Source organism: Pseudomonas sp. ML2-2023-6, assembly GCF_037055265.1.
Lineage (GTDB): Bacteria > Pseudomonadota > Gammaproteobacteria > Pseudomonadales > Pseudomonadaceae > Aquipseudomonas > Aquipseudomonas kulmbachensis.
This window is the reverse complement of the sequence record NZ_CP146347.1, coordinates 2,587,932-2,645,602: the sequence shown is the minus strand read 5'-3', so window position 1 is coordinate 2,645,602 and position 57,671 is coordinate 2,587,932. Positions and strand designations below refer to the sequence as shown.

General features: G+C 60.8%; 29 protein-coding genes and 2 pseudogenes (2 of these 31 cut by a window edge). 17 read left to right on the top strand and 14 right to left on the bottom strand.

The annotated features are described in order from the left end of the window. The 3 genes and pseudogenes from V6L79_RS12160 to V6L79_RS24740 all read right to left on the bottom strand — a co-directional run. On the bottom strand, positions 1-10,155 hold the 5' portion of the coding sequence (locus V6L79_RS12160) for an amino acid adenylation domain-containing protein (RefSeq protein ID WP_338580285.1). It extends 1,557 nt beyond the left edge of the window; 10,155 of the gene's 11,712 nt are visible here — the first part of the coding sequence; it begins with the start codon at positions 10,153-10,155; its stop codon lies beyond the left edge, outside the window. Next, positions 10,155-14,312, bottom strand: a complete 4,158-nt coding sequence (locus V6L79_RS24745; RefSeq protein WP_405046636.1) for an amino acid adenylation domain-containing protein — start codon at positions 14,310-14,312, stop codon at positions 10,155-10,157. The genes V6L79_RS12160 and V6L79_RS24745 overlap by 1 nt, the downstream gene beginning before the upstream one ends. Continuing rightward, positions 14,297-18,547, bottom strand: a pseudogene (locus V6L79_RS24740) (amino acid adenylation domain-containing protein); the annotation flags it as partial. The pseudogene V6L79_RS24740 and the gene V6L79_RS24745, both read right to left, overlap by 16 nt. 385 nt (positions 18,548-18,932) lie before the next feature. On the opposite strand from V6L79_RS24740, the gene V6L79_RS12150 reads away from it, so the two are divergent. The 9 genes from V6L79_RS12150 to V6L79_RS12110 all read left to right on the top strand — a co-directional run bounded on the left by V6L79_RS12150 (position 18,933) and on the right by V6L79_RS12110 (position 26,211). After that, positions 18,933-19,883 (top strand): siderophore-interacting protein, encoded by a 951-nt coding sequence (locus V6L79_RS12150; protein WP_338580284.1) that lies wholly within the window; start codon positions 18,933-18,935, stop codon positions 19,881-19,883. Between the two features lie 164 nt (positions 19,884-20,047). After that, positions 20,048-21,256: a PepSY domain-containing protein gene (locus V6L79_RS12145; protein ID WP_261741746.1), complete on the top strand. Its 1,209-nt coding sequence runs from the start codon at positions 20,048-20,050 to the stop codon at positions 21,254-21,256. After that, entirely contained in the window at positions 21,253-21,795 is a 543-nt protein-coding gene (locus V6L79_RS12140; protein WP_338580283.1) for a thiamine pyrophosphate-binding protein, read from the top strand. The genes V6L79_RS12145 and V6L79_RS12140 overlap by 4 nt, the downstream gene beginning before the upstream one ends. Then, positions 21,792-22,127, top strand: coding sequence for a hypothetical protein (locus V6L79_RS12135; RefSeq protein ID WP_261741744.1), 336 nt, complete (start codon positions 21,792-21,794; stop codon positions 22,125-22,127). Before V6L79_RS12140 ends, V6L79_RS12135 begins: the two co-directional genes overlap by 4 nt. Continuing rightward, positions 22,124-22,678, top strand: coding sequence for a DUF6162 family protein (locus V6L79_RS12130; RefSeq protein WP_261741743.1), 555 nt, complete (start codon positions 22,124-22,126; stop codon positions 22,676-22,678). Before V6L79_RS12135 ends, V6L79_RS12130 begins: the two co-directional genes overlap by 4 nt. A gap of 34 nt (positions 22,679-22,712) precedes the next feature. Next, complete coding sequence (locus V6L79_RS12125) at positions 22,713-23,651, top strand: metal ABC transporter substrate-binding protein (protein ID WP_261741742.1); 939 nt, start codon at positions 22,713-22,715, stop codon at positions 23,649-23,651. Continuing rightward, positions 23,648-24,400 (top strand): metal ABC transporter ATP-binding protein, encoded by a 753-nt coding sequence (locus V6L79_RS12120; RefSeq protein WP_338580282.1) that lies wholly within the window; start codon positions 23,648-23,650, stop codon positions 24,398-24,400. The genes V6L79_RS12125 and V6L79_RS12120 overlap by 4 nt, the downstream gene beginning before the upstream one ends. Continuing rightward, complete coding sequence (locus V6L79_RS12115) at positions 24,400-25,299, top strand: metal ABC transporter permease (protein WP_086796244.1); 900 nt, start codon at positions 24,400-24,402, stop codon at positions 25,297-25,299. The genes V6L79_RS12120 and V6L79_RS12115 overlap by 1 nt, the downstream gene beginning before the upstream one ends. Further along, on the top strand, positions 25,300-26,211 hold the full coding sequence (locus tag V6L79_RS12110) for a metal ABC transporter solute-binding protein, Zn/Mn family (protein WP_321836125.1): 912 nt from the start codon (positions 25,300-25,302) through the stop codon (positions 26,209-26,211). It begins immediately after the preceding gene. 61 nt (positions 26,212-26,272) lie between these two features. Here V6L79_RS12110 and V6L79_RS12105 read toward each other — a convergent pair whose 3' ends face one another. From V6L79_RS12105 to V6L79_RS12085, 5 genes are all read right to left on the bottom strand, one after another. After that, complete coding sequence (locus tag V6L79_RS12105) at positions 26,273-26,494, bottom strand: MbtH family protein (protein WP_261741739.1); 222 nt, start codon at positions 26,492-26,494, stop codon at positions 26,273-26,275. Positions 26,495-26,553: 59 nt separating this feature from the next. Next, a complete protein-coding gene (locus tag V6L79_RS12100; protein WP_338580280.1) occupies positions 26,554-27,942 on the bottom strand; it encodes an aspartate aminotransferase family protein in 1,389 nt (462 codons plus the stop codon). 90 nt (positions 27,943-28,032) lie between these two features. After that, positions 28,033-29,442, bottom strand: a complete 1,410-nt coding sequence (gene cycA / locus V6L79_RS12095; RefSeq protein ID WP_261741737.1) for a D-serine/D-alanine/glycine transporter — start codon at positions 29,440-29,442, stop codon at positions 28,033-28,035. Positions 29,443-29,760: 318 nt separating this feature from the next. After that, complete coding sequence (locus V6L79_RS12090) at positions 29,761-31,089, bottom strand: ATP-binding protein (protein ID WP_261742403.1); 1,329 nt, start codon at positions 31,087-31,089, stop codon at positions 29,761-29,763. Then, the gene (locus V6L79_RS12085) at positions 31,089-31,769 is read right to left on the bottom strand and encodes a response regulator (RefSeq protein ID WP_261741736.1); all 681 of its coding nucleotides are present in this window, start codon (positions 31,767-31,769) and stop codon (positions 31,089-31,091) included. Before V6L79_RS12085 ends, V6L79_RS12090 begins: the two co-directional genes overlap by 1 nt. A 146-nt stretch (positions 31,770-31,915) precedes the next feature. On the opposite strand from V6L79_RS12085, the gene dsbD reads away from it, so the two are divergent. The 3 genes from dsbD to dsbG are packed head-to-tail and all read left to right on the top strand — an operon-like array spanning position 31,916 to position 35,283. After that, entirely contained in the window at positions 31,916-33,658 is a 1,743-nt protein-coding gene (gene dsbD / locus V6L79_RS12080; RefSeq protein WP_338580279.1) for a protein-disulfide reductase DsbD, read from the top strand. Next, positions 33,659-34,531, top strand: coding sequence for a TlpA disulfide reductase family protein (locus V6L79_RS12075; protein ID WP_321836123.1), 873 nt, complete (start codon positions 33,659-33,661; stop codon positions 34,529-34,531). It abuts the gene before it with no gap. Then, positions 34,510-35,283, top strand: a complete 774-nt coding sequence (gene dsbG / locus V6L79_RS12070) for a thiol:disulfide interchange protein DsbG (RefSeq protein ID WP_321836122.1) — start codon at positions 34,510-34,512, stop codon at positions 35,281-35,283. Before V6L79_RS12075 ends, dsbG begins: the two co-directional genes overlap by 22 nt. Positions 35,284-35,404: 121 nt before the next feature. On the opposite strand, the gene V6L79_RS12065 is transcribed toward dsbG, so the two are convergent. Then, positions 35,405-48,379: a non-ribosomal peptide synthetase gene (locus V6L79_RS12065; RefSeq protein WP_338580278.1), complete on the bottom strand. Its 12,975-nt coding sequence runs from the start codon at positions 48,377-48,379 to the stop codon at positions 35,405-35,407. 71 nt (positions 48,380-48,450) lie between these two features. Continuing rightward, positions 48,451-49,200: an alpha/beta fold hydrolase gene (locus tag V6L79_RS12060; protein WP_338580277.1), complete on the bottom strand. Its 750-nt coding sequence runs from the start codon at positions 49,198-49,200 to the stop codon at positions 48,451-48,453. Between the two features lie 326 nt (positions 49,201-49,526). On the opposite strand from V6L79_RS12060, the gene V6L79_RS12055 reads away from it, so the two are divergent. Continuing rightward, entirely contained in the window at positions 49,527-50,075 is a 549-nt protein-coding gene (locus V6L79_RS12055; RefSeq protein ID WP_261741730.1) for an RNA polymerase factor sigma-70, read from the top strand. 76 nt (positions 50,076-50,151) lie between these two features. Here V6L79_RS12055 and V6L79_RS12050 read toward each other — a convergent pair. After that, a pseudogene (locus tag V6L79_RS12050) lies at positions 50,152-50,763 on the bottom strand (GNAT family N-acetyltransferase); the annotation flags it as partial. A gap of 101 nt (positions 50,764-50,864) precedes the next feature. Next, positions 50,865-51,644 (bottom strand): transporter substrate-binding domain-containing protein, encoded by a 780-nt coding sequence (locus tag V6L79_RS12045; protein WP_321836776.1) that lies wholly within the window; start codon positions 51,642-51,644, stop codon positions 50,865-50,867. 210 nt (positions 51,645-51,854) lie between these two features. On the opposite strand from V6L79_RS12045, the gene V6L79_RS12040 reads away from it, so the two are divergent. Together V6L79_RS12040 and V6L79_RS12035 are read left to right on the top strand one after the other, a co-directional pair. Next, positions 51,855-52,397: an exonuclease domain-containing protein gene (locus tag V6L79_RS12040; protein ID WP_338580276.1), complete on the top strand. Its 543-nt coding sequence runs from the start codon at positions 51,855-51,857 to the stop codon at positions 52,395-52,397. Between the two features lie 79 nt (positions 52,398-52,476). Beyond that, a complete protein-coding gene (locus tag V6L79_RS12035; protein WP_261741728.1) occupies positions 52,477-52,758 on the top strand; it encodes a pyrimidine/purine nucleoside phosphorylase in 282 nt (93 codons plus the stop codon). A 102-nt stretch (positions 52,759-52,860) separates the two neighbouring features. Here the strand turns inward: V6L79_RS12035 and V6L79_RS12030 are convergent, their stop codons facing one another. Then, entirely contained in the window at positions 52,861-54,618 is a 1,758-nt protein-coding gene (locus tag V6L79_RS12030) for an ABC transporter transmembrane domain-containing protein (protein ID WP_261741727.1), read from the bottom strand. 249 nt (positions 54,619-54,867) lie between these two features. Between V6L79_RS12030 and V6L79_RS12025 the strand changes: the two genes are divergently transcribed. Continuing rightward, complete coding sequence (locus V6L79_RS12025) at positions 54,868-55,044, top strand: PA1571 family protein (RefSeq protein ID WP_261741726.1); 177 nt, start codon at positions 54,868-54,870, stop codon at positions 55,042-55,044. A 92-nt stretch (positions 55,045-55,136) separates the two neighbouring features. On the opposite strand, the gene pdxB is transcribed toward V6L79_RS12025, so the two are convergent. Further along, positions 55,137-56,279 carry a 4-phosphoerythronate dehydrogenase PdxB gene (gene pdxB, locus V6L79_RS12020; RefSeq protein ID WP_261741725.1) on the bottom strand — a complete coding sequence of 381 codons (1,143 nt, stop codon included), beginning with the start codon at positions 56,277-56,279 and terminating at the stop codon, positions 55,137-55,139. A 175-nt stretch (positions 56,280-56,454) separates the two neighbouring features. Here pdxB and V6L79_RS12015 point away from each other — a divergent pair, with 175 nt between their 5' ends. Further along, positions 56,455-57,671: the 5' portion of an MATE family efflux transporter gene (locus V6L79_RS12015; protein WP_261741724.1), read on the top strand. It continues 184 nt past the right edge of the window; 1,217 of the gene's 1,401 nt are visible here — the first part of the coding sequence; the start codon lies at positions 56,455-56,457; its stop codon lies off the right edge, out of view.

Genomic DNA, 57,671 nt, shown 5'->3' with positions numbered 1-57,671 from the left:
GAGTACATACACGCCCCGCCCGGCCACACTGCGGCCAATCGGGGCGTAAGCGGCGTCACAACACTCGCTCGCTTCGGCCCGCCACAGCAAAGGCGTAACCACGGTCTCGGTCGGGCCATAGCCATTGACCAGCCGCAGGGGTTGCAGGGCACGTTTGACCAGCTCAAAACTGGCGTGCGGTACTGCATCGCCACCAAAGCAATAAGTGTGCACCGCCGGTGGATTGCCCTGCGCCAGAGCCACTTCAGCCAGTTGTTGCAGATAGGCTGGCGGGAAGCACGCCACGGTCACCCGCTGCTGATGCAATACCTGCAGGGTCTGCTCCGGGGTCCACAGATTGTCGTCGCGAATCACCAGGCTACCGCCTGCCAGCAGCACGCCAAGCCAGCGCTCCTGGGCACCGTCAAAGGCGAACGACATAAAGTGCAGTTCGCGACTGGCCGGGCTCAACTCATAGAGGTCGATAATCCCTTGGCAATGCCGCGCAATCGGCTCGCGGGCCACCGCCACGCCCTTGGGCTGGCCAGTAGAACCCGAGGTGTAAATCAGATACGCCAGATGCCCGGGCAACGACCGCACCGCACGCGGCGTGCCATCCCGTACCGGCAACTGATCGAGCAACAGCCGTGGCGTGACGCCGTTAAACGCCACGCGTTGATCGAGATCGCTGTGGCACAGCAACAGGCTCGCTCCCGAGTCTGCCAACATAAACCCGAGGCGCTCGGCCGGGTAATCCAGGTCCAGCGGCAAGTAGGCTGCCCCTGCCTTGAGCACCGCCAAAAACGCCACAATGGTTTGCTCCGAACGCGGCAGTGCGACGGCTACCAGTTGCTCCGGACCAATCCCCCGCGCCTGCAAGTGCAGCGCCAGCGCATCGGCCTGACGGTCAAGTTCGGCATAGCTCAACTCGCGGCCATCGCAGATCAAGGCCAACGCCTGCGGCTGCACTGCAACCTGTGCCATAAAGCCCTGCACCAGATCCCGCACTGGCGCCGGGACCTGCGCCATTTCGATCCGTCCATGGGGCAGGCCGATCTCACCGATCAGGCAATTGCCACCCAGCGGCAAGCGCACCAGCAAGCCTTCAAACTGGCTGCGAATGCGCTCTACCGTTACCGCATCGAAACGCTCGCGCAGGTACAGGTATTCCACCTCAAGCCCCTGGTCGGTGGCGCTGATCATCAAGTCCATCGGGAAGTTAGTCACCCCACCGCTGCCCACCTCGGCAAACTTCAGCTCGCCGTCCTGCTCGCCGCGCAAGGCACGGTCCACCGGGTGGTTTTCAAACACGATAATGCTGTCGAACAACCCTTGCCCGCCCTGCCCGGCCCAGCGCTGAATATTTGCCAGCGGCGTATGTTCAAAATCGCGGATCGCCAGGTTGTAGTCCTGTAACTGGCGCAGCCAGTCGCCCAGCGCCTGTTGCGGATCGAGGGTCTGAATTACCGGCAGGGTATTGATAAACAGCCCGAGCATGTCTTGCGCCCCGGCCAGTTGCGTCGGCCGCCCGGCAACCGTGGCACCAAAGGCCACGCTGCGTTGCCCGGTGTGACGTTGCAGCAGCAACAGCCAGGCTGCTTGCACCACCGTGTTCAGCGTCACTCTCTGGCTGCTGGCAAATGCATGCAATCGACGGCTCGCAGCGCTATCCAGATAGCTGTAGAGCACACCATGCCCGCTGCCATCGGTATTGGCCGCATTGGCCAGGATTGTCGGCGCTTGCAATGTGTTTAGACGCTCACGCCAGAAGCCTTCGGCTGCCGTCACGTCCTGGCGCGCCAGCCAACTGATGTAGTCGGCATAACGCCCGCTCATGCACGGCAGTATTTGTTTGGCGTACAAGCGCAGCATTTCGCCGAGCAGGCGCGAAGCGCTCCAACCGTCCAGCAACAAATGATGGTAGGTCCAGATCATCTGGAACCGGTTGTCGTCCAGACGCACCAGGGTAAAGCGCATCAACGGCGGGCAGCTGAGGTCAAAACCCCGGGCCTGATCGTCAGCCGCCAACGCCAGCAATGCCGACTCAGGGGCCGCATGCTCACGCCAGTCCAGTTCGACAATCGGCAACTCGACGTGCTGATACACCGCCTGCAACGGGTCAGCCAGGCCGTCGCGCCACATAAAGGCGGTGCGCAACACTTCGTGACGTTCCAGCAGGGTTTGCCAGGCGCTGCAAAACCGCGGCACCTGCAACCCCTCTACCGCCACGCTGAGCTGGTTGACGTAAAGGTTCAGCTCTGGCGATTCAATACAGTGGAACAACATGCCCTGCTGCATCGGCGACAGCGGATACAGATCATCCAGCGCACTGCGGTCCACCACCACGGCATGTGGCACCAGGGCAAAGGGCAAGGTCTCGATGCGCTGCAGCGCTTGCGGCCCGGTATTGATCGCAACCGCCGCCAAGGCTCGGATGGTTTGCGCTTCGAACAGTTGCTTGGGAGTAAAGACCAGCCCTTGCGCCCCGGCACGGCTCACCGCCTGCAACGAAATAATCGAATCGCCGCCCAGTTCAAAAAAGTTTTCCGTGACGCTGATCGCCTCCAACCCCAGCAAGTCTTGCCAGATATCGGCCAACAGTAATTCGGCCGCCGTTTCCGGCAGCACCCGGTCAAGCACCTGGCGACTGGCCTCAGGGGCAGGCAGGGCCTGACGATCAAGCTTGCCGTTGGGGGTCAACGGCAAGGCCACCAGGCACATCAGGTGCGCGGGCAGCATATGCGCCGGCAAGCGGCTGCGCAGATGAGCAATCAAATGTTCACGCAACCCGACCTCGTCGGCCAGCGGATCACGGGCCACGATATAACCGACCAACTGACGACTCACCGGGCCATCGCGATCGACTACAAAGGCCTCGCGCACGCCATCGTGCTCCAACAGGCAGGCCTCGATTTCGCCCAGTTCGATGCGGAACCCGCGAATCTTCACCTGCTGATCGATACGTCCCAGATACTCGACCACACCGTCGTCACGCAACCGTGCCAGGTCGCCACTGCGATACAGCCGCGCGCCCGCCACGAATGGATCGGGCACAAAGCGTTCGGCGGTCAGGGCCGGGCGCTGATGGTAGCCACGGGCGACACCTTCGCCACCCAGATACAACTCACCGGCCACCCCTACCGGCAGCGGCTGCAAGCTGGCGTCCAGCACATAGGCACTGCGCTCGCCCACCGGGCGACCTATGGGCAAGAACGCCGACTCGAATCGGGTGTCCGGGTAGGCGCACCAAATCAGCGGCGTAATCACGGTTTCGGTCGGGCCGTAGCCGTTGATAATGCGCGGTGGTTGCAGCACTCGCTGCACCTCATCAAACGCGTGCTTGGGCATGCCTTCACCGCCCACGGTGTAAGAACGAATCGGCAGCTTGCGCCCGGCTTCGCCCATGTAATCGGCCATTTGCAGCAAGTAACTTGGGGTAAAACAGGCAATTGTGATGCCGTGGCGCTCGATTTCTTCGCAGGTGCGCTGGGCGCTCCATACTTCGTCATCGCGCGGCATCAACGCCGAGCCGAAGACCAGCGGGGTCAACCAGCGCTCGTGGGCACCGTCGAAACTGATGGAGGCAAATTGCAGCTCGCGGTCATCCGGGGTCATGCCATACAACTCGCCAATTGACAGGCAATGCATGGCCAGCGGACCGTGGGCCACGCTCACGCCTTTGGGGCGGCCAGTGGAGCCCGAGGTGTAGATCAGATAGGCCAGGTTCTGTGGTTGCGTGAGGTTGGGCGGATTGCTCGCAGGCAACCAAGCGATGTCTTCGCGGTCCAGTTCCAGCACCGGTAAACCGTCGATATGCGGCAGCCCCTTGCGCAACCAGGACTGGCTGAGTAACAGCGCAATACCGCTGTCCTGCATCAAATAGCTCAGGCGCTCGGCCGGGTAAGCCGGGTCCAGCGGTACATAGGCGCCACCGGCCTTAAGAATTGCCAGCAAGCCGATAATCATCTGTGGCGAGCGTTCCAACGCCAGCCCCACCCTCACTTCCGGTCCCACTCCCAACTCACGCAGGCGATGGGCCAAACGGTTGGCGCGCTGATTGAGGTCGGCGTAGGTGAACGTACTCTGGTCAAAGATCAACGCCGTTGCCTCAGGGCGAATAGCCGCCTGCGCTTCGATCAACTGATGCACGCACAGCTCGCTCGCGGCTCCCGGCTGGCGGTTCCAGTCCTGCAATTGCTGGTGTTGTTCGGCAGCGCTCAACAACTGCAACTCGCCAAGACTGGCTTGCGGCGCGGCAATCATGCCCCGCAGCAGGCAGGCCAGGTGCTCACTCATGCGGGCAATCACTGACGGCGTAAAGTGACTGAGTAAAAAGCTCCAGGTCAGGCGCAACTGGCCTTCACTGACCGCGGCCAGGGTCAGCGGGTAGTTGGTGCGCTCATGGTTGTCCGGCAACGAAAAGCTCAACCCCTGTGGCGCACCCTGCTGCAAGGCCTCGCCAATGGGGAAGTTTTCAAATACCAGCAAACTGTCGAACAGCGGCTCACCGGCGCGTCCCGCCCAGCGCTGCACATCACTGAGCGCGGTAAATTCATGCTCACGCAGTTCCAGGTTGTGTGCCTGCAAGCGGCTCAACCAGTGCGCCACGCTCTCGGCCGCTTGCGGTTGAGTGATCACCGCCAACGTGTTGATAAACAGCCCGAGCTGGTGCTCCGCCCCCGGTAAATCCACCGGCCGCCCCGCCACAGTGGCGCCAAATGCCACGCTCTGCTGGCCGCTATAGCGCTGCAACAGCACGGCCCAGGCGCCTTGCACCAGCGTGTTGAGGGTGATGTTGTGCTGGCGGGCAAACGCCGCAAAGTCGGCGCTCAGTTGTGTATCGAACAGTTGGTGATGGTCGGCGTAGCCGACACCGTTTGAAGGCGTATGGGGCAGGCTCTGCGCCAACAGGGTCGGGCTCTGCAGTGGCGCCAGTTGCACGCGCCAGAAGGCTTCGTCGGCCACCGGGTCCTGGGCTTGCAGCCAGCCGATATAGTCACCGAAGCGGCCCTGCGCGGGAGCTACTTCTATCCCGGCGTAGCGCTGCAACACCTCGCCGAGCAGCAACGCATTGCTCCAGCCATCGAGCAACAAGTGGTGGTGGGTGTAGATCAACTGCTGGCGTTGTTCGTCAAGGCGCACCAGCGCCAGACGCAATAGCGGCGGCTGCGCCGGATCGAACTGCAAACGCTCGCTGCGGGCCAACAATTGCAATTCGCCAGCCTGATCGGCACGCCCGCGCCAGTCGAGCACGGTCAGCGGTAATTGCAGCGAACGCTGTACCAGTTGCACCGGGGCGGTTGCGCCCTGAGGCCAGTGAAACCCGCTGCGCAAAATCGGATGCGCATCCAGCGTCGCTTGCCAGGCTTGGGCCAAGCGCGCCGCGTCCAGACCTTTGGCCTCCACGCAGAGTTGATTGACGTAAGCCCCAGCCTGCGGCTCGTACAGACTGTGAAACAGCAAACCGCTCTGCATCGGCGACAGCGGATACAGGTCTTCAATCTGCCGTGGCGTGACCGGCAGTTGGTCCAGTTGCGCCTGGGTCAAATTCGCCAGCGCAAAGTCCGCGGGGGTCACGCCGCTGTGCTGCGGGTTCAGGCAATGCTCTACCAGCGCCTGCAAATGCATCTGAATGCCCGCGGCCAGGCCCTCAATCTGATGTTTGTCGAAGCACTCCTGACTGAAGCTCAGGTCCAGTTTCAATTCGCCGCCAAACACCTGGCCGTCCACCGAGAGCCAGTTGGCCAGCGGCGAATCGGGGCTTTGCGCGGCGCCGCTGGCCTCTTGGGCTGGCACAAACAGCGCGTCCTCGCTGAAGCTCTGGTCGAACTGGCCCAGGTAGTTGAACGTCACCCGCGCTGCTGGCAAAGCCGCGAGGCTGGCTTGTGCCTGCGCATCCCCCTGATAGCGCAGCAATCCAAACCCCAGGCCCTTGCCCGGTACTTCACGCAGTTGCTGCTTGATTGCCTTGATGGACTCGCCAAGTCCGGCTGCCGGGGTCAACTTCACCGGGAACAGGCTGGTAAACCAGCCCAGGGTACGGGTCAGGTCAATGTTCTCGAACAAGTCCTCACGCCCGTGACCTTCGAGCTGGATCAACGCTGTCGGTTCGCCGGTCCAGTCGCACAATGCACGGGCCAGGGCGGTCAGCAGCAAATCATTGACCTGGGTGCGATAGGCCGCTGGCGCCTGTTGCAGCAATTGGCGGGTTTGTTCGCGATCCAGCCCCATGCTGACCACCTGCCGATGCCGCACTGCCTGACTGGCGTTGGCACGCGCATCCGGCAACTCGCCGCTGACACCCTGCAACTGTTGCTGCCACCACAGCAATTGCGCCGCCAGATCCTCGCTTTGCGCATAAGCATTCAACTGCAACGCCCAATCCTGCAGCGAGCTGGTTTTTTCCCCCAGCGCCTGAGAGGCATAAGCCGCTTGCAGGTCTTCAAGCAGCACCCGCCAGGACACGCCATCGACCACCAAGTGGTGGATCACCAGCAGCAAACGCTGGTTGCCGTCGTCATGATCAATCAGCACCGCGCGCAGCAATGGGCCATCGTGCAGCGACAGGCTGCGCTGAGCTTCGTCGCACAGACCTTGCAGGGCCTCGTCACTTTGCACTTGTGCGGTCCACAGCAAATCGGTGGCGGCCACACCGTCCAATGGCCGGTAGTGCGCGGCCCACTGCCCGTCCTGCTGACGGAACTGCAAACGCAGCGCGTCATGCTGGGCCAGCACCTGTTGCAGCGCGGTTTGCAGGCGCAGCAAGTCGAGCGGCTCACGCACGGCAAGCAAAACCGACTGGTTCCAGTGCTGGTTTTGCACCGTCTGCTGGGCAAAGAACCACTGTTGCACCGGGGTCAACACTTGTGCGCCCAACACCGGGCCCTGGGCGATTGGCGCCGCGACTTGCTGGCTAACCACCGCGGCCAGCGCATGCAAGGTCGGTTGCTGAAACAGATCACGTGGCTGCAAACCCAGACCCGCGCGGCGAGCGCGGCTGACCACTTGAATGGAGATGATCGAGTCGCCACCCAGCTCAAAGAAATTGTCCTGACGCCCGACCTGCTCCAGGCCCAGCACGTCTTGCCAGATTGCCGCCAACTGTCGTTCATTGGCACTGCGCGGCGCTTCAAAAATACGCTGGCTGACATTGATCAGCGGCGACGGCAACAATTTGCGCTCCAGCTTGCCGTTGGGGCTCAGCGGCATGCAATCGATCAGCATCAGGTGCGTGGGCACCATGTAATCCGGCAAGCTCACCAGCAAATGCGCTTTCAGTTCTTCGCGCCAGCGGGCCGGATCTTGCGGGGCAACAACCGGCACCAGATACGCCACCAGTTGGTTGTCCAACGCCAGCACCACGGCCTCTTGCACCTGGGGATGCTCTTGCAGGCGCGCTTCGATTTCGCCCAGTTCGATACGCAGCCCGCGAATTTTCACCTGGTGGTCGATACGACCGCAGTACTCAATAGCGCCGTCAACGCGATAGCGCGCCAGATCGCCCGTGCGATACAAGCGTTCGCCACTGCCCAACGGGTCGACCACAAAGCGCTCGGCAGTCAGAGCCGGGCGGGCATGATAACCCCGCGCCAGCCCGGCGCCCGCCAGGTACAACTCGCCAATCGCACCGTTCGGCAATGGCTGCAGCTCGGCACTCAGAATATAGGTGCGCAGGTTGGCGATTGGCCGTCCGATCGGCACGCTGTCGCGGCCCTCCTCGACGCAAGTCCAGTGAGTTACGTCGATGGCGGCTTCGGTCGGCCCGTACAGGTTGTACAACTGCGCATGTGGCAGGCGCTCAAGAGTCTGGCGCTGCAACGCCATCGGCAACGCTTCACCGCTGCACACAATGCGCCGCAACGAGCTGCACTGCGCCGCTTCGTCAGCGCTGATAAAGGCTTGCAACATCGACGGAACAAAATGCAGGGTGGTGATCGCCTGCTCGACGATCAATGCCGCCAGTTGCTGCGGGTCGCGATGAGCGCCGGGAGCAGCCACCACCAGGGTTGCGCCGTGCATCAGCGGCCAGAAAAACTCCCACACCGACACGTCAAAGCTGAACGGGGTTTTCTGCAACACCCGATCCGCGGTGTTCAGTTCATAGGCCTGTTGCATCCAGGCGAGACGGTTATACAAGGCGCCATGGCTATTGCCCGCGCCTTTCGGGCGACCGGTGGAACCCGAGGTGTAAATCACATAGGCCAGGTTTTGTGCGCTGGCCACATTTGCCAGGTTCGCGGCGCTGTACTCGGCCAGCCAATGCGCCGTGCTTTCAAGGCACAGACTGGCCAGCCCCGCCGGTAGCGCCAGGTTGGCCAACACCGGTGTCTGGGTCAGCAACAGGCTGATGCCGCTGTCCTCGAACATATAGGCCAGTCGCTCGGCCGGGTATTGCGGGTCCAGCGGCACATAGGCACCACCCGCCTTGAGGATCGCCAGCAGGCCGATTACCAGTTCCAGTGAGCGCTCGCAAGCAACCCCGACCCGGACTTCCGGGCCGACGCCCAATTCACGCAAATGGTGCGCCAGACGATTGGCTCGCTGATTCAGCTCGCCATAACTCAGACGCTGCTGGCCAAACACCAGCGCGCAACCATCCGGGGTCGCGCCAGCCTGCGCCTCGATATGCTGGTGCACGCACTCGGGGCCGGGATAGACCTGCTGCGTGGCATTCAGGCCGAGCAAGGTGGCCTCGACTTCAGCCGCCGACAGCATCGCCAGTTCGCCAATCGCGCATTCGGGATCGGCCACGATACTTGCCAGCAGGTTGCGCCAGTGCCCGGCCAGGCACTCGATGCGCTCGGCATCAAACAAATCGGTGGCATAAGTCAGGCTGGCCAGCAGCCGCTCGCCTTCTTCGTGAGTATCCAGTTGCAGGTCAAACTGCGCCGTGCGCCCCGGCCACGCCAGGCTTTGAACCTCAAGCCCGGCAAGCATCCCGCCGAGTGCGCCGGGGCGACTTTGCTGATGGTTGAACATGACCTGGAACAGCGGGCTGTGGCTCAGGCTGCGCTCACCTTGCAGCGCTTGCACCAGACGTTCGAACGGCAAGTCCTGATAGCCTTGGGCATCCAGCGCACGGTCACGGGTTTGCTCCAGCAGCCGGGCAAACGGCAAGCGCCCGTCAAGCTCGGCGCGCAGCACCTGGGTGTTGACGAAAAAGCCGATCAGACCACAGGTTTCTGCACGGCTGCGGTTGGCCACCGGCACGCCGATGCGCAGGTCTGTCTGACCGCTGTAGCGGTGCAGCAACACCTGAAAGCTGGCCAGCAACAGCATGAACGGGGTCACGCCACGCTGGCGGGCCAGGCTCATCAAACCTTTGGCCAGCGCCGGTGGCAGTGCAAAGTCCAGCCGCGCCCCCTGCTGCGTGGGCTGCGCCGGGCGCGAACGGTCGCCGGGCAACTCCAGCACCGGCTGCTCGCTGCCCAATTGCCCGCGCCACCAGTCCAACTGGCGCTCCAGCTCACCGGCTTCCATCCAGCGGCGCTGCCACAACGCGTAATCACTGTACTGGATCGCCAGGGCGGGTAGCTCAAGGGGCTTGCCCTGGACATGGGCCGCGTACAGCTGCGAGAACTCGTCGACCAGTACCCCCATCGACCAGCCGTCAGCAACAATATGGTGCAAGGTCAGCACCAGCACATGATCGTCGGCGTCCAGTTGCAACAGGCTGACTCGCAACAACGGGCCGTGTTGCAGATCAAACGGCCGGGCTATATCCAGCTCCAGCAGTTGCATGGCCATGTTCAGGCGTTCGGCCTGGGGCTGAACACGCAGATCATGCTGGGTCAAAGTCAGTGAAGGGTCGGTAGGGGTTTGCAACTGCTGGAGAACCCGACCATCGGTTTCAATAAACACACTGCGCAGGCTGTGATGGCGTTCCAGCAACGCATCGAAGCTGTGCTGCAACGCAGGCACATTCAGCGCGCCGCGCAAACGCAGGGCCGCCGGGATGTGATAGGCCGCACCTTCGGGGTCAAGTTGCCACAGGAACCACTGGCGTTGCTGGGCATAAGACAGCTCGCACGGTTCAGCGGCAGGTGCCGTCAGCGGTATCGGCAACTGGCCGAAGCTGACGCCCTGCTCCTGCATTTTTTGCAGAAAGTCGCGACGCTGCTGCGGCGCGAGGCTGGCGAAACGGTTGGCAATGCGCCAGGCGGTAGAGTTTTCCATCAGTTGATCTCCATCTCGTCGAGCAGCGACTCAAGTGCGCTCAGACGAACATCGTTATCCGCAGGCGTTTGCGCCTGTGCCAGAGCGGCATAGGCTTGAAGGTCAGCGGCTTCGAACAGCGCCCGTAGCGCCAACTCGATGCCCAGTTGCAGTTCGACCCTGGCGCTGGCCTGGGCCGCGAGCAGCGAATGCCCGCCCAATTCAAAGAAGTTGTCGTGACGCCCCACTCGCTCGACTTCCAGCACGCTGGCCCAGATAGCCGCCAGTTGCGTTTCCAGTTCACCCACGGGGGCGGTGTAAGGCCGTTGCCAGTGTTCGGCGTCGGGCAGCGGCAAGGCGTTGCGATCAAGCTTGCCGTTGCCGGTCAGTGGCAGCGCATCGAGCAGCAACCAATGTGTGGGCACCATGTAATCCGGCAGCTCGCCCTTGAGCACAGCACGCAATTGCTCGCGCCAGGCCAGCGGGTCAGCAGGGGGCTGGTCGGCCACCACATAGGCGCACAGTTGCTCTTGATACACGCTCAGCACCGCGTCGCTGACGCCGACTTGCTGCTTGAGGCAGGCTTCGATTTCCCCCAGTTCGATACGGAAACCGCGAATCTTCACTTGCTGGTCGGCCCGCCCCAGATAGTCGATATTGCCATCGGCCCGCTGGCGAGCCAGATCGCCACTGCGATACAGCCGCGTGCCCGGTTCAAACGGACTTGGCACAAAGCGTTCGGCCGTCAACCCGGCGCGGCCGTGATACCCACGCGCCAGCCCAGCCCCGGCGATATACAACTCACCCGCGCAACCCGCGGCCACCGGTTGCAACTGGCTGTCGAGCAAGTACCAGCTGAGGTCACTGAGCGGACGACCAATCGGGCTTTGCACCCTGGCATCGAGATCAGTCGGGCTGATGGCGCGGTACGTCACATGCACCGTGGTTTCGGTGATGCCGTACATGTTCACCAACGTGGTTTGCCGATCACCGAAGCGTTCGTACCATGGACGCAGGCTCGACGCTTGCAGCGCCTCGCCACCGAAGATCACCCAACGCAACGCCAGCGGGTGCGGGCTGTTGCAGGCAATCGGCAGCAGTTGCCGGAAGGCTGTAGGTGTCTGGTTGAGTACCGTCACGTGTTCATCACACAGCAACCGGTGAAACACCTCAGGTTCACGGCTGATGTAATACGGCACGATCACCAGACGACCACCGGTACACAGCGCACCAAACAGCTCCCAAACCGAAAAATCGAACGCATAAGAGTGGAACAGCGTCCACACATCACTCGAGCCAAACCCGAATTGATCTGCCGTGGCGCCCAGCAAACGAGTGACGTTGGCATGGCTGAGCAGTGCGCCTTTGGGCCGACCGGTGGAGCCCGAGGTGTAAATCACATAGGCCAGGTTATCGGGCTGCGTGAGGTTGCCCAGGTTTTCGGGGCTAAAGGCATCCAGCCCCAGATGCTCCATGCACAAGGCCTGTACCCCGACCCGTGGCGGCAGGTTTTCCAGCAGATGTTCCTGGGTCAGCAGCAGTTGAATGCCGCTGTCTTCGATCATGTAACTCAAGCGCTCCGCAGGGTATTGCGGGTCGAGCGGCACATAAGCACCTCCGGCCTTGAGAATCGCCAACACCCCGACCACCAGCGCCATGGATCGCTCGGTGGCAATCCCCACCCGTACTTCCGCACCCACTCCCAGTTCGCGCAACTTGTGCGCCAGGCGATTGGCCTGCGCGTTAAGCGCGCCATAGCTCAGCGAATCGCCGTCGCAGCGCAGCGCCACGGCCTGAGGTTGCAAGGCCACTTGCGCCTCAAACATTTGATGCAGATTCGGCGCCAGCGGCTGGCTCAGCACCTGCGGGTTCCACTGCGCGATCAGCGCCTGCTGCTCGACTTCATCAAGCATCGGCAACCCAGCGATACGTTGTTGCGGCTCACGCACCACGGCGCGCAACAGGTTCAACCAGTGCCCGGCCAGACGTTCGATAGTGGCAGGGTCATACACATCGCTGGCATAGGTCAGGCTGGCGTGCAGTTGCTCGCCCTGCTCTTCGGTGTCCAGTGCCAGATCGAACTGGGCGCTGTGCTGTTGCCAGTCCATGCGTTGCACGGTCAAGCCCGGCAGCGTGCGTTCAACACTGTCACCGACCTGGCGTTGATGGTTGAACAGCACGTCGAACAGCGGCGTGTGGCTGAGGCTGCGCTGCGGTTGCAGTGCCTCTACCAGTTGCTCGAACGGCAGTTCCTGATGCGCCTGCGCCCATAGCGCCGTTTGTTTGACCTGCTGCAACAGGCTGGCAAAGGTTTGCTGACCGTCGATCTCGGCGCGCAGCACCTGGGTATTGATAAAGAAGCCGATCAGGCCTTCGGTTTCGATCCGGCCCCGCCCGGCGTTCGGCACGCCAACACTGATTGCCGACTGACCACTGTAGCGATGCAAAAGCGTTTGCAGACTGGTCAGCAGCAACATGAACAGGGTCACATTTTGCTGCTGAGCCAACTGCCGCAATTGGCTGGCCAATTGCGGTTCAACCGTCAATTCGATACGTGCGCCGCGCTCGCTGCGAATCGCCGGGCGGGTCAGCTCACTGCCCAGTTCCAGCGGCGCGTGATGAGTGCCGAGCTTTTCGCGCCAGGCATTCAACTGGCGTTCGCCCTCGCCTCCCTGCAGCCAGTTGCGCTGCCATGCCGCGTAATCGGCGTAGCTCACAACCAGCGGCGCCAGGTTCGGTGCCTGCCCCTGAACATGGGCCACATACAGTGCACTGAACTCATCGACCATCACCTGCATCGACCAGCCATCAGCGGCGATATGGTGCACAGTCAGCACCAGCACATGCTCATCGGCCGCGACCTTGAGCAGCAACACGCGCAGCAGCGGACCGTGGCGCAGGTCGAACGGCTGGCGCATTTCTTCGCTGACCAGGGCTTCAATCTGCGCCTCACTGACGGTATCGAGGATCAACTCACGCAAGGCCAACGGCAAACTGGCGTGCAGCACGCCACGGGCCTGTTCGCCATCCTGGGAGAAGGTAGTACGCAGGGTTGCGTGGCGTGCCTGCAGGTCATTGAAACTGCGCAGCAGTGCATCACGATTGAGCGCACCTTTAAGCCGTAGCGCTGCGGGAATGTTGTACGCCGCACTGTCCGGGTCAAGCTGCCAGAGGATCCACTGGCGCTGTTGCGCATACGACAACACATCTGCTTGGCCGCCAACCAGCGGGCGCAATGGCGGCTGGCTGACAGTTGGCGGTTGCGCCGCACAACGGCTGGCAAAGTCGCTGAGGCTGGCGGTTTCAAACAGGCTGCTCAGGGGCAGTTCGATATTCAATTGCTGACGCACGCGGGACACCACTTGCGCGACCAGCAATGAATGCCCGCCCAGCTCGAAGAAATTGTCGTCGCGGCCCACTGCGTCGAGTTTCAACACCTGCTGCCAGATGGCGGCAATCCGGGTTTCGATCCCGGCCAGCGGGGCAATCACCTCGCGTTGCCAGTCACCCGCCTGGGGCAACGCCCTGCGGTCGACCTTACCGTTGGCATTGAGCGGCAGGCTGTCCAGCACCTGCCATTGCAGCGGCACCATATAGTCGGGCAAGCGGGACTTGAGCCCGGCCTTGAGCTGCTCGCGCAACTGGCTCCAGTGCGGCGCCTCGTCGTCGGCCACCACAAAGGCGACCAACGCCTTGCCGGTCGGACCTTCCTGCACCACCACCGCGGCTTCGCGCACACCATCCAGCTCGCGCAGACGGGATTCGATTTCACCCAGCTCAATGCGAAAACCACGCACTTTTACCTGCTGGTCGATGCGGCCCACGTACTCCAGCTGACCGTCGGCGCGGCGCCGCGCCAGGTCGCCGGTACGGTACAGGCGCTCGCCCGGTTGTTGCGCGTATGGGTTGGGCATAAACACCGCCGCACTGCGCGCCGGATCGCTGAAATAGCCGCGCCCCACGCCAGTACCCGCCACATACAACTCGCCCACCACACCGGTTGGTACGGGCTGCAAACCGCCATCGAGCACATACAGACGGTTGTTGTCGGTGGCCAGGCCAATCGGCAGATATGCGCCATCGACCGAAGCAGCATCGACCCGAAACAGTGCCACATCGTCCGAGCATTCCGCCGGGCCGTAGGCGTTGACCAGACCGATCTGCGGATAGCGCTGCAACCGACGCCCTTGTTCGGAACGCTGCGCAGTTGCTCCTTGATCGATTTGATCGAGGTGCCGAAGTCACCTTGCGCAGTCAGTTGTACCGGGAACAGGCTGGTAAACCAGCCCAGGGTGCGCGAAAGATCGAGGTCATCGAACAGCTGTTCTCGACCGTGGCCTTCGAGCTGAATCAAGCTGCTGGCCTGCCCACTCCAGCGGCCAATCACCCGTGCCAACGCCGTCAGCAACAAATCGTTGACCTGGGTGCGATAGGTTGCAGGGGCCACTTGCAACAACTGGCGGGTAAGTTCGGCATCGAGTTTGAGCTCCAGCTTGCGCCCGTGGCGGTTTTGCAAACCCGCGTCAGGACGGTCACAGGGCAAGTCGCTGCAGGCACCGGCCAACTGCGCCTGCCACCAGGCCAACTCATCGACCCGTGCCAAAGCCTCGCCTTGCAGGCGTGCAGTCCAGGCCTGATAGGCACTGGTCTTGGCCTGCGGCGGCTGGCTCGGAGCGCTATAAAACTGCTGCAGATCTTCCAGCAATACACGCCACGATACGCCGTCCACCACCAGGTGATGGACCACCAGCAACAGGCGCTGACTGTGATCGGGCATGTCCACCAACAGCGCGCGCAGCAGCGGGCCCTGTTGCAGGTCAAGGCTGCGCTGAGCCTGTTCGCATAGCGCATTGAGTTCTTGCACACCAGTCACCTGCCGGTGCCACAGCAGGCTGTCCGTCGGCAGTTCGGCATAGGCCTGCTGCCACTGACCGTCGCGCTGTTCGAAGCGCAAGCGCAGACCATCGTGATGCGTCAGCAACGAGCGCAGCGCCAGCTCGAGCACAGCGCCCTCAAGCGGCTGACGCGGGTGCAGCAGCAGCGACTGGTTCCAGTGGTGACGTTGAGGCATTGGCTGCGCAAAAAACCACTGCTGCACGGGTGCCAATGCCACAGCGCCACTGGCGAGCCCCTGATCGATGCTGGTTTGCTGGCTCAGCTCGGCGACCCGGGCCAGGCTGCGAATGGTCTGATGCTGGAAAAGATCTCGCGGGCTGAACGCGATCCCGGCCTGACGAGCTCGGCTGACAACTTGAATCGAGATAATCGAGTCACCGCCCAGGGCGAAGAAGTTGTCATCCACGCCAATCTGCGCCACGCCCAGTACGTTTTGCCAGATATCGGCCAAGCGCTGCTCCAGCTCGCAGGCCGGTGCGGCATAGCCTTGTTGCTGCGCACTGAGGTCCGGGCGCGGTAGGGCCTTGCGCTCCAGCTTGCCGTTGGCCGACAGCGGCAAGCGCTCAAGGCTGAGCCAGAGGCCGGGTACCATGTATTCCGGCAACGCGAGTTGCAGGTGCGCGCTGAGTGCGGCCTGCCAGTCGGCCTGCAATGGATCTTGCAGTACCACATACGCCACCAGTTGCTTGCCATCGAGCACCAGCACCACGGCTTCGCGCACTGCCGCGTGCTCGACCAGACGCGCTTCGATTTCCCCCAGCTCAATGCGCAAGCCACGTAACTTGACCTGGTGGTCGAGGCGCCCCAGATACTCAATCACCCCGTCCACCCGCTGCCGAACCAGATCACCGGTGCGATACAGGCGCTCGCCCTGGTTGAACGGGCACGGCACAAAGCGCTCGGCGGTCAGGGCCGGCCGTCGATGGTAGCTGCGGGCCAATCCGGCACCGCCCAGGTACAGCTCACCGGCAACCCCCAGCGCCACGGGCGACAGATTCGCGTCGAGGACACAGGTGCGCAGGTTGGCAATCGGCAAACCAATCGGCACGCTGGCTGCGCCTTCCTCCAGGCAGGTCCAGTGCGTCACGTCGATGGCGGCTTCGGTCGGCCCATACAGGTTGTACAACTCGGTAGCGGGCAGTTTGGCGAACACCTGTTGCTGGGCGTCCACCGGTAATGCTTCACCACTGCAGACAATCCGGCGCAGGCTGGTGCAGTGCTCGACTGCACTTTCGTGAATAAACGCCTGCAACATCGACGGCACAAAGTGCAGCGTAGTGATGCGCTGCTGACGAATGGTCTCGATCAGGCGCAGCGGTTCGCGGTGTTCGCCGGGCTGGGCTACTACCAGCCGGGCCCCGGTGAGCAGCGGCCAGAAAAACTCCCACACCGACACGTCAAAACTGAACGGGGTCTTTTGCAGCACGGCATCGTCTGCCCCCAGAGCGTAAGCCTGCTGCATCCAGCACAGGCGGTTGACCAGCGCCGCATGCGTGTTGCCCGCACCTTTGGGGCGCCCGGTAGAACCCGAGGTGTAGATCACGTAGGCGAGGTGTTGCGAATCCTGGGCCAGGTTGAGATTGCTGGCGCTGTAGTCGTCCAGCCAACCCGAAGGTTGATCGACAGTGATGACCTTCACATCGGCCACCGGTAGCGTCGCCAACAAGCGGCTGTGGGTCAGCAACAGCGCAATGGCGCTGTCGTCGATCATGTACGCCAGCCGCTCTTGCGGGTACTCCGGGTCCAGCGGCACGTATGCGCCACCGGCCTTGAGGATCGCCAGCAAACCCACCACCATCTCCTGCGAGCGTTCCAGCGCGATACCCACCAGCACGTCCGGGCCCACGCCCTGCTCGCGCAACAGATTGGCCAGCTGGTTGGCGCGAGCATTGAGTTGCGCAAAGGTCATGGACTGCGTGCCAAACACCAGGGCTATGGCATTCGGCGTACGCTCGACCTGCGCTTCGATCAATTGCTGCAGGCAGGTATGGGTCGGGTAAGCGACCTGGGTGCGGTTCCAGTCATGGACCTGGGTCTGCCACTCACTGGCATCGAGCATCGGCAACTCGCCAACCCGGCGTTCAGGGTTGTCTACCAGCGCCCGCAGCAGGTTGCTCCAATGCCCAGCCATGCGGGTGATGGTCGCACCGTCAAACAGGTCATTGGCGTAGGTCAGGGCAGCGTGCAGCTGGCCGGCTTTTTCGTAAGTATCCAGGCTCAAGTCAAATTGGGTGGTACGCCCTTCCCACTCCACCAGGCTCAACTTCAGGCCGGAGGCGGTATTCACCGTATCGATATCCGCGACCTGCGGCTGGTGGTTGTACATCACCTGGAACAGCGGGTTATGACTCAGGTTACGTTCAAGCTTGAGCGCCTCAACCAGTTGCTCGAAGGGTAACTCCTGATGTGCCTGGGCGCCGAGCGCGGTCTCTTTCACCGCGCCCAGCAACTCGGCCACCGAGGTCTGGGCATTGAGTTGTGTGCGCAGCACTTGGGTATTGACGAAAAACCCGATCAGCCCCTCGACCTCGCGCCGGTTACGATTGGCAATCGGCACCCCGACCCGCAGATCGTCCTGGCCGCTGTAGCGGTGCAGGAGGATATTGAACGCGCCCAACAGCAGCATAAACAGGGTGACATTGTGTTGTTGCGCCAAGGCGCGCAATTGCTCGACCAGTTGCGGGGCAACCGCAAATTCATACCGGGTGCCGCGATAACTCGGCATCGCCGGGCGCGGATAATCCGTGGGCAAGGCCATGACAGGATGCTCGTCACCGAGCCGTGACTGCCAGTATTCCAGTTGCCGGGCCTGCTCACCGGCCTGCAGCCAACGGCGTTGCCACAACGCGTAATCGCTGTATTGAATCGGCAACTGAGCCAACGCGGGCAACTCGCCGCGCTCGAAAGCGTCATAGCTGCGGATAAATTCGTCGATCAACACACTCATCGACCAGCCATCAGACACGATGTGATGCAAGGTCAGCAGCAGTACATGCTCCTGTGGGGCGAGCTTGAGCAGCTTGATTCGCAACAGCGGGCCGTTGGCCAGATCAAAGGGTTGCAGCGATTGGCGCTGAGCCTCGGACGCGACCGCCTGTTCACGCTCAATGACGGGCAGCAGGCTGAAATCCAGCTGCTCGACCTGGAGGGGAACCGTGAGCGGCGCCTGTTCGAGGCTGTCATCGGGATTTTGACGAAACACCGTGCGCAGGGTTTCGTGGCGCTGCACCAGGTGGGCAAAGGCCTGCTCCAGCGCGGCGCTATCCAGCGCGCCGGTCAGGCGTACCGCGCCCGGCAGGTTATAGGCACCACTGTGGGGGTCGAGTTGCCATAAAAACCACATGCGCCGCTGCGCATACGACAACGACTGACGGTCGGTTGCGGGCACATCGGCGGGAATCGGAAACTGCGAAAAGTCGATCCCTTCTGCCCGCAGACCGTCGAGGAATAACCGGCGTTTTTCCAGCGGTAACTCGATGAATCGGCGGGCAAGTTTGAGGGACTTCTCAGCATTCATCTGACTTCTTCCGTACGTGTTGGCTATCGAGCGTTGGCTCGGCTATCCCTACGGAACGGATGAAGTCAGGGGGAAATTAACCTGCCGCTTTTGACAGAAACAGGCAAGGGACACCGCGAACACACCAACACCCGAAAGTTGTAGATACTCTGTTCCAGGTCAAGCCCCCAGTGGGAGCGAGCTTGCTCGCAAAGAACATTCGCGAGCAGGCTCGCTCCCACGCTTGAAGTATCTCTGTAGATACTCTGCTCCCGGTCAAGCACTAGCGAAGGGCTCTCGCTAAACCGCTTGGTTCACCTGCGCGCCTCAGCGGCTACAAGTCGCCGTTAAATTCAGGCTCCGACTAGTCGTTATATAAACGACTCCTGTTCACTAAGGTGCTGTTATGTCCGCCGTCACCTCTCTGGTACAAAACCTGCGTAATCGACTCAATAAACCCACCGCTTACCAGGTGTTCGATATCCGGCTCAAGCATCGAATTGCCTTGAGTCCGTCGCTGATGCGTTTTGTGTTCAGCGGCAGCGATGTGGCACTTATGCGCACCCTGGCACCGGACCAGCGGGTCAAACTTTTCTTCCCGAGCGTCGACGGTATCGCTCCCAACCTGCCCAAGCAGGGCGACTGGCGAGCACACATACGCGACCTTGGTTCCGAACAGACCCCACCCATGCGCACTTACACCATTCGCGACCTGCGCGTGGAATCGGCCGAGCTGGACATCGACTTTGTCCTGCACGGCGAAACCGGCCCCGCCTCGCGCTGGGCGCTGCAAGCCGAGATCGGCGATCAACTGCAAATCATCGCTCCCAACGGCGCCTGCCGAGAGGACCCCGGTGGTTATGAATGGCAACCACCTCAGGGCGTGCGCACAGTGCTGTTGATCGGCGACGAAACCGCCCTCCCGGCGATTGCCGGGATCCTTGAACAACTTGCACATCACCCCGACCCGCCCCAGGTACAAGCCTTTGTCGAAGTACCCGAAGAGTCTGACTGCCTGCCTTTGGTCTGCGGCCTTAACGCCAAAGTTCACTGGCTACCCCGCGCCAGCCTGGGCAAACAACACGGCGACGGCATGCTCCTCGCCGCCCGCGAACTGGCCAGCCTGCCGCCCCGGCGCAGCCAAGCTCAAGGCTGCGCGGCGCTGCAAGAACTTGACCTGGACAACCAGCGCCTATGGGAACGGGCGAGCGCCAAACACAACGACTTTTATGCCTGGGTGGCCGGGGAATCGACGGCTGTGATGGCGATAAGAAGGTTTTTCGTCAATGAGTGCGGCATGGACCGCAAGGGGCTGACCTTTATGGGGTACTGGAAACTGGGGCGGTCGTTGGGGTGAACGCAGCCTCGTTCCTGCATCAACGGCTGCAGGCATACGGGGTGCGAAACATTTTTTTACAACTCTGGCTTCGGGTTTTGAACGTCTCATTCGTCCTACATGGATAAGCAATCGCTTCTCAATGGCGATTAGACACCCGCCCAGCCGCGAGTTTGCCGTTCCCCATGTCCAAAAAGTCCCGTTCTAAACTCTGGTTTCTGGTGCACAGCTGGTTGACGCTGCCTATCTGGTTCTTTGTGTTGATTGTCTGTGTGACCGGTACCTTGGCGGTGGTCAGCCAGGAGATTGTGTGGCTGGCCACCCCCGAGGCCCGTGCCACTCAGCCGTCGGATGACGCGCCACTGCTGACTTATGAGCAAGTGCTCAGTGCCATTCACAAGGCCGAACCGACACTGGCCGTGCAGTCGATCAGCCGTCCGGACGAGTCGCATTTTGCCCTGGTAGCCGATGTGGTGTACCCGGACGGCCGCTCGCCAGCGCTGTATATCAACCCTTACACCGGGGCAATTCAGGGTGAAAGCCCAAGCTTCGACTTCAAGGCCTTTACCCGCGCCCTGCACGGCTGGTGGCTGGTGCCCTTTACCAATGGCTACAGTTGGGGCTGGTATCTGGTGTCATTCCTCGGCTTGCCTTTGCTGGCATCGCTGGTTACCGGATTGGTGGTCTACAAGAAGTTCTGGAAAGGTTTTTTCAAACCCAACCTGCGCTTCAAGCACGGTGCGCGGATTTTCTGGGGCGATTTCCATCGTCTGTGCGGCATCTGGTCGATCTGGTTTATCGCGGTAATTTCTATCACCGGCCTGTGGTTCCTGATTCAGGCCTTTATGTTCGATAACCAGATTTCCATTTCAACCGCAGGTAACCCGCCCGTTGTGGCGCGCCAGGATGTGCCGATCATGCCGGACGGCAAACCCGCGCCGCAGATCAGCCTCGATCAGGCAGTCAAGATTGCCGCCGAAAACATCCCGGGGCTGGAAGCGAGCTTTGTCAGCCTGCCAAGCAATGCCTACGGCCATATCGAAGTCGGCGGTCCCGGCTGGTATCCGTTGTTGTTCCAGACCGCCGAGATCAACCCCTACAACGGCGCAATTGAAGGCTCGCGGATGATCGCCGACCGCTCCGGGCTGGAGTTGGTCACCGAGTCGATGCGCCCGCTGCACACCGGTGATTTTGGCGGATTGTGGGTCAAGCTGATCTGGTTCTTCTTCGGTTTGATCCTGAGCATGATGGTCTTGAGCGGCTTGCTGATCTGGACCAAGCGCACCGCCCTGGCCACCGCCAACGCCCTCAAACGCAGTGAAAAACCCAAGCGCGCGCCAAAAACCCAGACCGTTACGGCGCATAGCCCACAGCCCGAAGAGGTCAATGTATGAGCAAGGCAGTGGCTGCACAGCCAGCGTCCAGCCTGAGCAGGCTGTGGCACAAATGGCGCTTTCACATAAACATCCTGCTATTGCTGGTGCCGCTGGGCTTTATGCCCAAGTACTTTGCCGATGCTTCGCTGTTTCGTGGTGACAGCGGCTTGGGCGAGCGAGACATCGGCACCGTGCAGGTCGGCCCCTGGAGCCTGCAACTGGCCGAGTTGCGCAACGAGGCCCCACGCCCCGACGGCCCGGCCGGGTACATGAAGAGCTTTAACGCGGCCCTGTGCGACACCTGTATCGATCAGGTCAAGGCCGCCTATCTGCGTATCGGCAAGCCGCGCAGTCTGCGCGCCGCCGGGGTGATTTTTTTCGGCACGCCGTACCGCATGGGCGCCACCTTGCCAATCCCTGAGCGCACCAAGGCCGACGCAGAACTGTGGATCACCCTTGAAGGGTGGGACGGTTCCATGCATCAGGCATCCATTTCCCTGAGTCAGGCATCACCGGCAACCGTGGCCTGGCTGACCAAACAAGGAGGCAAGCCATGAGTTCGCGCCTGTTTAAACAACCTGCCTTGGCGGCAGGACTGTTTGCATTGATCGGTTTTTGCGGTCAGGCACTGGCCCACAACCCGATGTGTGAGTGCAAGGCTGTCGAAGACGGGCAAATCCGTTGCACCGGCGGGTTTTCCGATGGCAGCGGCGCACCAGGGGTGACCCTGGACGTCATCGGCTACGACGAAACCATCCTGGTGCCCGGCAAGCTGGGAGCGGACTCGACCATGACCTTCAAACGCCCGGATTCTGAGTTTTATGTGCTGTTCGACGCAGGCCCCGGTCATATCGTTGAGATTGACCAAGCCGATATCGAGGCCCCATGAGTACTCAAGTCGTGCGCCCGGCCGGGGCCGGGCATGAAACCCTGTATGTGTTGCTGTTGTGCCTGCTGATTCTGACGGTGGCCGGTTCCGTGGTGGCCTGGCGTCATGAATCCCAGGAAGTGACCTCGGTGGCCACCCATCAACTGGATGCGCGACGCGACCTGACCGCGGCCGAGCAAGGCATCTACGCCGACTTGCGGGTCACCCTGGACGAGATCCAGTTGCTGCGCGAAGAGTCCAGCACCCTGCCCCAACCAGCACAACTGGCCGAAGAAGGCTTCGCACCCTTCGCCAGCGATGCCAGCTCAGTCAGCCGTGGCAACCATGCCTGGCAGTTGCTGGGCCAGCAGGCGTATCTGGGAGTGAGCCCTAACCCCGAAGTGGCGGGCTCGTTTTTGATGCGTATCGCGGATCAACCGGACATCTGGCTCAACCGCCAACATGCCGTCAGCCCACCCGTTGATCTGAGCGATGCGGCCCTGAACCAGAGTGGCTGGCAGCAAGTGATCGCGCAATTCGATGCTGGAGTGACTCGTCAGCATCGGCACTGAACCCACCGCTTGACCTGAGAGAAGACTGCTCGCCATGTCGATTTCATCTGTTGTGCGTCGCCGCACCTTGTTACTGGCCGCCCTGTTTGCCGCTTGCCTGTCACCACTGGTGCATGCCGACACCCCGACACCGCTGGCCAAGCCGTTGCGCATCGGTATCACCTTGCACCCTTACTACAGCTACGTGGCCAATATTGTCGGCGACAAGGCCGAAGTGGTGCCGCTGATTCCTGCAGGCTTCAACCCCCACGCTTATGAGCCACGCGCCGAGGACATCAAGCGCATCGGCACTCTGGATGTGATCGTGCTCAATGGCGTCGGCCATGATGACTTTGCCGACCGCATGATCGAGGCCAGCGAAAAGCCGGATATCCCGGTGATTGAGGCCAACCGCAATGTTCCGCTGCTGGCTGCCACCGGCAACGCGGCACGTGGCGCGGGCAAGGTGGTCAACCCGCACACCTTTCTGTCGATCAGCGCCTCGATTGCTCAGGTCAACAACATTGCCCGCGAACTGGGCAAGCTGGACCCGGCCAACGCCAAGACCTACACCGCCAATGCCCGCGCCTACGGCAAGCGCTTGCGCCAAATGCGCGCCGATGCCTTGGCCAAGTTGACCCAGGCACCCAACGCCGACCTGCGCGTAGCCACGGTACACGCAGCTTACGACTACCTGCTGCGTGAATTCGGCCTGGAAGTCACCGCAGTGGTTGAACCGGCCCACGGCATCGAACCGAGCCCCAGCCAGCTGAAAAAAACCATCGACCAACTGCGCGAACTGGACGTGAAGGTGATCTTCTCCGAGATGGACTTCCCTTCCACTTATGTCGAGACCATCCAGCGCGAGTCCGGGGTCAAGTTGTACCCGCTGTCACATATTTCCTATGGCGACTACAGCGCCGACAAGTACGAAAAAGAAATGACCGGCAACCTCAATACCGTGGTCAGGGCAATTCAGGAGGCCGGCGCATGACTGCTGCTGAACGATTGTCAGTAAAGGTCTGCGGCCCCGGCGTAGAGTTTGATCAGGTTTCGCTGACCCTGGGCTGCACGCCCATTCTGGATCACGTCAGCTTCAGCATCCGCCCCGGCAGCGTGCATGCGCTGGTCGGGCCTAATGGCGGCGGTAAAAGCTCGCTGATCAAGACGCTGCTGGGGCAAATGCCCCATCAGGGTCGACTGTGCCTGAACTGGCCCGGCGAACCTGGGCTGATCGGCTATGTGCCGCAAGCGCTGGAATTCGATCGCGGGCTGCCAATGACCGTGGATGATTTTATGGCCGCCATGTGTCAGCGCCGCCCTGCCTTTATGGGCCTGTCGCGCAAGGTGGCCCCGGCCATCGGCGAAGCGCTGGAGCGGGTTGGCATGCAGGACAAACGCAAGCGGCGCATGGGCGCACTGTCCGGTGGCGAACGCCAGCGTGTGCTGCTGGCTCAGGGTTTGATCCCGGCACCGCAATTGCTGGTGCTGGATGAGCCCATGTCGGCGCTGGACGAGGCCGGGGCGCGGGTATTCGAACGCTTGCTGACCGACTGGCGCCAGGCCGGGGTCACTGTGGTCTGGATCGAGCACGACCTGGCAGCCGTCAAGCGGTTGGCCGAACGCGTTACCGGGCTCAACCGTCAGGTACTGTTCGACGGCCCGCCTGAGCAGACCCTGAGTCCCGAGCGTTTGCTGACGCTGTTCTCAACCCATCCCAAGGCTCACGGGAGCGCCCTTTAATGAGTTACGAAGCGTTCCGTTTGATGGTTCAGGGCTGGGCTTCTGCGGGCTATTTGCCCGAAGTGCTGGCTTACGGTTTTGTAGTCAATGCCCTGCTCGCAGGGCTGCTGATTGGCCCGGTGCTGGGCGGGTTGGGCACGCTGGTGGTGGTCAAGCGTTTTGCGTTTTTCTCTGAAGCCGTGGGCCACGCCGCACTGACTGGCGTAGCTATCGGCATCCTGCTGGGTGAACCCTACACCGGGCCTTATGGCAGCCTCTTCGGCTATTGCTTGCTGTTCGGGATCTCGCTCAATTACCTGCGCAACCGTACCGGGCTGGCACCGGATACGTTAATCGGGGTTTTTCTGTCGGTGTCATTGGCCCTGGGTGCCAGCCTGCTGCTGATTCTGGCCGGCAAGATCAACGTGCATATCCTCGAAAACGTACTGTTCGGCTCGGTGTTGACGGTCAACGGCAACGACTTGCTGGTGCTGGCGGTGGTCGGTGCGCTGGTACTGGGCCTCAGTTTGCCGCTGTACAACCGCATCATGCTGGCCAGTTTCAATCCACAACTGGCCGCGGTCCGCGGGGTTGCGGTGAAGTCACTGGATTACCTGTTTGTAATTCTGGTAACGCTGATCACCGTGGCGGCAGTCAAGGTCATCGGTGCAATTCTGGTCGGCGCGCTGCTGGTGATTCCAGCAGCGGCGGCACGTTTGCTCAGCCAGTCACTGAAGGGCTTTTTCTGGATTTCGGTGTTGATCGCAACAGTCAGCACCTTGTGCGGCATCCTGCTGCCCATTGTGTTTGACCTGCCGATTCCGTCCGGCGCCGCAATCATTCTGATGGCCGGTATCGCCTTCGCTCTTGCCGCCATCGCCCGGGGCGTAGTCCCCAGCCTGAAAGGGAATATTGGATAAATGTTCACTCTGCGCAAACTCTCGCTGGCCCTGGCCATCACCGGGCTGCTCGGCACTTCAGTACTGGCCGCCGATTCAGCAACGCAACCGGTACGCATCCTCGCCAGCCTGCCGATCACTTACGGGCTGGGCGAGTTACTGCTCAAGGACAGCAACGTGACTCTGGAGCGCGCAGCAGCCGCCAACCTGCCCGGCAGCCGGCAAAGCGCCTACTTCAGTGGCCGCGGCGCCCCGGCCCTGCATAAGCTGGCCACAAACGCAGACGCGGTGATTGGTCTGCGCTCGGTCTGGAGTGACGACCCGCTGTACCCGATGGCGCGGCGCAGCAATATCCGCATTGTTGAAGTGGACGCGGCGCGCCCCGTGGACGGCAGCCTGCCGGGGATTGCCGTGCAGCCAGGCGCGCACATCGATGGCCTGAACAGCCAGCCCTGGCTGACCAGTAACAATATGGGGCGCATGGCAGATGTAATCGCCGCCGATCTGGTACGCCTGGCGCCGCAAGCCAAGGGCACAATCGAAACCAATCTGGCGACCCTCAAACAGCGCCTGCTCAAACTCAGTGCTGACAGCGAAGCGCAGTTGGCCAAGGCTGACAACTTGAGTGTGGTCAGCTTGTCGGACCGGCTGGATTATCTGATTGGCGGGTTGAATCTGGAACGGGTCGAGGTGGATCACAAAGGTGATGAGCGCTGGACGCCCGAGTCACTGCAAGCACTGACCCAAACCCTCAAGGACAATGACGTGGCCCTGGTGCTGGACCATCGTGAACCGGCTGCGCCAGTGAAGGCAGCGATTGCCGAAGGTGGCAGTGAACTGGTGGTGATCGGTGCTGAAGGCGCCGATCCGGTGGCTGAATTGCAGGGCAATATCGACGCTATCGTCAAGGTTCTGAACAAGAGCCAAGGGTAATATCGGTCTTTATGAGAACCACAAAAAGCCAACCGAGTGTTGGCTTTTTTCTCTGTGATTGTCAGTGCGTCGTTACTGCATCCATTTTCTGACGCAGGCTCAAGGGCCGCATATCGGTCCAGACTTCTTCGATATAGGCCAGGCATTCAGGCTTGAGGCCACTTTTGCCCACGGCGCGCCAACCTTCGGGAATGGCCTTGTAATCGGGCCAGATCGAATATTGGTCTTCGTGGTTAACCACCACTTGGAAGAGGATGTCATCGCGGTCAAATACTGAACTCATGTCCGGGTCTCCGTGCAGTTAAGGAATACAAGAAACAAACGATTGGTCGCGGCCCGGAATTACAAACGGGTGATGGCTGCCGCCATGGCATTGCCGAAAATGGCCGCCACTTGATCGACTTCAGCGGCGGTGATGATCAACGGAGGCAAGAAGCGCACCACGGCGCCCTGACGTCCGCCCAGCTCCAGAATCAACCCGCGCTTGAGGCATTCGCGTTGCACTAATGGCGCCAGGCGCCCAAAGGCCGGTGGATGGCCCTGCGCATCAAGCTTGCCAGCCGGGTCAACCAGTTCCACACCCAGCATCAGCCCGCGCCCGCGAATATCGCCCAACTGCGCGAAGTCACGCTGCAGGATGTGCAGGTGTTCGCTCAGGCGCTCACCCATGGCCGTCGCGTGAGCAGCAACGTTGTGCTCCTGCAGGTAGCGCATCACCGCCGAGCCTGCGGCCATCGCCATCTGGTTGCCACGGAAGGTCCCGGCATGGGCACCCGGCAACCAGGTGTCGAGCCATTCGCGGTACACCACGACGGCCAGCGGCAAGCTGCCGCCGATGGCTTTGGACAACACCACGACATCGGGAACAATGCCTACATGCTCAAAGGCAAACATCTTGCCGGTGCGGGCAAAGCCGCTCTGGATTTCATCGACGATCAGCGCCACACCAGCCTGTTCGGTGATGCGCCGCAAACCGCGCAACCAGTCAAGATCGGCCGGAATCACGCCGCCCTCGCCCTGCACCACTTCAACAATCACCGCAGCCGGTAACTGCACCCCGGCTTCGGGGTCGGCGAAGAGGTTTTCCAGATAGTGCAAATTGGCCTGCACCCCCGCCTTGCCGCCCAACCCGAACGGGCAACGGTAATCGTAGGGGTACGGCATGAACTGCACGCCGTTGCCGAGCAAGGCAGCCAAGGGCTTTTTCGGCCCCAAGCTGCCCATCAGGCTCAGCGCGCCCTGGCTCATGCCGTGATAAGCGCCCGAAAACGAGATCACGGTATTGCGCCCAGTGGCGGTGCGCACCAGTTTCAAGGCGGCTTCTACCGCATCGGTGCCGGTGGGGCCGCAAAACTGGATTTTCGCTTCACAGCCCAAGGCTGGCGGCAGCAGACCGAACAGGTCCTGGACAAACTGGTCTTTGACCGGGGTGGTCAGGTCGAGGGTATGCAGCGGCAACTCATCGGCCAGCACCTGTTGAATGGCGGCAATAACCACCGGGTGGTTGTGCCCCAGCGCAAGGGTCCCGGCACCCGCCAGGCAGTCGATAAAACGGCGGCCTTCGACGTCTTCGACATACAGACCCCTGGCCCGTTTCAGGGCCAGTGGAATGCGTCGAGGGTAACTGCGGGCATTGGACTCCTGACGGCTCTGACGGGCCAGCAGCGCTGACTCTTCAAACTCGTAAAGCGCCTGGGGCTGTTGTTCGACAAGACTGATAGCAACTGACATTTCTGGGACCCTCAATACGCAGATGAGATTGACCAAAACTTCCTGCCTTGGAAACGCATCAGCGCAGTGAGGATTTACATCGAAAGCGGATTAATCTGCCTCACAGGCCAGGTTCGCCACCTCCAGTTTGTTGCGGCGCACCAAGCGATACCCCACGGCCAACAGCACAAACCAGACCGGCACCAGGTACAACGCCTGACGGGTATCGGTTTCCAGGGCCAGCAATACAAGGATAAACACGAAGAAGGTCAGGCAGACCCAGACCATGAACTTGCCACCAGGCATTTTGTATTTCGAGGCACGGTGCAGGTGATCGCGTTTCTTGCGATACGCCAGGTAGGACAGCAGGATCATGGTCCAGACAAACATGAACAAGGTCGCCGAGACCGTGGTGATCAGGGTGAACGCCTCCATCAGGTTCGGCACTACGTAAATCACCAGCGCCCCCGCCAGCAGACAGATACAGGAGAAGATCAGGCCATTGGAGGGCACTGCGCGCCGGGACAGGTTCTTGAACTTGCTCGGAGCGTCACCATCCATCGCCAATCCGAACAGCATGCGGCTGGTTGAGAACACGCCGCTGTTGGCCGAAGACGCCGCAGAGGTCAGCACCACAAAGTTGATGATGCCAGCGGCGGCGGGCAAGCCTGCGAGCATGAAGAGCTCAACGAAGGGGCTCTTGTCAGCCACCACATCGCGCCACGGGGTAACGGCCAGGATCGCAATCAGCGCGAACACGTAGAACATGATGATGCGCAACGGAATCGAGTTGATCGCCCGTGGCAGGTTACGTTCCGGGTTTTTGGTTTCTGCGGCGGTAGTGCCCACCAGCTCAATGCCGACAAAGGCAAAGACTGCAATCTGGAAACCGGCGAAGAAGCCCATCACCCCGTGGGGAAACATCCCGCCGTCATTCCACAGGTTGGTCAGCGATGCCGAGTTGCCGGTCGGGGACTGGAAAGCTGTGGTCACCATATAGAGCCCGGTGCAGACCAGCGCGCAAATGGCCACGATCTTGATCATGGCAAACCAGAACTCCAGCTCGCCGAACATTTTCACCGTGATCAGGTTCAGCGACAGCAACAGCGCCACGCAACCGATTGCCGGGAGCCATAGCGGGATATCAGGGAACCAGAAGTGGGTATAACCGGAGATGGCAATCACATCGGCGATGCCGGTCACGATCCAGCAAAACCAGTAGGTCCACCCGGTAAAGTAACCGGCCATGGGACCCAGCAGGTCGGCCGCGAAATCGATAAAGGACTTGTACTTGAGGTTGGATAACAGCAGCTCGCCCATGGCGCGCATCACGAAAAACAGCATAAAACCAATGATCATGTAGACAAAAATGATCGAAGGGCCTGCCAGGCTGATGGTCTTGCCCGAGCCCATGAACAGACCCGTACCGATGGCACCGCCAATGGCGATCAGCTGTATATGGCGATTGGAAAGGCTGCGCTTGAGTTCTGGTTCTTCTGTGACAGGTCGGTGATTTTGCATGAATCATCCTTTTATTATTCTTGTACGGGGTCCTTAAACCAGACAAACATCATGCTCATCCGGTGCGGATCAAGGACAGCAGCACGTTCTGTGCCAGTCCCGTACAAGCGATCAAGTGGGCCGTTTATGCGCCGTGGAGTCTGTTTAACTGGAATGGAATCACTCCACAAAAAGCCTTCTGTGGGTGGTTCAATAGAGCGCGGTTACTGTAGACCATGGCCCAACTGAAGCTGTAACGAAATCAGTCCACTGGAGCGTATTCGCACCGGCTGCCGCATCGGGAACAGGTGGGAGCAGGCTTGCCCTGCTCCCACAGGGTCAGGCAACTGTGCCTTTCAACGGCATCCGCAACTCAACCCGCAAGCCATCGGGCTGGCTGTCGAAGATCAGTTCGCAGCCGCAGCGCTCGACTATCGCCTGCACAATTGCCAAGCCCAGACCACAGCCATTGCTGTTGCCATTGCGCCAGAAGCGCTGGGTCATATGCTGCAGGGTTTCAGGAGGAATGCCGGGGCCGTGGTCGCGCACCACGAAGCGTACCTGCGGACCTTCAACGGCAACCGTCAACTCGACCTGAGTGCCCGCCGGGGTATGGCGCAAGGCGTTGTCCAGCAGGTTGCGCAGAGCAGCAATGGCCAATACCGACGGGACCTCAAGCGCCGTGGCCGGCAAGTCTTCCGGCAGGTGCAAACGGATGCACTCATCAGCGTCACCGGCCGCATCATGGATCGCCAGGCGCGCCACTTGCTCGGCCGAGCAATTGACCCCGTCGTCAAACGACAGGCTGCCTTCAACCCGCGCCAGCAGCAGTAATTGTTCGAGGGTACGGTGCAAACGGTCGGCGCCGGCCTCGGCATGGGCCAGTGACTGTTCGCGGGCTTCGCCATCGGTCATGCGCGCTACTTGCAGGTGGGTTTTGATCGCGGTCAGGGGGCTGCGCAGTTCGTGTGCGGCATCACCGGTGAGCCGTCGCTCGCGCTCAATAGCCTTGGCGATGCGCGCAAACAGCTGGTTCTGCGAATCGAGCAATGGCTTCAGTTCGCTGGGCAGTGGCGCGATTTGCAGCGGTTGCAATGAGTCGGCATCACGGCGCATCAAGGCATCGCGCATCCGGTTGAGCGGCGCCAGGCCCTGGCCGATGCCCAGCCACAGCAGCAGCAAACAGACCATCAGCGCCATGCCCACAGGCACCGATGCGGCTAACAATACCGAAAGGTTCAAGGCCTCGCGTTCGATCTGACGGTCAGCTGTGGTGATACGCAGATCACCACGATCCAGGGTAAAGGTGCGCCAGGCGGCGCCGTCGATGATCTGGTCGTGGAAACCCGCCGCTTGCGACTGCATCGGCTGGTCCGGATTATTGTGGCTGCGGGCCAGAATCTCGCCGCGCAGCGAACTGACCTGGCATGCCATACCGCCGGGAATGGTCAGTTTTTCGGCACTGAAATGGGTACCCGCGCCTTTTACCGGCAATTGCGGCAATTGCTCCAGTAACCCTGCGACCATGCGCGCCGAAGCCACCAGGCGCTGATCGAGGGAAAACATCATTTGCTGACGCAAATCGCTGAGCATCCAGGCCGCAGCCAGGGCCCAGACCAGAACAAACGCCGAGCCAATGGTCAGGCTCAAGCGCAGGCGCAGGCTCATCATGCCTCGGACTCTGCGCCATCGGCATGGCCCAGGCGATACCCCAGGCCACGCACGGTTTCAACAATACCGTTGCCCAATTTACGCCGCAGGTGATGGATATGTACGTTCAGGGCATTACTCTCCAGTTCGTCGCCAAAGCCGTAGATGCTGTCCTTCAGTTGCTCACTGGACAGCACCCGCCCGCGGTTATGCAGCAAGGCTTGCAGCAGCGCCTGCTCGCGGCGGGACAAGTCGACCGGTTGGCCCGCGAGCAGAGTCACGCGACTGCTCGGGTCGTAGCTCAGGGGCCCATGTTCGATCAGGTTGACGCTGCGCCCTGCCACTCTGCGCAGCAACGTGTGCAGGCGGGCAGCGAGTTCGCGCAGGTCAAAAGGCTTGAGCAGGTAATCATCGGCACCGGCTTGCAGACCGTCGACACGGTCGGTCACCGAGTCGCGGGCAGTCAGAATCAGCACGGGCAACTCCAGCCCCTGCTGACGCAACTGTTGCAACAGTTTGAGGCCATCTTCATCGGGCAGACCCAGATCAAGCACCATCACATCGAACTCGGCGGCCTTGAGCATCGCCCGCGCCGCACTGGCCGTACCCACATGCTCGACCGTCAGGCCCTGGGCCGTCAGCCCGGCCTTGATGCCGCTGGCGATCAGTTCGTCGTCTTCGCAAACCAGTACATGCATGCTGATACCCGCGTAAATGAGCCAATTAAAAGGTCATGGGATTAAGGGCCGATTATGCCGTGTACACCGCGATATGCATCGGTTAATGATCGGTTAATCGCAGGAACACACTGTAGCGGTACTTGAACTTGCCCAAGGCTTTATCCATGCGTTTGCTGCTGTCCTTGCTATTGATGTGTTTGGTCGGTGTGGCCCAGGCCCAGACCGCGAACAATCCATTCGCACAGCCCGACTTTCTGCCGGTCAACAAGGCCTTTGTATTCAGTGCCGAGCCATTGCCCTCAGGCGAAACCCGCCTGCAGTGGAAAATAGCCGACACCTACTATCTGTATCAAAAACGTTTCAAGTTTGACGGGCTGGACCCAGCAAAAACCCCTGTATTGCCGCAAGGGCTGGAACACAGCGACGAGTTTTTTGGCGCCACCCAGGTCTACCGCGATAGCGTTGCGATAGTCATCCCGGCAGGCACCAGCGGTCAGGTCAAGGTCAGTTGGCAAGGCTGCGCCGATGCGGGGCTGTGCTACCCGCCGCAAAGCCAGACGGTTGACTTGGGCGGTGCACAGCCAATGGCCGCACAAGATCAGGCACAGGACCAGTCACTGGCTGCGAGTTTGCAGCAGCGTTCGCTGGGCTGGAGTTTGCTGCTGTTCTTCGGCCTCGGGCTGCTGCTGGCCTTTACCCCTTGCTCTCTGCCAATGTTGCCGATTCTGGCCGGGCTGGTCGTGGGCAGTGGTGCCACTGCCGGACGCGGTTTCGCCGTGGCCGGCAGTTATGTGATCAGCATGGCGCTGGTGTATGCCGGGCTGGGCGTATTGGCGGCCCTGCTGGGCGCCAACTTGCAGGCGTTGCTGCAACAACCCTGGCTGCTGGGCAGTTTTGCCGCATTGTTTGTGGTGCTGGCACTGCCGATGTTCGGTTTTTTTGAACTGCAATTGCCCGCTGGCTTGCGTGACCGCCTGGAAAGCGCCGGGCGTGGACGCAAGGGCGGCAGCCTGATCGGCGCGGGTATTCTTGGCGCCCTGTCCGGCTTGCTGGTTGGGCCCTGCATGACGGCGCCGCTGGCCGGTGCCTTGCTGTATATCGCGCAAAGCGGCAATGCGCTTGAAGGTGGCCTGGTGCTGTTTGTGATGGGCCTGGGGATCGGCGTGCCGCTGTTGCTGCTGGTTACCGTGGGCAGCCGCTTCCTGCCCAAGCCCGGCGCCTGGATGAACCTGATGAAAGGCCTGTTTGGCTTTCTGTTCCTGGGCACCGCGTTGTTGCTGGTCCGCCCGGTACTCGATGAGTCCTTGTGGATCGGTCTGTGGGGTATCCTGCTGATCATTCTGGGATGCAGCCTGTGGCTGCAGGCGCAGACATTTCTGCGCGCCAAAGCGCTGTTCAATCCACTAAGCCTGCTGGCCGGTTTGTGGGGCTGTCTGTTACTGGTGGGTGCTGCCGGTGGCAGCACCGAGCTGTGGCAACCCTTGCAGGTGTATACCGCAAAAACAGTGGCGGGCAGCAGTTCCGCAAGCACTGCCCACGACGCCTTTATCACCATCAAGGACCCCACCAGTCTGGACCGTGAACTGGCTAGCGCCAAGGCTGACGGGCAGTGGGTCATGCTCGATTACTACGCCGACTGGTGCGTATCGTGCAAGGTTATGGAAAAGCAGGTATTCGCTAAACCCCAAGTGATGGATGCCTTACAAGGCGTGCGCCTGTTGCGTCTTGACGTGACCGCCGATAATGTCGCCAGCCGCGAGCTGCTCAGCCGCTATCAGGTACCGGGCCCGCCCAGCTTTGTCTGGATCGGCCCCAATGGCGTTGAGCGTCGCGGGCAACGTATCACTGGCGAAGTCAACGCCCAGACCTTTTTGAATAACTGGAACGCCACCCGGGAACTCCTATAAATGCTTACCCTGACCATCGGTTCGTTTGCGCTGGCCATCAACCACTTGCTGCTGATCCTGGCCCTTGCCCTGGCGACACTGGTGGGTTGGCGCGTAGCCAAACGCGGTGGCGAAAACCCCGAGTCCGTATTGTTCACCTTGTTTTTGCTGGGTTTGCTTACCGCGCGCATCGGTTTTGTACTCAGCTACTGGCGCTATTTCAAGGACGACCCGCTGCAGGTCCTCGATTTGCGCGACGGCGGGTTTTTGCTATGGCCGGGGCTGGCGGCGGTACTGGTCGGTGCGGTCATTTTCAGCTGGCGCCGCGTCGGGTTGCGCCGCCCATTGGGCTGGGGACTGGGTAGCGGGCTGGCGTTCTGGCTGCTGGCCAGTCTTTCGTCCAGCCTTTACGAACAGGGCACGCGCCTCCCGGAGTTGGTATTGCGTAACGCCAACGGCGAATCAGTGCAGTTGAGCAGCTATCAGGGCGGCCCGCTGGTGATCAACCTGTGGGCCACCTGGTGCCCGCCTTGCCGACGCGAAATGCCGGTACTGCAAAACGCCCAGCATCAGCATCAGAACGTGACCTTCCTGTTCGTCAATCAGGGCGAAAGCATGCAGAGCGTCAGCACCTTTCTTGAAACCCAGGGCCTGAACCTGAGCAACGTGCTGTTCGACAGTGGCGGCCAACTGGCACAAAAAGTCGGCTCAATGGCACTGCCGACTACCCTGTTCTATAACGCTGAAGGCCGTCTGCTGGGCAGTCATCTGGGCGAGCTGTCGCAAGCCAGTCTGGCCCGGGCCATGGAGCCCTTCAATCTGAACAATTCAATGTCGGCCCAACAGGCCGACCCTGCAAGGAATCAGCAAAAATGTTTAACCGCAAACTGCTAACCCTGAGCATGACCGCCCTGCTGGGCGCGGCGCTCTTGCAATCCCCTGTGTTGCAGGCCGAAGAGTTACCACCGGCAATCAAGAAGATTGAAGCCAAGGGCGCAAAGATCATCGGCAGCTTTGACGCTCCCGGCGGTTTGCGTGGTTATGCCGCCCAGTACCAGAACCGTGGCATGGCGCTGTACCTGACCAAGGACGGCAACGTGCTGGTGGGCAATTTGTATGACGCCGACGGCAAGGACCTGAGCCTGGCCCCGCTGCAAAAGCTGGTGTACGAGCCGATGGCCAAGCAGGTCTGGACAGAGATGGAAAAGAGCAACTGGATTGCCGATGGCAAAAAGGATGCACCGCGCACCGTTTACCTGTTCAGCGACCCGAACTGCCCGTACTGCAACATGTTCTGGGAACAGGCTCGTCCTTGGGTCGACTCGGGCAAAGTGCAATTGCGCCACATCATGGTAGGGATCATCCGCGAAGACAGCCCGGCCAAATCTGCCGCCCTGCTGGGTGCCAAGGACCCGCAGCAAGCCCTGCACGAGCATGAGAAAGCCGGCAAGGCCAGCACCCTCAAGCCATTGAGCAAAATCCCGGCGGACATCCAGGCCAAACTGGATGCCAACGCGAAGTTGATGGAAGAACTGGATGTTGCCGCGACTCCGGCGATTTTCTATCTGGACGAACAAGGCAACTTGCAACAACAGCAAGGTGCTCCGTCGCCAGAAAAACTGGTGCAGATTCTGGGGCCAAAGTAGGCGACAGGCGCCAGGGGTTATTTGCGATGCTGAGACGCGGCAGCTCAGATTCACCGTGGCGCTAACAACGCAATCAAGCCCACTCCTGCATTGACTGCGGGAGCGGGCTTCACATCACCGCCTACAACCCCTCCAGCTCTGCCATCAGGTCACTCAGGCGATCGACTTTTTCTTCGTTGATTTCGCTGCTCTCCAGCCCTTCGATATACAGCGCCAGTTGTTCAACACAACTGCATTCGAACATCGCTCGCAGCGGCACGTTGCGCTGCAATACTTTTTGCACCCGTGAGGCGATTTGCGTCGCCAACAGTGAATGCCCGCCCAGTTCGAAGAAATTGTCACTCACCCCGACCTGCTCCAGGTTCAGCACCTGTGCCCAGATATCAGCCAGAGTCTGTTCCAGCTCAGTGCGCGGGGCGACGAAGTTTTCGCGCTGCAATTGACCAATTTCAATCGGCGGTAACGCCTTGCGGTCCAGTTTGCCGTTGGCGTTCAAGGGCAATCGCTCCATCCACAACCAGTGCAGCGGCACCATGTACTCGGGGAGTTCAGCGCGCAGGTGCTGTTTGATCTGCTCCAGTTGTTCGCTTTGAGCAAGGGCCGAAGGCGCCCCCACCAGGTAGCCCACCAGATACTTTCCGTTAACACCTTGCTGGACGCTGACCGCCGCGTCTCGGACATGTGCCTGTTCGTGCAGACGTGCCTCGATTTCACCCAGCTCGATACGGTAACCGCGAATTTTCACCTGATGGTCGATCCGACCCACGTACTCCAGCACGCCATCCTTGCGCCGCCGTGCCAGGTCACCGGTGCGGTACAAACGCTCGCCCGGCGCGCCAAACGGGTTGGGCACAAAGACCGTCGCGGTACGCAACGGGTCACTGATATAACCGCGGCCCACTCCGGTGCCCGCCACGCACAACTCACCCACGGCGCCCAACGGAACCAGTTGCAAGGCGCCATCCAGCAGATACAGACGGTTGTTGTCGGTCGGGGTGCCAATCGGCAAATAACTGCCCTGGGTCGAAGCATGGTCGACACAAAAGAAGGCCACGTCATCCGAACATTCCGCCGGGCCATAGGCATTCACCAGGCCGATATCGGGGTAGCGCAGCAGCCATTGCAAAGCAAGCTCGGGGGGCATGGCCTCCCCGGTCGGTAGCAGCCAGCGCAGACCGTCGAGTTGCACCGGGGCCTCGGCCAGCATGCCCTGGATCAGTGACGGCACGCTTTCCAGCACCGTAATGCCCTGCGCATTGACCTGCGCCAGCAACGCCTGCGGATCATGGGCCACGGTATTGGGGACAATATCGACCCGAGCGCCAAACAGCGGCGCCGCAAGGAACTGCCACACCGAAATATCAAAGCTTTGCGAGGCGGTCTGAGCAATCACATCGTGCTCAGTCAGTTGCAGATACGGCACTTTGCTCAACTGGTTATTGAGCATGCCGCGCTGCTCCACCATCACGCCCTTGGGCAGTCCGGTAGAGCCCGAGGTGTAAATCACATAGGCCAGGTTATCCGGCTGGCTGTACACCTGCGGGTCATGTTCTGCCAACCCGGCCGCTTGCACCGACTCCCAAACCAGCAGGCGCGGACGCACTGCGCACCCGGCGGCGTCGAGCAACGCCTCGGCTTGCTCGCGGCAAGCTTCGGTACACACCAGCAACGGCGTGCGGCTCAGTTCGATAATGCGCAGCAGACGTGAGCCGGGCAGCTCCGGGTCCAGCGGCAGGTAACCTGCCCCGGCCTTGAAGCTGCCGATAATCATGCCCAGCAAGTCCAGCCCGCGCCCGGCCAGCAACGCCACCGGTTGATCTGGCCCCACGCCTGCCGCGATCAGAGCATGCCCCAGGCGGTTGCTGCGCTGGTTGAGTTCACTGTAAGTCCAGCGCTGTTCGAGGCAACTGGCGGCGATGCGCTGCGGATGCGCTGCAACCTGCGCTTCAAACAGCTCGGCGTAGCTCTGTTGCAGCGGGTATTGGCGCTGGCTGCGGTTGCAGTTGTCGAGCAAAAATTGCTGTTCCAATTCGCCCAACAACGGTAACTCGCTCATGTCGCCATCGAGGCCGTCCATCAAGGCCAACAGCAGGCGCTTGAACTCCCCAAGCATCTGTTCAACGCTGCCATGCTCGAAAAAGCGCTGGTCATAGGACAGGTGCAAGCCCAGGTCATCACCTGGATAACACACCGCAGTCAGCGGAAAGTTGGTGTGAGTACGGCCCGAATCAGAGGTCGCATTAAGGTGCTGGGCGCGGGTCATGACCGACATATCCACCGGCGCGTTTTCGAACACGAATAGGCTGTCGAACAGTGGCTGGCCCTTGGGCAGTTCGCTGCGCTCCTGGATCGTCACCAGCGGCAGGTATTCGTATTCGCGCAGTTCGATATTGTGTTCAAGCAAGGCCCTGAGCCATTGAGCAACCCCCAGCGGCTGGCCGTCCTGGGGCATTTGCACACGCAGCGCCACACTGTTGATAAACAGTCCGACGGTCTGTTGCATATGCGCCAGCTCCACCGGCCGCCCGGCCACAGTGACCCCAAATACCAGGTCGCGCTCACCGCTGAAGCGACGCAGCACCAGAGCCCACGCCGCCTGGGCGAAGGTGTTGATGGTCAGTTGGTGCTGCTGCGCCAGTTCACGCAAACGCACACCATCGCGTGCCTCAAGGCGGGTGTAACAGTCACCCACCAGCATGCCGCCGCTTTGGCCCGCATGCTCACGCAGGAACGGGCGATCACTGGGGATATGGGTGGTCTGCTCAAAGCCTTGCAGGTTGCGTTGCCACCAGTTTTTGGCCTGTTCCAGATTTTGCTGTTGCAGCCAGCCGATATAGTCGCGATAACGGGGTGCCGCGCTCAGTAGCGGGGTTCGGGCCTCGCCCAGGGCGCTGTAGATTTCAAAAAAGTCGCTCATCAGCAGTGAGCGGCACCAGGCATCGATCAGAATGTGGTGGTTGCTCATCATGAACCAGTAACGGGCCTCGCCCAGGCGGATCAGGCGCAGGTGGAACGGTGCCCGATTGAGCAAATCAAAGCCGGTTTCGCGCTCGCTTTTGTGCAGTGCCTGCAAGCGCGCTTCATGGTCGTCTTCGGGCTCGGCGCTCCAGTCCAGATAGTCGATTGGTGCAGCACCGGGACGATGGATAATTTGCAGCATCTGCTCGCCGACGTTCCAGCAGAACGAGGCACGCAGTGCTTCGTGGCGAGCAATCACCGCCTGCCAGGCATCGGCAAAACGCTGCGGGTCAAGGGCACTGTTGATCCGATAACGGTCCTGCATGTAGTACAAGCCGGTGCCCGGTTCCAGCAGCGTATGCAGCAACATGCCCTCTTGCATCGGAGTCATCGGGTACAGATCTTCGATCAGCTCGGCAGCGACCGGCAAGGCATCAAGCTGGACCTGATCGAGCCTGGCCAGGGGGAAATCCGACGGCGTAAAACCGCCCGCGGGGGTACTCAGGCAATGGCCAATCAGGTCTTGCAGTTCGCTGACATAGGCATGCGCCAATTGCTCGATGATCTGCGGGGTATAACGCTCGGCGCTGAAGGTCCAGCGCAGCAATAATTCACCGCCATACACCTGGCTGTCGATACTCAGCTCGTTCGCCAACGGTGCCAGCGGGTCATGGGCCGCACCCGTCGGCTCGTCCAGAGGGTGGAACAGCGCATCATCGGCAAAGCTCTGGTCGAACTGACCGAGGTAGTTGAAGGTGACCGCAGCCTCAGGCAAGGCGGCCAATGCCTCACGGGTCGCGCTATCGGTCAGATAGCGCAGCACGCCATAGCCCAGCCCCTTGTGCGGCACGCTGCGCAGTTGCTCCTTGATCGCCTTGATCGAGGCGCCCTGCCCTGCGCTGGAGGGTGTCAGCCGTAGTGGATAGGCACTGGTGAACCAACCCACGGTGCGGCTCAGGTCGATCTCGTCAAACAGGGTTTCGCGACCGTGGCCTTCGAGCTGTACCAGGGCCGAGGGTTGCCCGGTCCATCGGCACAGTACGCGTGCCAGAGCGGTCAAGAGCAGGTCGTTGACCTGGGTCCGATAGGCACTCGGTGCCTGTTGCAGCAGTTGGCGGGTGTGCTCGCAACCGAGGCCCACGCTGACGGTATGGGCGTGCAGATTTTGCCGCCCGCCCTGCGGGTTGGCACACGGTAATTCGACCCGCGGGCCGTTCAGTTGCCGTTGCCACAGGCTCAGTTCTTCGCGCAGCGAATCGCTACCAGCATAGGCTTGCAGACGTGCCGCCCAGGCACTTGAGGCGCTGGTTTTGCCCGGCAATTGCAGCGCTTGTTGCGCAGCCGCTTGCCGATAGAGGGTTTGCAGGTCTTCGAGCAGAACGCGCCAGGACACGCCATCCACCGCCAGGTGATGGATCACCAGCAGCAAGCGTTGCTCGCCATCCGGACCATCTACCAGTACCGCACGCAGCAGCGGGCCCTGTTGCAGATCGAGACTGCGCTGGGCATCAGCGAACAGCCCAGTGCATTGCTGCATGTGCGCAACTGTCTCGTGCCACAGCAACGGCTGATCGAACTCGGTGCGGTATTCGGCCCGCCATTGCCCGGCCATTTCACCAAAGCTCAAACGCAAGGCGTCATGCTGTTCCAACAATGCAGCCAGCGCGCGGGCCAGTGGCTGCGGCTCAAGACGAAGGGTTGGCGCCAGCAGCAGCGACTGGTTCCAGTGCTCGCGGTTGGGCATGTCGGTGTCGAAGAACCAGTGCTGGATCGGCGTCAACGCCGACTCGCCGCGAAGCAGTCCTTGCTCGGCGCGATTCTGTTCAGTACGCGTGGCGACATTGGCCAGCGCCTGCACGGTCTGATGCTGGAACAGGTCCCGGGGGCTGAAGTGAATCCCCAATTGCCGGGCGCGGCTGACCACTTGAATCGACAGAATCGAGTCGCCGCCCAGCTCAAAAAAGTTATCGTCCAGGCCCACCTGTTTCAGGTTCAGTACGTCGCACCAGACCGCCGCCAGGCTTTGTTGCAGCGGGTCGCACGGGGCCACGTATTGCTGGCGCTCAAGCTCAGGGTCCGGGCTTGGCAAGGCACGGCGGTCGAGCTTGCCGTTGGCCGTCAGCGGCATGCTGGCCAGCAGGATAAAGTGGCTGGGCACCATGTAGTCCGGTAGTTGCGCCTTGAGTGCTGCGCGCAATTGCGCCCGATCCTGCTGCGCGGTATCTACTACCAGATACGCTGCCAGTTGCTTGCCAGCGGGCAGATCCAGCGCCAGAACCACGGCTTCACGCACGCCGGGCTGTTGCAGCAGGCGAGTTTCGATTTCCCCCAGTTCGATACGGAAACCGCGGATTTTCACTTGCTGGTCGATACGCCCCAGGTACTCGACCAGACCATCGACGCGCTGGCGCACCAGATCGCCGGTGCGGTACAGGCGCCCACCGTTGCATGCAAAAGGATCGGCGACAAAGCGCTCGGCCGTCATGCCCGGACGCCGGTGATAACCCTGCGCCAGCCCCGCCCCGCCAATGTACAACTCGCCGGTGGCACCTTGCGGCACCAAGGCCAGCCCAGCGTCGAGGATATATCCCAGCCGTGCGCCAATTACCTGGCCAATGGGTACGCTGGCTGCGCCCTCTTCGAGATGTTGCGGAGCCAGACAGGCCAGCGGCATAACCACGGTTTCAGTCGGGCCATAGGCATTGAAAAACACATCCGGCTGGAATGCATCGCGAATGCGTTGCAGATGCTCGCCCGTCAGTGCCTCGCCACCGGTGATACACATGCGCACTGGCAGGGTCCGCTGTTGGGTCTCCAGCCATTGCGCCAATTGGCTGCCATAACTGGGGGTAAAGCCCAGAATACTGACCTGCTGCTGTGCTATCAGTTGGCAGATTTCCTGCGCATCCCACTGCCCTTGGGCGCGCAACACCACCCGCGCGCCGCACAGCAGGGGTGCCAGCAAGCGCTCGGTGGCGGCGTCGAAGTTAATCGAATAAAAATGCAACTCGCAGTCATCCGGACGCATGCCAAAACGCTCGATAACCGCGCGGCAATGCATTGCAATTTCACCGTGGGACACCACCACGCCCTTGGGCTGGCCGGTAGAGCCCGAGGTGTAGATCAGGTACGCCTGATGCTGCGCCATGGTGATGAACGGCAGTTCGCTGCACGGATAAGCCGCCAGTTGCGGGCTGTCGTCTTCCAGGCTCCAGCGAGCCACGCCCTCGGGCAACTCGCCCAGTTCGGCAAATAGGGTGCGGTGACTCAACAGCAAACCAATGCCACTGTCTTCAATCATGTAGTGCAGGCGCTCCAGCGGGTACTCCGGGTCCAGTGGCACGTAGGCGCCACCAGCCTTGAGGATCGCCAGCAGGCCGATCACCATCTCCATTGAGCGCTCCAGCGCCAGCCCTACACGTACCTGAGGACCGACCCCAAGTTCGCGCAGCCGCCAGGCCAACCGGTTGGCGCGGCCATTGAGCTGGGCATAGCTCAAGTGCTCCCCGCCAAAAGTCAGGGCAATGGCATCGGGACGTACCAGCGCCTGTTCGGTGAACAGGCTCTGGATGCACGACTCAAGGTTGTACTCGGCCTCTGGCGGCGCCATGCCGGCCAGTAGGCGCTGTTGTTCCTGGGCGTGCAACAGCGGCAATTCGCTCAGACGCTGCTCGGGATCGCCCAACAATGCCTCCAGCAGGTTGCGCCAGTGCCCGGCCATGCTCGCGATGCGTGGTTCGTCGAACAGGTCCGTGCTGTAAGTCAGGCAGCAGCCCAGGCGGTGGTCCAGGTCAGTGACTTCCAGGTTGAGGTCGAACTTGGTCGCCCTGGCATCATTGGCCAGGTACTCGACCGTCATGCCCGCCAGCTCGCGGCTTTGCTGGAACTCCCAGCGCTGCACGTTACACATCACCTGAAACAGCGGGTTGTAGGCTGCACTGCGTGGCGGTTGCAGCGCTTCGACCAGATGGTCAAACGGCAAGTCCTGGTGCGACTGGCCTTCGATCACGGTCTGGCGCACTTGTTCGATCAATTCGCCAACGCGCATCGCCCCGTCCAGTTGGCAGCGCAGCACCTGGGTATTGAGAAACGCACCAATCAGCCCTTCGCTTTCCGGGCGAATGCGGTTGGCCACCGGTGCGCCGATGCGCAGGTCGGTCTGGCCGCTGTAGCGATAGAGCAACACCGCCAGGGTTGCGGTCATGGTCATAAACAGGGTCAAACCGTGCTCTGCATTGAACGCCCGCACCCGTGCCGCCAGTTCGGCGCTGAGATCAAAACGGTACAGCTCGCCCCGATGGCTTTGCACCGAAGGCCGCACACGGTCGGCGGGGAGCTCCAGCAGCGGGTGTTCGTTGCCGAGCTTGGCGGTCCAGTAATCGAGCTGGCGCTGGCGCTCGCCTGACTCCAGCCACTGGCGCTGCCATACGCTGTAGTCGAGGTATTGCACGGCCAGCGGCGTCAGTGGCGACAAACGATCATCGACAAACGCTTCGTACAGCACGCCCAGTTCACGGGCAAAAATATCCATCGCCCAGCCTTCGGTAACGATGTGATGCAAGGTCAGTACAAAGTAGTGTTCGCGGTCAGCAGCCTTGACCATGCACGCGCGCAGCAGCGGGCCGCGTTCAAGATCAAACGGTCGATGCGCTTCACTGTCGGCCAGCGCTTGCAGACGCTGCTGGCGGGTGGCTTCGTCCAGCAGACTGAGGTCCAGCCAGGCCATGTTCAGCAGGGTTTCACGGTGGACTTGCTGACAGGCCACGCCATCCACACTGGGGAAGCGGGTGCGCAGGGTTTCGTGGCGCTGGATCAGGGCCTGCAAAGCGGCTTCGAAGCGCTCGACATCCAGCACGCCTTTAAGTCGCGCCATGCCGCCGACGTTGTACGCCGGGCTGTCAGGCTCCATTTGCCAGAGGAACCACATGCGCTGTTGCGAATACGACAGTGCCACCGGCTGGTTACGGTCGACCAGGGCGATGGGCAATTGCGTGTTGCGCTGGCCTGCCGCCTGAATCGCCTGCACCTGGGCGACAAACTCACCCAGTTCACTGGCTTCAAACAGAGTGCGCAAGGCCAGTTCCACATCACAGGCCTGACGCACCCGCGAGACGATTTGCGTGGCCAGCAACGAGTGCCCGCCTAGGGCGAAGAAATCATCGCGCAAACCAATGCGCTCCAGCCCCAGGACTGCACTCCAGATTGCCGCTATTTGCTGCTCAAGTGCGGTCTGCGGTGCGATGTGTTCACGGGCTTGCCACACGGGCTCGGGCAAGGCCCGGCGATCCAGTTTGCCGCTGGGGCTCAAGGGCATGGCGTCCAGCCGCAGCAATTGCGCAGGTACCATGTACTCCGGTAATTGCTCAGCCAGTGCGGCCTTGAGCTGGTCTTCGCACGCCGCCCCCGGCAGCGCCGTGTAGTAGCCGATCAACTGCGGCCCGGCGGCCGTCTCGCGGATCATTACCGCCACTTGCGCCACAGCGGGTTGGGCCAGCAAGCAGGCCTCGATTTCCTGCGGTTCGACGCGAAAGCCACGCAGCTTGACCTGCTGGTCGAGACGCCCGAGGTATTCCAGCACCCCGTGCGCGTTCCAGCGCACCTGATCACCGGTGCGATACAGACGGGCACCCGGCTCGCCCAGGGGGTCGGCAACAAAGCGTTCTGCGGTCAACCCAGGCCGGTCGAGATAACCCCGCGCCAGACCGCTACCGCCAATACACAGCTCGCCTGGCACTCCAGCCGGCAGCGGGTTGAGTTCGCTGTCGAGTACCCGGCACAGCACGTTGGCCAATGGCCGACCGATGGGCGAACGCTCGCCATCTGCCAGGTTGCATTGCCAATGGGTGACGTTGATCGCGGTTTCGGTCGGGCCATAGCGGTTGTGCAACTGCACCGCAGGCAACTGTTGCAACACATGATTGCGCAACTCGGCGGGCAAGGCCTCGCCGCCCGCAAACAGTAGGCGCAAACTGCTGCACTGCCGGGTTTGCGGCTCGTCGACAAACAGGCGCAACAGCGCGGGCACAAAGTGCAGGGTGGTGACGCCAAATTGCTCCACCAACTGTGCAATACGTTGCGGGTCGCGGTGCTCGCCGGGCCCTGCCAGGACCAGACGGCAACCGGTTATCAGCGGCCAGAAGCACTCCCACACCGACACATCGAAGCTGATCGGAGCTTTTTGCATCAGTACATCGTCGACCTGCAACGCGTAGGTGGCCTGCATCCACTGCAAACGCTCGGCGAGTGCCGCATGGGTATTGCCCACGCCCTTGGGCTGGCCGGTGGAGCCGGAGGTGTAGATCACATAGGCGAGGTTATCACCGTGCAAATGCAAGCCCGGCGCATGGCTTGGCCAGTTGTCCAGCTTGAGGCTGTCCATGGCAATCACGCTGAGGGTTTTACCAGCGGGTAGCCTGCCCAGCAGATGGCTCTGGCTGAGCAGGATTGTCGCGCCGCAATCTTGCAGCATGTAGGCCAGACGCTCCGGCGGGTAGTCCGGATCCAGTGGCACATAGGCGCCACCGGCCTTGATAATTGCCAGCAAACCGATCAGCAACTGCGGCGAACGCTCGACAGCAATCGCCACCGGTACATCCGGGCCAACGCCTTTGTCGCGCAGGTAGTGCGCCAGGCGATTGGCCTGGGCATGCAAGCTGGCCAGGTCGAGGCTGCCACCGTCCCACATCAAGGCGATGGCGTCCGGCGCCTGCTGAACCTGCTGCTCCAGCAACTCGGGCAACCAGCGTTCGGCAGGGGCACAGGGGGCGGCGCTCCACTGCTGCTGCTCGCTCACCTGCTGCGCATTGAGCAGTTGCAGATCGCCGAGGGGCCGGGTGCTGCAGGCGGTGACCTGCTCCAGTAGGCTGACATAGTGCTCGGCCAACCGCGCAATGGTGCCAGCGTCAAATAGTTCATCAGCGTAGTCGAACGCCAGAGTCAGGCGCCCATGACGGTCCTCTTCACTGTGCAGTTGCAGGTCGAACTTGGCTTCGCGGCTGTGCCATTGCAGCTCTTCGGCAAGCAAGCCCGGCAGACGGCGCAAGGCGCCAAGATCACGCTGCTGGTGGTTGAACATGATCTGAAACAGGCCCTGCTCACGGGCTTGCGGGAAGGCTTCGAGCAGTTGCTCGAACGGCAGGTCCTGATGCCCCTGGGCATCGAGGGTAGCTTGACGGGTCTGATGCAGCAGGTCAGCAAATGCCAGGCGCCCATCCAGCTCGGCGCGCAGCACCAGGGTGTTGATAAAGAAGCCGATCAGACCGTGGGTTTCCTGTCGCGGGCGATTGGCACTGGGGACGCCGATGCGAATATCACGCTGGCCGGTGTAACGATGAAGCAGAGTCTGCAAGCTCGCCAGCAACAGCATAAATGGCGTGCACTCGTGGGCCTGCGCCGTTTGCCGGATGGCGCTGCCAAGGGCCGCATCGAGCTTCAGGCTGTAACGCGCAGCGCTGTGTTTACGCTGCGCCGAGCGCGGCTGATCGGTACTCAGGCTGAGGCTCGGGTGCTGATCGCCCAACTGCTGCTTCCAGTAGTTGAGCTGACGCTCGGCCTCGCCTTGCGCCAGCCATTGGCGCTGCCAACTGCCGTAGTCGGCGTATTGCAGTGTCAGCGGCGCCAGCTCCAGCGGCTGGCCCAGGCATGCTGCCGCGTAGAACCGGGAAAATTCGTCGATCAACAGGTTCAACGACCAGCCGTCCGCGATGATGTGGTGCAATGTCAGTAACAGCTGATGCTCTTGATCATCGAGCTTGACCAGCGTGACCTGAAATAGCGGGCCGTGCTCCAGGTCGAATCGGGTGCGGGCTTGCTCCTCACGAACTTGCTGTGCCCGGGCTTCACGCTCAGGGCTCGCCAAGGTGCTGAGGTCGACCACTTGCAGAGCAAAGTCGCTCGCGGCATCAACGCACTGCAAGGCCTGGCCATCGCGTTCATAAAAACGTGTACGCAAAGCTTCATGACGTTCGATCAAGCGCGCAAAGCTGCTGCGCAACGCCGCTTCGTCCAGTTCACCGCGCAAACGCAAGCCACCCGGGATGGTATAGGCGCTGCTCTGCGGGTCGAGCTGCCACATAAACCACAGACGGTTCTGCGCCAACGACTGGGGCAATTCCTGATCGCGGGGCAAGGTTGCAATTGCGCCCTGGGCCAGCCCGCCATCCTGCTGCAAGGCGCCTACCCCGGCTGCGAAAGCGCTCAGGGTCGGGGACTCGAACAACAGGCGCAGATTCAGCTCAAGCTTGAGTTCCTGGCGCAGATGGGCGATGACTTGGGTGGCTAGAATCGAGTTGCCGCCCAACAGAAAAAAGTGATCGTCTGGCGCCACTTGCTCAACCTGCAAATGCTCACACCAGACCCAGGCGATCAGGGCCTCCAGCTCGCTCCCACGCTGCACCGCATCGGCCGAGGCTGGCGCGCCGTGCTCAGGAGGGAACTGCGCATAGCTGTCGAGGCTGCCAGCGGCCAACCGGCTACGACAGGCCGAACGCTGCAGTTTGCCACTGGAGGTTTTCGGCAGTGCTCCAGGATTGAGCAGTACCACCAGGCTCGGGGCTTGCTGAGTAGCTTCAGCCACCGCCTGGCGAATCCTGTTGATCAACGTTTCCGGGGGCAGGATTTTTTGCACGCTGCGGCTGATTTCAGCGGCAACGCCTATCCCCTCCTCGCCTTTGGCGTTGACCGCGAATACCGCGACCCGGCCTTTGCGCACCACTTCGACCTCACGCTCGATGGTTTTTTCGATGTCCTGTGGGTAGAGGTTGTGGCCGCGGACGATCAGCAGGTCCTTCAGCCGACCTGTGATAAACAGCTCGCCGTCACGCATAAAGCCCAGGTCGCCAGTACGCAGCCAGATACCGCCTTGAAAATCGACAAAGGTGCTGGCGCTGGCCTCGGGGTTGCGCCAGTAACCGTGGGCGATGCTCGGGCCGTTGGCCCAGACTTCACCAACGCAATTGTCAGGCAGAACCTCAAGGCTTTTCGGGTCGACAATAAGCACTGCGTGTTCGGGTTGACTGAAGCCACAACTCATCACCGGGCTACCGTCGCCCGCCACGATCCGGTTGTTGGCCAATGCCAGGTCATCCAGGCACAGAGCCGGGATGCCTTGACCGCGCTGACTACCAGTGACAAACAGCGTGGCTTCGGCCAAACCGTAGGAAGCAAAGTAGCTGTCTGGGCTGAAGCCACAAGGCGCAAATTTATCCGCAAAGTGCTCAAGGGTGTCTTGCCGAATCGGCTCGGACCCCGAATAGGCGACGCGCCAGCGGCTCAGGTCCAGCGCAGCCAAGGCCGTGTCGCTGACCCGCTCACGGCATAGCCGATAGGCGAAGTCCGGCCCGCCGCTGATGGTGCCACCGTACTCACTGATGGCCTCCAGCCAACGCAACGGTCGGGTCAAAAAATAGGCCGGTGACATCAGCACACAGGGCACGCCGCTGAAGACCGGTTGCAGCAAACCACCAATCAGGCCCATGTCGTGATACAGCGGCAGCCAGCTGACAATCACGTCATCCGGGTTGAGGTCGATACCAAATCCGCGGCGGATCAACATCTCATTGGCAACCAGATTGCCGTGGGTCACCTGCACGCCTTTGGGCAACGCAGTGGAGCCTGAGGTGTACTGCAAAAAGGCAATATCGTCGGCCTGCAAAGCAACCGGCTGCCAAGCGCTGGCCTGGTGCGGGTCGAGACTGTCGACGCAGAGCAATTGTGGCGCATCAGCGCCAACCAGTTCGCTCATTTGCAGCAAGGGCTCGCGCAGAGCGCTGCTGGTCAATAGCAGGCGCGGCTCGGCATCGGCCAGAATCGACAACAAGCGTTCTTGATGATGACGGCGTGCCGACTCCGGTGGATAGGCCGGCACGGCAATCACCCCGGCATACAAACAGCCAAAAAATGCCGCGACGTAATCCGGGCCACTGGGGAACAGCAAGACCGCTCGCTCGCCCACGCCAGCATTGGCCTGCAAGGCGGCGGCAATGGTGCGCGCACGCAGATCCAGCTCACCATAACTGAGCACCACCGCGTCCAGCGGGTCGTCGGCGAGGAACCGTAGCGCCAGTCGATCCGGGGTCTTTGCTGCACGCAGTTGAAGGGCTTGGGCCAAGTTACCGGGGAGTTCGAACGCGTCCATCATGGGGTTTCCTGCCTGGGGTCGGCTTGAAAGAAAATCGGTGTGCTTGAAATACGAGGCAACAGCGCGCGGCTTTACCCGCCAGGCTGTCGGGCCTGCTGATTGCGCCAGCGTGTCAGATGCTCTTCGGCGTAACGACGAACGCTGCGCAACAGCGCAACTTCCTGCTGCACCAGAAAGAAGTGATGGCCCTCAAACATGTCGAGGGAAAACCTGTTGCAGGTATCGGTTTGCCAATCGAGCAGTTGTTCGGTGCGCACACTGTCCTGCTTGCCGCCGAACACGTGGATGGGAATGGGCAACGGCGCACGCTGGCCATAGCTGAAACTGCCACATAACAGGAAATCGGCGCGCAGGATCGGCAGCATCAACTGCATCAGTTCGGCATTGGCCAGCAGCTCTTCGCCGGTGCCTTTAAGCTCGCGCAAACGGGCAATCAACTGTTCATCGGTTTTCGCCACGGTGTATTCGCTGACATCGCGCCGGGCAGGCCCGGCCGTGGCCGAAGCAAATAACGCGAGCGGTGCAGGCAGGCCGCGCTCACGCAGAGCATGGGCCAGCTCGAAAGCCAGCAGCCCGCCCAGGCTGTGCCCAAACAAGGCATAAGGACGGTCGAGTTCGGCACTGATTTCATCGGCCAACTGGCAGGCCAGACGGCGTATATCGCTTTGCAGCGGTTCGTCCATCCGCATGCCGCGCCCCGGCAGTTCCAGTGGGCGCACTTGCAACCATTCGGGCATGGAACGGCGCCAGCGGCTATAGCTCATTGCACTGGCGCCCGAGTAAGGCAGGCAGAACAGACGCAACTTGATCACGTCGCTCATGCCAGGCTGCCATTGCGTTGAAATAACGACGGTTTACGCTCAAAAAACATCTCGCCCTCCTGCCTCAAACCATTCATTGCCGGCCTCTGTATCCGGCGTTCATGCATTGAAAACGGTTGAGCCAGGCAATTAATTAGCCATTGCAGTGATGGCCTTTTAAAGTCATTCGCGGGCGTTGTGAGACATGTCTCAGTCTGTCGCCTGAATCGGTATTAATTCTGTTTCTCAATTGACAATCATTATCATTAAGCCTAATTTGTGACCAGCTGTGTAGGTCGCCTCCCTTGCCGTGGCCCTCACTCATTCAATCGCATCAGGTGATCTCCATGACGGAACAAATGTCCACAAGCAAGTGCGACTCACCCTTACTTCAAGCTTTCGTCGATAACCGACTTATCCTGGTCAAGATCGCAGCACGCATCACCGGTTGTCGATCCAGGGCTGAAGATGTGGTACAGGATGCCTACTTCCGCTTGCAGTCCGCGCCGCAGATCACCTCTTCATTCAAGGCGCAGCTGAGTTATCTGTTCCAGATCGTGCGCAACCTGGCAATCGATCACTACCGCAAGCAGGCGCTCGAGCAGAAGTACTCGGGCACGGAAGAGGAAGGCTTGAATGTGGTCATTCACGGCGCGTCTCCGGAAACCTCGCATATCAATTTCTCGACCCTGGAACACATCGCTACGGCGCTGACTGAGCTGCCGAGCCGTACCCGCTATGCGTTTGAGATGTATCGCCTGCACGGCGTGCAGCAAAAGGACATTGCCAAGGAGTTGGGCGTGTCGCCAACCCTGGTCAACTTCATGATTCGCGATGCGCTGGTGCATTGCCGCAAGGTATCGGGAACGCAAGCCGATACCTTTGCCCGACGCTAAGCTCGCACGACCTCTGGGGGCGGCGCTGATGCCATCGCGAGCAGGCTCGCTCCCACAAAGATCTGCTTAGCGTGCGTCAGACCAACTCCCTCCCTGCAAAAAACTGCTCCCGGCTCTGCATCATCAGGGCCGCTCGCTTGTGCGGAAAGTCGAACTCTTTCAAGCGGTGAAAGCCCTGACTCTGCATGTAGCCGATCATTTTCGCGTTGTCGGCCCGGGGTTCAGCCACTACGCGCTGAGTGCGCGGATCATCCAGAAACAGGTAATGGGTCAGCGCTGCCAGCCAGCTGGCAACCTTGTGCGGCCCACGATGCGCCTGCTCTCCCACCAGCATGTGAATCCCACGATCGTAGTCATCCACGTCGTAGAACGGCGCAATTCGGTCTTCCCTGGCCCAGTAGGCCTCGAAATAGGCAAATGGCTGATCATCGAAGCAACCGATCAGGGTCAGGGTATGCGGGTCTGACGCGAGTTTCTCCAGGTACTGGCGATGCTTTTCCAGGGTGCCGCCCTCTTCCCAGAAATCCATCACCCGCGGGGTGTTTTGCCAGCGGCTGAAACGCTCAAGGTCGATTTCGATGTCCAGCGCCCGCAATGAAATCCAGGTGCCAAGCTGCGCATCGAAACGTCGATAGACTTCACCTTGGGGTTTTGGCGCTCGCAGCGGATGGCGAGTGCCTGCGGTGATGGTCATCGCCGGTGGAGTCGGGGTAATTGCAGTCATGGTTCGGGCTCACGTTTATCGTCAACAGTTACGCAGAGAACGTGAACCGTGGCGAAAAATTTAGCCTAGGAAGGCTCGACCGCGACTACTGCAATTTTGTAAGGTGCAAAAATAGCCATCAACTGACCATTGTCACGAAGCTTTTGCATCATTTGGGCAAAATGCTGACTCTGGATCGGTGCTTGCGGGCGCAGCAGCGCGTAGTGACGATAGGTCTGATCGATACGCTGGGACACGATCAGCTCCGACTTGGCCTGCGGGGCGTAGCGCAGCATGTCGATCAGGTTGGAGCGGGTCATCAATGCAATATCTGCCCGCCCGCGCAAGACCATCAACAGGTTGCTCTCGTGGGAGTAGGTCAGCATTGCGTTGAACGATTCGGTGAGAAATTTGGGCGTGGGGTTGAACCCGGCAAAAGCGTAGTGATAACCGCTGAATAGCGCCAGACGTTTACCCTTGAGGTCGTCGAAATAGTTTTGTTGGCGATCAGGGTACTGCTTGGCGACAAACACTTCAGCGTCTTCAAGGCCCATGTCGACAGCAATGTAAGAGAGCCCCTGCCAACCCCAGGCGGGGTTTTCAAACATCATCATGTCCACCCGCCCGCGCTCGAAATCGCGCACCCGGCGCGGTATGGAGCTAGGCACGAGGACAAAACGGTAGTCGCTCTGCAACTGGTTGAGGGCGTTGAGCAATTGTGACAACAGGCCAATATCGGCGCCGCGTTCCGGGCGCACGGTATACGGCGGAAAGTGTGCGGCACCGACCCTGATTTCCTGGACGGCCCAAACCGGTGTCAACCAGACCATGCCAAGGACCAGCAGCAGGCTGTGGACCACCTGCATTGGCAAACACTTCAAAACCATACACATCTGGCGGCGCCCATGGCTGGAACTTATTGATCGACACACGACCTGAGATCGAGCACGCACACAATTAAAGCGTATATAGACTAGCAAGCAAGCAGTTGACTGGCCCACTACAAATTTAGTCTCAGGGCCTGTGCTTTAGCTACGCTGCAACCTCAACGCCGATGCTGTTCAAGGAAGCTGCACATGCCTCACTGGCTGGTAATTGACCTGGAAGCCACGACCGATGATGGCGGCTGGCCTCTGGAAGAAATGGAAGTGATTGAAATCGGCGCCAGTGTGGTCACCCGCACGGGCCGCGAAGTGGGCCATTTTCAGCGTTTTATTCGCCCGCAACGGCGCCCGTTGTTAACGCCTTTTTGTCGGCAGCTAACCCGGATCACCCAGGCCAATATTGATGCCGGGGCGCCCATGGCGCAGGTCTGGGAACAGTTCGAACGCTGGTTGGGCCAGCATCTGCCCAGGCTTGAAGGCTGGGCCAGTTGGGGCGACTACGACCGTAAACAGCTGGAGCAGGAGTGGCGCCAAAACCAGCTGGACAGTGCCCTGCTGCAATTGCCGCACATGAACCTCAAGCAGCAATTCGCCCAGGCCCGCCAGCTAAAGCGTCCGCTGGGGCTTAACAGCGCGCTGCAACTGGCCGGGATGCAGTTCAACGGGCAACAACACCGGGCCCTGGAAGATGCGCGAAATACAGCCCGTTTATTGCCGCTGGTGTTGAAGGGTTAGCGCCCATAAAAGGGCGTGACGGGATAAAACCGCTTCTGCATACTGGCCAGCCATTTTTAGCCCATTCCGAGGAATCGCCATGTTTAAAGTCAACGAATACTTCGACGGCACCGTCAAGTCGATTGCCTTCACACAAACCGAAGGCAAGGCCACCATTGGCGTCATGGCTGCGGGTGAATACGAGTTCGGTACGGCCGAGCGTGAAATCATGCACGTGGTGTCGGGTGAGCTGAGCGTCAAACTGCCGGGCAGCAGCGAGTATGAAACCTTCAAGACCGGTAGCCAGTTCAATGTACCGGCCAACAGCAAGTTCCAGCTCAAGGTTGCGGTAGATACTGCTTACCTGTGTGAATACCGCTAAATCCGGCACCCCTGCTCTGTAGCCGCTGAGGAGCGAAGCGAGGCTGCGAGGTGCTTGAGTCGCGCCCTTCGTTCCTCATCAGCGGCTACAGAACATCAGACCTCACCCCCCTACATTGAACTGCAACGCCGCCAACCGCGCATACAGCGGATTGCTGGCGATCAACTGGGCGTGGGTGCCGATGGCAACCAACTTGCCTTGATCCATCACCGCAATCCGATCGGCGTTTTGTACGGTGGCCAGGCGGTGGGCAATCACCAGCGTCGTGCGACCTTGCATCAGGCTGGGCAAGGCTTGCTGGATCAAATACTCGCTCTGGGCATCAAGCGCACTGGTGGCTTCATCCAGCAACAGGATCGGCGCATCGACCAGCAACGCCCGGGCAATCGCCAAACGCTGGCGCTGACCGCCCGATAACCCCAGACCGCCGTCCCCCAAATGGGTTTTGTAGCCCTCGGGCATTTGCAGGATAAAGTCGTGGGCATGGGCAATGCGCGCCGCAGCTTCAACTTGCGCATCACTGGCCTGAGCGTTGCCATAACGGATGTTGTCTTCGATGGTGCCGAAAAACAGTGCCGGGGTTTGCGACACCAGGGCAAAGCAACGGCGCAGGTCTTGCGGGTCAAGCTGAGTGATCGGCTGCCCCTCAAGCAGAATCTGCCCTTGCTGCGGATCGTAAAAGCGCAGTAACAAGTCAAACAACGTCGACTTGCCCGCACCTGATGGCCCCACCAGGGCCAGGGTCTCGCCCGCCTTGACCGACAGGCTCAGGCCGTCAATTGCATAGCTTTCAGGCCGTGAGGGGTAGGAAAAATGCAGGTTTTCAAGCTGCAAATTACCCTCAACCCGCGTAGGCAACACGCGCAACCCCGTGCTCGGCGCCAAAATAAGGCTTTTCGCCTGCAGCAGTTCGGCAATACGCTCTGCCGCACCCGCTGCCTGTTGCAACTCGCCAATCACTTCACTCAGGGTGCCAAACGCGCTGCCGACGACGAGGCTGTAAAACACAAACGCCGCCAACTCGCCGCCGGTGATACGCCCTGCGATCACGTCCATGCCGCCAACCCACAGCATCACCCCCACTGCCCCTAGAACCAGCAAGATAACCAAGGTAATCAGCCAGGCCCGTTGCAGGATGCGTTTGCGCGCGGTAGCAAAGGCCTGCTCCACAGTGCTGGCAAAGCGCTGCTGATCTTGCTGTTGATGGTTGTAGGCCTGAACCGTTTTGATCTGCCCCAAGGCTTCGGCGACATAACTGCCAACATCGGCGATTCGGTCCTGGCTCTGACGCGACAAACTGCGCACCCGGCGACCAAAGAACAGGATGGGCACCAGCACCAGTGGCAGGGCAACCACCACGATACTGGTGAGCTTGGGGTTGGTGACAAACAACAACACCACACCGCCAATCACCATCAGGCTGTTGCGCAAGAACAAGGACAGCGAAGAGCCGATGACCGATTGCAGCAAGGTGGTGTCGGTGGTCAGGCGTGACTGGATTTCCGAGCTGCGGTTGTTTTCATAAAACCCCGGATGCAAGCCGATCAGGTGATTGAACACCTGGCGCCGAATGTCGGCGACCACCCGCTCACCGATCCATGACACCAGGTAAAAACGCACAAAGGTGCCCACTGACAATCCCAGCACCAGCACCAGAAAAAAACCGATCGACTGGTTGAGCAAATGCGGTGACTGAGTCATGAAGCCCTTGTCGACCAACAGGCGAATGCCCTGCCCCATCGACAAGGTGATGCCCGCCGTAACAATCAGCGCCAGCAGTGCACCAAAGGCCTGCCAACGATATGGCGCAAGAAAATGGGTGGCCAAACGAATGGCCCGACGGTGCCGGGAAGAAAGCATGCGAGGGTATCCAGAAAGAGGACAAGGGTGAAAAGCCACCAGCCTACAACGAAGTTCGGTTTAAACCGGTAAACCTTTCTCAGTCGTTTTGAATATGACCAAGATCTACAAGGCCTAGGCTGTAAAGTTCTAAAGTGAGGCTGGAAGTTTCAGAATATTTCTGTTGGACTGGGATGGACACTGTGTTTGTAACAGCTCAGTCATTAAACGGATCTACAGTAGCGCTACCCCCTGATGAGGAGACAGGCCATGGATTTGCAACAGAACGCTCAAGCCGTACCCGTAATTCGCACCCAGACACACCAGTCTCTGGGGTGCGCAATCATCGATGAAAATGGTCAGGAAATTTCGATCACCGAAGAGATGATTCAGGACGCTTGCCACGAGCTGGAGCAACGTCTGGTCAAACCTTCACGCAAGGACTGATCCCTGCATACAAGACTTTCCCGATGATCAAACAGCTTTCGCTTCACTGACCGGCCTTACTGCGTAAGGCCGGTTTTTTTATCTGCGCAGGCTTATACCAGCACAGCGCCCAGGGCCTTTACCAATTGCTTCAAAGCCACGGACTCGCCTTCGATATGGACCGGCAAACCTTCGATTTCGCGGCGCAGCGGGTAATGCTTGCGCAAACCGTCGAATGCCAGCTTCTGCTCCTGGACACTGCCAATCAGGCTGCGGCGAAAGTCGGCATCGTCACGGCGCGGGTCGTACACACCACGACAAAGCATGCCCAGGGCCCAGGCGGGATCGGTGTCGGCACTCAATTCGACCTTCGCCAGCCAAGGCGCCGGCAGCAGGTCGGCGAGCTGCACCTGCGGGGTATGGCCAAGAAAATCACACAGGGCCTGATAAATCTGCGCGGTGCCCCGCTGTTTGCCATCCAGGCTGTAGCCGGCGATATGCGGGGTGGCCAGCACGCACAAGTCAGCCAGCTCAACGTCCACTTGCGGCTCGCCTTCCCACACATCCAGCACTGCTTGCAGGTCATCGCGACGGGTCAGCACGTCGCGCAGTGCGGCATTGTCGATCACCGGGCCACGGCTGGCGTTGATCAGCCAGGTGCCCGATTGCAGTTGCTCCAGGCGCTGCTGATCGAGCAGGTGCCAAGTCGGGAAGTCGCCGGTCTTGCTCAGCGGGGTGTGCAGGCTGAGTACATCGCACTGCTCGATGATCTGCTCGAGGCTGACGTAATCGCCACCTTCTGACGCTTCACGCACGGGGTCGCAAACCAGCACATTGAAGCCCAGCGAGCGCAGCACGTTAATCAGTCGCCCGCCCACTTCACCGGCGCCAATCACGCCATAGGTGCGCTGCGTCAGATCGGCACCTTCAATTTCGGCCAGGGTCAGCAGGCTGCCGAGCACGTAATCGACCACACCCCTGGCATTGCAGCCGGGGGCGCTGGACCACTGGATACCGGCTTGCTGAAAGTAGTCCAGCGCCAGGTGATCGGTGCCGATGGTGCATGTACCGACAAACCGCACCGCGCTGCCCTCGAGCAAATCGCGGTCTACTTTGGTCACCGAGCGTACCAGCAGGATATCGGCGTCATGTACGTCTGCGCGGTTGATCTGGCGCCCCGGCAAGCGGCGTATTTCACCGAAGTCAGCAAAAAATTCTTCGATCAACGGAATATTTTCGTCAGCAACAATCAACATGGCAGGCTCCTTTCGCGGAGAGGCAGTGTAGGCGTTGTTGCGATGAATGGGCCAGCCGGGTGTGGAAGGTACTCACAGTCACGCTTACAAACATCCTACAACTCAGTGTTTTCTGACCATTTGGTCAGGCGTACAATCCCCGGCTTTGCGCGTTAAACACTGTGGATGCACGACTGTGAACTCTGTAACTCATGACTCTCCCCCTATCGCTGTCAGCCGCCCGGCCCGGGTTCGCACAGAAGTTCGCGCGCTGCTGACGCTGGCGTTTCCGATCATCATTTCGCAGATCGCCACCACGGCCATGGGTTTTGTCGATGCGGTGATGGCTGGGCGCGTCGGGCCGCGAGACCTGGCTGCCGTGGCGCTGGGCAACTCGATCTGGGTGCCGGTGTTTTTGCTGATGTCAGGCATTTTGTTGGCAACCACGCCCAAAGTCGCACAACGCTTTGGCGCAGATGCTCACGCCGAAATCGGCCCCATCGTTCGCCAGGCGCTGTGGCTGGCACTGATAACCGGCGTGTGTGCGGCCCTGATCCTGATCGCTGCCGAACCGCTGCTGTATTTGATGAAAGTCGATCCTGACCTGATCGAACCGAGCATGGGGTATTTGCACGGGATCGCCAGTGGCATGCCTGCTGTAGGGCTGTATTGCGTATTGCGCAATTTCAGCGATGGCCTGGGCAAAACCCGGCCAAGCATGGTGCTGGGGCTGTGCGCCCTGGCGCTCAATATCCCGATCAACTACATCTTCATTTACGGCCACTTTGGCGTTCCGGCCATGGGCGGCGTGGGCTGTGGCTGGGCCACGGCGATTGTGATGTGGTTTATGGCCCTCGGCATGGTGGTCTGGACCTATCGCGGGGCGATCTACCGATCAAGCAAGGTCTACAGCCATTTTGAATGGCCACAATGGGCGATTCTCAAGCGTTTGCTCAGCGTGGGTTTGCCCATCGGGATCGCGGTATTTGCCGAGTCGAGCATTTTTGCGGTGATTGCCCTGTTGATTGGCAGCCTGGGCGCAACCGTGGTGGCGGGTCATCAAATTGCCCTGAACTTCAGCTCGCTGGTGTTCATGATCCCGTATTCGCTGGGTATGGCGATTACCGTACGCGTGGGGCAGGCACTGGGCCGTCAGCAACCAAGGGAAGCACGGTTTGTGGCGGGCGTTGGGATGGGCACCGCACTGATTTGGGCCGCGATTTCCGCCAGCCTGATCCTGCTGCTGCGCGAGCAGATCGCGACCGTCTACACCGCAGACCCAATGGTGATCGAGGTGGCGACCATGTTGCTGATGTTTGCCGCGCTGTATCAGTTTTCGGATGTGATCCAGGTGACTGCAGCCGGTGCACTGCGCGGCTATCAGGACACGCGGGTGACGATGATTCTGACCTT

Excerpts from the sequence above, each read along its gene's own strand:
- V6L79_RS12035 (WP_261741728.1), top strand. The coding sequence starts at position 52,477 with ATGTTTAAAGTCAACGAATACTTCGACGGCACCGTCAAGTCGATTGCC.
- V6L79_RS12140 (WP_338580283.1), top strand. The coding sequence starts at position 21,253 with ATGAGCAAGGCAGTGGCTGCACAGCCAGCGTCCAGCCTGAGCAGGCTG.
- dsbD (WP_338580279.1), top strand. The coding sequence starts at position 31,916 with ATGCGTTTGCTGCTGTCCTTGCTATTGATGTGTTTGGTCGGTGTGGCC.
- V6L79_RS12040 (WP_338580276.1), top strand. The coding sequence starts at position 51,855 with ATGCCTCACTGGCTGGTAATTGACCTGGAAGCCACGACCGATGATGGC.
- V6L79_RS12055 (WP_261741730.1), top strand. The coding sequence starts at position 49,527 with ATGACGGAACAAATGTCCACAAGCAAGTGCGACTCACCCTTACTTCAA.
- V6L79_RS12105 (WP_261741739.1), bottom strand. The coding sequence starts at position 26,494 with ATGAGTTCAGTATTTGACCGCGATGACATCCTCTTCCAAGTGGTGGTT.
- V6L79_RS12085 (WP_261741736.1), bottom strand. The coding sequence starts at position 31,769 with ATGCATGTACTGGTTTGCGAAGACGACGAACTGATCGCCAGCGGCATC.
- V6L79_RS12100 (WP_338580280.1), bottom strand. The coding sequence starts at position 27,942 with ATGTCAGTTGCTATCAGTCTTGTCGAACAACAGCCCCAGGCGCTTTAC.
- V6L79_RS12030 (WP_261741727.1), bottom strand. The coding sequence starts at position 54,618 with ATGCTTTCTTCCCGGCACCGTCGGGCCATTCGTTTGGCCACCCATTTT.
- V6L79_RS12115 (WP_086796244.1), top strand. The coding sequence starts at position 24,400 with ATGAGTTACGAAGCGTTCCGTTTGATGGTTCAGGGCTGGGCTTCTGCG.
- V6L79_RS12090 (WP_261742403.1), bottom strand. The coding sequence starts at position 31,089 with ATGAGCCTGCGCCTGCGCTTGAGCCTGACCATTGGCTCGGCGTTTGTT.
- V6L79_RS12125 (WP_261741742.1), top strand. The coding sequence starts at position 22,713 with ATGTCGATTTCATCTGTTGTGCGTCGCCGCACCTTGTTACTGGCCGCC.
- pdxB (WP_261741725.1), bottom strand. The coding sequence starts at position 56,279 with ATGTTGATTGTTGCTGACGAAAATATTCCGTTGATCGAAGAATTTTTT.
- V6L79_RS12075 (WP_321836123.1), top strand. The coding sequence starts at position 33,659 with ATGCTTACCCTGACCATCGGTTCGTTTGCGCTGGCCATCAACCACTTG.
- V6L79_RS12150 (WP_338580284.1), top strand. The coding sequence starts at position 18,933 with ATGTCCGCCGTCACCTCTCTGGTACAAAACCTGCGTAATCGACTCAAT.
- dsbG (WP_321836122.1), top strand. The coding sequence starts at position 34,510 with ATGTTTAACCGCAAACTGCTAACCCTGAGCATGACCGCCCTGCTGGGC.
- V6L79_RS12145 (WP_261741746.1), top strand. The coding sequence starts at position 20,048 with ATGTCCAAAAAGTCCCGTTCTAAACTCTGGTTTCTGGTGCACAGCTGG.
- V6L79_RS12130 (WP_261741743.1), top strand. The coding sequence starts at position 22,124 with ATGAGTACTCAAGTCGTGCGCCCGGCCGGGGCCGGGCATGAAACCCTG.
- V6L79_RS12045 (WP_321836776.1), bottom strand. The coding sequence starts at position 51,644 with ATGCAGGTGGTCCACAGCCTGCTGCTGGTCCTTGGCATGGTCTGGTTG.
- V6L79_RS12135 (WP_261741744.1), top strand. The coding sequence starts at position 21,792 with ATGAGTTCGCGCCTGTTTAAACAACCTGCCTTGGCGGCAGGACTGTTT.
- cycA (WP_261741737.1), bottom strand. The coding sequence starts at position 29,442 with ATGCAAAATCACCGACCTGTCACAGAAGAACCAGAACTCAAGCGCAGC.
- V6L79_RS12065 (WP_338580278.1), bottom strand. The coding sequence starts at position 48,379 with ATGATGGACGCGTTCGAACTCCCCGGTAACTTGGCCCAAGCCCTTCAA.
- V6L79_RS12025 (WP_261741726.1), top strand. The coding sequence starts at position 54,868 with ATGGATTTGCAACAGAACGCTCAAGCCGTACCCGTAATTCGCACCCAG.
- V6L79_RS12110 (WP_321836125.1), top strand. The coding sequence starts at position 25,300 with ATGTTCACTCTGCGCAAACTCTCGCTGGCCCTGGCCATCACCGGGCTG.
- V6L79_RS12120 (WP_338580282.1), top strand. The coding sequence starts at position 23,648 with ATGACTGCTGCTGAACGATTGTCAGTAAAGGTCTGCGGCCCCGGCGTA.
- V6L79_RS12060 (WP_338580277.1), bottom strand. The coding sequence starts at position 49,200 with ATGAGCGACGTGATCAAGTTGCGTCTGTTCTGCCTGCCTTACTCGGGC.